The organism is Rhodococcus sp. G6(2025) (assembly GCF_058628105.1).
Genome location: NZ_CP179750.1, coordinates 7,524,932 through 7,581,050, shown reverse-complemented (window position 1 = coordinate 7,581,050; position 56,119 = coordinate 7,524,932). Strand labels below are relative to the sequence as shown.

The window sequence follows — 56,119 nt, the reverse complement described above, 5'->3', positions numbered from 1 at the left end:
CGGCACCATCTCCGCTGTTCAGAGGCTAGGAACGCGACTACAGGCGTCGACCGACCTAATGGCCGTATTTACCGTCCCTTCACATACTGAAGGGACGCAAGTACCCCAGCGGTCGCCAACACCTCGCGTCGAGCGAACACCGTTTCTCACGAAAGAGGCGACCAGGATGTCTCAGCACAGGTTCGAACTCCGGCCGGTCGCGCCCTCCGCGTCGAACTGGGATTGGCGGATGCACGCGCGTTGCCGGTCCATGGACACAGAGCTCTTCTTTCCGTGTGAGGGGGAAGGGCAGGGCGCACGCATTCGGCGAGAACGAGCCGCAAAGCATGTCTGCGAGCCCTGCCCGGTGCTGACCGAGTGCCGAAATCACGCATTGATCACCGGTGAGCAGTTCGGCGTCTGGGGTGGCACGACGGAGAAGGACCGCCGGTATCTTCGACCGCCCCGACTCGGTCGATACCGTTCCTGACGGCGTAATGCCCGCGGTGTCACCGCTCGTCCCGTATCGGCTCATCGGCGGTGCGCGCGCAGCGCGGTGCGGAGTCCTTTGCGGCGCCCGGTGGCTCCGTCGGCGGGCGTGGTGGATGCGGTGCGGAATCTCAGTTCGGACGCGGTCTCGGGAGCATCGTCGGCGGTCGCGGATAGAAACCGGTCCGGGAGTGCCAACTTGTGGATGGTGCGCAGGGTCAAAAGGTATTGCCTGGCTAGCGAACCGGTGGTGTAGGGCAGATCGTACTTCTCGCACAGTACGCGGACCCGCGTCGCGATTTCCGGGTAGCGGTTGCTGGGGAGGTCCGGGAACAGGTGGTGCTCGATCTGGTAGCAGAGGTTGCCGCTGAGGAATGCGAGCACCGGGCCGGCTCGGAAGTTGGCGGTGCCGAGCATCTGGCGTAGATACCATTCCGCCCGGGTCTCGTTTTCCAGTTCGGTGGGGGTGAACTTCTCTGCGCCGTCCGGGAAATGTCCGCAGAAGATCACGACGTAGGCCCACAGGTTACGCAGTAGGTTGGCGGTGAGGTTCGCCTTCAGCGTCCGTCGCCACCGCCGCCCGCTGACGGCGGGAAAGAGTACGTAATCCTTGCCGGTCTGCCGGACGATCTTGCCGATCAGCGCTCGGGTGTGGCCGGACTTCTCGGCGGCGGTGCCGGCACGCTCCTGTTCGGAATACAACCCGTGCAGGGCGATGCCCCATTCGAACGTGGTCGCCAGCAACAGGTTCCGCAGCGGTTGCAGCAGGTTGTCCGGTTTCCACGGCTGGTCGCGGGTGATGCGGATGACGCCGAACCCGAGGTCGTCGTCCATCCCGATCACGTTGCTGAACACATGGTGGCGATAGTTGTGGGAGTACTGCCACTGGGACGACAGACCCGCCATGTCCCACTCCCAGGTGCTGGAGTGGATTTCCGGGTCGTTCATCCAGTCCCACTGGCCGTGAGACACGTTGTGCCCGATCTCCATGTTCTCCACACTCTTGGCCACGGCGAGAGCCGTGGTCCCGAGTGCCCATCCGACGCGCGTCCGGCTTGCGTGGATCACCAGCCGCGCAGCGGCATCCAACCCGCGCTGGAAGGCGATCGTGCGGTGGATGTAGGTGGCATCGCGCTCACCGAGTGAATCGGTGATGTCCCGCCTGATCGCGTCGAGTTCGGTGCTGAGCGCCTCGACGTCCTCCGCTGTGAGGTGCGCATATTCCTTGATGTCGGATATCGCCATGGTCTACTCCAGATTCCGGACCCACCCTGGACCGGCTGTGCGTCAGTAGTAGTGGCGTCGGCCCGCGACCGCGTGCCCGGCCATCCCCATGACCTCGAGCACCACTCCGATGATGATGAGCGCAATCCCGATGTACAGGAGCGCTGGGACGCTGAGGACCAAGCCGACTATGGCGAGGATGATGCCGAGAATGATCATGATGAGGCCTGATTTCCGGACGGGGGTCGAGATTCGGACTGGTGTGGAGGGTCAGCGTGTGAAGATTCTTTTGATCTTCCGGCCTGCCTGCTTGATCTGGTCGCCGGCTTGCTTGGCTTTGCCCTTGGCTTCCTGCGCACGTCCCTCTGCCTCCATGCGCTCGTTTCCGAGCGCCTTCCCGACGGTCTTCTTGGCGGCGCCTTCAGCGGTTTCAGCTTTGTGCCGAAGCTTTTTCCCGATACTCATGGCGATGCTTCTCGTTTCTCGGTTACGCGGCGGGTGCGGATCAGGCGTCGTTCGTGAGCGGGAATGCGTCGCCGCTGGAGTTCAACACGCTTGCGCCTCCGACGATCTCGGACGATCATGACGGCCTCCTGTGGCCCACGGTGCATAATCAAGTCAACGCCGGATTCCGTCGCAAGTCAACACTGTAGATCTACGGTTTAGGCCTACAGTTGAACGCGAGGGAAGGTGGCGAAGATGCCCGAGCGTCGTTCGATCCACTCCGACGATGGCCCGATCACCCGTGAGCGGATACTCGAGTGCGCGCTCGGGATCATCGACGGTGACGGCATCGACGGCCTGTCCATGCGCCGCCTCGGCAAAGCACTCGGCCGCGACCCGATGACCCTGTACCGCCACGCCCCGAACAAGGCCGCGCTGCTCGACGGGGTTGCCGAGCGTGTCCTCGAAGAACTCGAGGTCGACACCGACGACGGCGACTGGGCGACGCAGCTGCGGGAGGTCGCGCGGGGCTTTCGCCGGTTGGCCCTCGCTCATCCTCAGGTGGTCCCGCTATTGGTCACCAGGCCGCTGTCGACGCCGCTCGGGCTCAGGCCGCTCGGCACCCTGCGTCCACTCGAGGACATCCTGACCCTGCTCACCAAGGCGGGCTTCACCGACGCCGATGCCTTGCACGTCTATCGGGCATTGTTCGGCTTCCTCTACGGCCACGTCCTCAACGAACTGCAGGAACTCGTCGAGCGTCCCGACGAGTCCGACGACCTTCTGCGCCTCGGCCTTCACCGCCTGCCGATCGCCGAGTTCCCTCTGATCCGGGGCCTGGCGCCGGTGCTGGCGTCCTACGACGGCGCCGCCGAACTCGAACGTGGCGTCGACATCCTCCTCGCGGGCCTGACCGCGACGTCGACGCAGCCCGACTCTCCTCCGTCCCGGTGATGTGAACGCGCTCGGACGTCGAGCCGGTTCGGTCGAGGGCATCGACATCGAAACCGAGTGGGCCGAAAAGTCGAGATAGGGTTGGCTCGTTCGTCATTCTCTACAGCCGAGTTGTCACGGGTGAGAGGAGGACCTGTGCAGTACATGCTGTTGATCTACAACTGTGAGCGGCCCGAACCGGGCGATCCGGGTTTCGCCGATGCGCTGGCCCGGGTGAACGCATTCGCCGACGAGTGCCGCCGCCGCGGAGTCTTCGTCTCCGGGCACCCGCTGCAGCCGGAGCACACCGCCACCACGGTCAGCGTTCGGGACGGTCGGACGCTGATCACCGACGGCCCGTTCGCCGAGACCCACGAACACCTCGGCGGCGCCTATGTCCTCGACTGCCGCAATCTGGACGAAGCCCTGGAGCTGGCCGCCTTGTGCCCGTTGGCCGAGCTGGGGTCGATCGAGGTGCGGCCCATCGTCGATGTGCCGGGCCTGGATCACCGTCCGGCGACAGTCGTCGGCGAATGAACGTCGAACCGGGGCTGCAGCAGGTCTACCTGGAACACAGGGCCCGGATGCTCGCAGCTCTGATCCACGTGCTCGGCGACTTCGAACTCGCCGAGGATGCGCTGCAGGATGCGTGTGCACTCGCGTTGCGCAAGTGGGGCGATACCGTCCCGAACGACCCAGTGGCCTGGCTGCTCACTGCGGCCCGGAACAGCGCGATCGACCGGCTGCGGCGGGCCAGGCTCGGCCGGGAGAAGCTCGCGCAGGTCGGTGAACAGTCCCGGGTGGTGACCGTGATGACGGACGTCGGGCAGGACAGGCTGCTGCGCATGGGTGATGAGCGGTTGAGCCTGATCTTTGCGTGCTGTCATCCCGCCCTGGCCGAGGACGCGCGGGTCGCCCTGACTCTGCAGGCCGTGGCCGGGCTGACCGCCGGGCAGATCGCCCGCATGTTTCTGATCGGCGAGTCGACGCTGGCGCAGCGCTTGGTGCGGGCGAAACGCAAGATTCGCGACGCCGGCATCAGTCTGGATGTGCCCGCCGATCACCAACTGCCCGAGCGGGTTTCCGGCGTTCTCGCGGTGGTGTACCTGATTTTCACCCAGGGCTACGCCCCCGGTCGGCTCGAGCAGAGCACGCTGTGCGAGGAGGCGATCAGGCTCGCCGAGCTCGTCGCCACCCTCATGCCCGACGAACCCGAAGCGCTCGGACTGGTCGCGTTGCTGCTGCTGCAACACTCGCACCGCGCCGCCCGCTACGATTCCGCCGGCGACGTGGTGCTGCTGTCGGATCAGGACCGCTCACGATGGGATCGCGCCGAGATCACCGAAGCGATCGGCGTACTGGACCGGGCGCTACGCCTCGGCAGACCGGGTCCGTACCAATTGCAGGCCGCGATCGCCGCGTTGCACGCCCAGGCTGCTTCGACCGATCACACGGACTGGCCAGGCATCGCCGCCCTGTACACCCAATTGCTCGCGGTCGATCCGTCACCGGTGGTGGCGTTGAACCACGCCGTGGCCACGGCAATGGCGACCGGCCCGGAGGAGGGGCTCGCGCTGATCGACGAAATCAACGGAATCGACCGCTACCACCTGCTTCATGCGGCACGAGCCGATCTCTTGCGCCGTCTCGGCCGCACCACGGAGGCGGCAATCGCCTACCGGCGAGCACACGAACTCGCCGGCAATCCCGCAGACCGGCGATTCCTCGCCCGACGTCTGCTCGAACTCGACCTCACGGAGTCCCCATGAGACTGTCCATTCTCGACCACGGCCACAGCCGACGCACCAAACTGTTCCTCACGCTCACGTCCACCATGTCGCGCGTGGACAGCCCCGACATCGTGAAGCTCCTGCTGTACCGGCCGGGCTTCCTCACCCGTCCGCTGTTGGAGCTCACCGCCGACGCGATGCGCGGGCCGTCGTACTGGACCGCCGCGGAACGGGAGTACCTCGCGATGTGCACCGCGCAGTTGCACCGCTGTCCGTTCTGCATCGACACGCACGCCGAACTCACCCGCATCGCCGGCCACGGTGAGATCGACCCGGATCGTCCCGCGTCGGCACGGCCCCCACTGAGCGCCGTCCGCGAGTTCCTCGACACGATCAGCCGCACGCCGGACCGTGCCGACCCCGCCGGAGTCGCCGACCTGCCCGAACAGGCGCTGGTGGAGGCATTGCGTGTCAACCTGGTGTGGAACATCGTCAACCGCCTGGCCAACGCGTTCGGCTTCACCCTCCGAGAAGGCCAGTTGCACAGCGGTACCCGCGCCCTGCACCGATTCGGCTATCGCTTCCCCGGATTCCTGCTCGCCGACGGCGCGAGACCCGACGGCAGTGACGATGCCGTGGCCGACCTCCGCCACTCGGTGTTGCACCGGCCTGCCACCACCGCCCCCGCCCTGCGTCTCGCCGCCGCGTCCGGCGACCCGCTTCCCGAACCGTGGCAGGCTTACGCGGCGGCGGTCCGCGACGCCTCCTACACGATCACCGACAGCGACATCGACAAACTTCTCGCCGCCGGACCAAACGAGGATCAGGTCTTCGAGGTCACCGTCGCCGCGGCGGTCGGCGCGGCCCTGGAGAGTTTCGATGCCGGAATGTCCGCACTGGGACACACGTCCACGAGCTGAACCGAGCAGATCGACGGAAAAACCTGACACAGGATGTCAGGGTCTCGGTGCGAGCATGGTTTCACCGTTCGGCACCGGGCCCCGGATCGACATCGACACAGACAAGGACCTCCATGCGCGAAACACGAGAAGAGCTCGACGAGCTCCAAACCCTCCTCGACGCCTCCCTGTCCCGCTCCACCGCACACCTGCGTTCGATCATCGGCACCGAGAGCACCCTGACCGCAGAACAGCTCACCCAGATCGTCACCGGCATGTGCACCCTCGCCCTGTCCACCGTCACGGCGAAGGGCGAACCGCGGATCAGCGGTGTCGACGGGCACTTCCTGCACGGGAAGTGGCACTTCGGCACGGCGCGCGGCGCCGCCAAGGCCCGCCACCTCGCCGCCCGTCCCGCCGTCAGTGCTGCGCACCTGCGCGGTGAGGACCTGGGTGTGTTCACGCACGGGACGGTGGAGATCCTCAACCCCCAGGACGGCGAGCCGGCCGCGGACTGGCCGGACCTGCTCGCCTACTTCACAGACTTCTACGGCGAAGACTTCTTCGACTGGGACAACGACGTGGTCTACTACCGGCTGCATCCGCACTGGATGACCGTCTACGCCGCCGACATCGCCAAGCTCACCGCGGCGCCGCGGTCCTGATCGGCACTGTCGACCCAGCACCGATTGCCGGGTGACGCGGTACCGTCGGCCGCGTGGCTCTCATCCATCACGCTCAGCTGTCCCCGTCCAAGGCCGAGATGCTCGGTGACTGGGTTCCGCGCCAGCCCTGGATCGGGTCCGCCGACGCGTCGTCCGTCGAGGTCGTCGGTGCGTACCGGTTCGACGATCCGGCCGGGGAGGTCGGCATCGAAACCCACCTGGTCCGGACGGCGGACGGGCAGGTCGTGCAGGTGCCGGTGACCTATCGCGGTGCCCCGATGGCCGGTGCGGAGGCGTCGCTGATCACCACGATGCAGCATTCCGTGCTGGGTGAGCGCTGGGTCTACGACGCGTGCGCCGACCCGGTGTACGCGAATGCGCTCGTGACGGCGATCCTGACGGGAGGGACCGAGGCGGAACTCCAGTTCGACATACCCGGCGAGCGCCGAAAGGTGACGACCAAGGTGTCGGGTAGCGGCTCACCGGGCTCGACCGTGCCGGTCGTCGATGCCGTGAACTGTGCGAATGAGGGAACGACCACCGTCATCACGACGGACCGGATCGGCGTGCGGGTGTTCCGCGTGATCGATCCGGATCGGGTCGCGCCTGTCGGCTCGCACACTCTGGAGGGCACCTGGCCGGGCCGAGGTGCGCCGGCGCTGCTCGCGATCGCGCATCCGACGGCGAACCACGACGTGTGACGCGGGAGGGGCGGAATATCTCCGAGGACGGTACAGTTGAACCCGTCGACGGTGTCGGACATACCCCGGGTACCACATTAAAATTGTCGCCGAGAGCGACCACTTGCCGAGAGGCGATATGACGGCACCGTCGCAGAAGCCGCCGGCACCATGTGGTGCCGGCGGTTTTCGTTCTGCGGTGGACCTCACCCGACAGGCTCGAATCCGGCCAGCATCTGCTCGAGTGCGGCCTGGTCGGGCCCGATGAAGGGGTCTGACTTCGGTGCCTCGGCGAGCATGTCCAGAAACTCGGCGGTGCGTCCGTCCGCCGGGGGGAGGTGGGTGCCGAGGATCCATCGCGGGTCGAGCGCTCGGAGCGCGGCGACGGTGCGCAGGAACTTCGTCTCGTCCACCAGATGCACCCAGGGACTGTCGACGGTGGCCCACAGGTGCTGCGCGGAACGGACGGCGTTGGGTGTGGAGTACCCGACGTCGTTGGCCGTGGCGAGTTCGGCGGTCTCCATCGGCGCCCCGAAGCAATCCGACGAGAAGTAGGCCTCGCTGCGGTCGTCGTAGAAGCCGACGGTGCTGGGATTGTCGAACAGCGGGGGCCGTAGCGCCGTCAGTGTCCGATCGCCGACGTCGAGGGATTGACCCGGATTGAGCAGGTAGACCCGGTCCATCGGGACGGGCCGTGCGCAGGACATGATGCCTACGCCCGCGAAGGTCGTGATCAGGCGGGCGCGCGGCGCCGCGTCGAGCAAGTCGAACAACGCGCCGGTGTGATCGCGGTCCGGATGCGTCAGCCAGATCCACTCGACGTCCGCGGGATCGAGCACCGAGCCCAGGGCTTCCATGAAGCCGCATCCGGGCAGGCTGAGTCCGGTGTCGACGACGACGGGTTCGGCGGCGTGGAGAACGTACGCGTTCACCGGTAGGTGCCCGATCCCCGGTACTTCCAGTTCGTCACTGAGAGCGGTGATATCACGTCGGATATTGTTGATACGCATGGGAACTCTCCTCAGTCGTCGTAGTCGACGCGGATCAGTGACCGGGCGATCGTGGCCAGGTCGGCTTCGGTCGGCTCGTATCCCCGCGGGACCTTCAGGCCCAGTTCGAATGGGGTGGCCCCGTCGTCGAGCGCGGCACGGAATGCGGCGCCTGCCTCGGCGGGGGTGGCCTCCAGTAGCAGGGCCCGGCCCCGACGGACACGGCCCCGGTGGGTGACCGTCACGGGTGCGCCGCCGGCGAAGTTGCGCCGCCACGGACGCTCGGTGAACACGAGCGTCTGACCGTCGACGTCGTGCAGGCACACCGGCACCCGCAGGGTGCGCCCGGTACGACGGCCGGTGAACTCGATCAGCCCTTGGCGCCGGATGCGCCGCCCCAGTGACCGGGTCGTGAGGACCCGCCGGACCAACGGGTTGACCAGCCGCATCAATTGGGGTGGCGGCGGGCTCAGCCGCACATTCGTGGTATCGATTTTGGACATGTCACCGACGCTAGGAGCGATGGAGCGGGCGCACCATTCCACAATTCTGGTATTTCCGGCGCCGATCCGCGCTCGTACGATTGACTCGTGAGCGTGGATTCCGTGCAGTGCGCGGCAGACAAGGTCGCACGATTGTGCGCCGCACCACGCGGCCTGGTGTCGCTGTGGCGGGACGCGTCGGACGTCGTCGCCGGTGTCGTCCCGTATTACTGGACGCCGTGCTGGTTCACTCTCGACCCCGTGTCCATGCTGATGACCAGTCACTATCACTTCGGCATGGACGAATTTCCCGGGGAATGGCTGGCCGCCGAGTATTACGAGGACGACGTTCAGTCCGTCCCCGACGTAATGCGTTCGGCCGAAGGGATTTCCACGTTGCACGAAGCCGCGCACGGTGATCCGTCGGGAAGTCCGCGCTGGCGCCGGAACCGGACACTCGGCGGCGACCAGGAGCTGATTGCGCGGTTACGCACGCGCTCGGGAGAAACGTGGGGAGCGCTGAGCCTCTATCGCGACGAGGGGATGCCGATGTTCTCGGAAACCGAGAAGTCGTTCGTGCAGGAGATAGCGCCGGTCCTCGCGGGCGGTGCCCGCCGCGCACTGCTGTACGGGCAGGCCGAGGAACCGGAGTATGCCGATTCGCCGGGTTTGCTCGTCCTCGACGAGAACTGGAACATCGAATCCGCGACGCCCGGAGTCGACCGGTGGATGGTGGATCTGCCGGGCGGGGACTGGGATCGGGGGGAGTTGCCGGCCGCGGTGATCACTCTCGCCGGTCGTGTATTGCGGTGTGTGGAAGACCGCGACCGGCTGGGCGACGTGGCCATCTCGCGGGTGCTGTCGAGGTCGGGGGCGTGGTTGGTGCTGCATGGGGCATGCCTGACGTCGACGGGCAGGCGGCGGATCGCGGTGATCGTGGAGCCGGCGCATCCGAGCCGCCTGTATCCGCTGCTGATGTCGGCGTACGGGCTGACCGAGCGCGAGAAGGAGGTCACGTCGATGGTGTTGCAGGGGGCGTCGACTTCGCAGATCTCCGCCGAACTACATGTGTCGGCACAGACCGTGCAGCAACATCTGAAGAGCATCTTCGACAAGACCGGCGTGCACAGCCGACGCGACCTGGTCGGCAAGGTGTTCTTCCACCACTACGAGCCGCGGTTTCGCGACAACGAAAAGCGGACCGCCGCGGGCAGGCCTGTCCGCGGCGATCCCTGGCATACACAGAGCAGCTGAGCCCGGGAATCCGGTTACACCGGCGGATGGGTTCCGATCCGGGCCGTAGTCCGGTGGCCTACTGTTCCTTCTTCAGGCGGGCGGCCAGCATGGCCTTGCCCAGATCGCCACCCTTCCGGCTCACGGCTTGGGCGCGGCGGAAGAAGTCGGCCAACTCGGCGTCGCCGTCCATGTCGGCATCCGAGATGTAGCCCTCCAGACGCAGAGCGTTGCTCAGTGACGCTTCGACGAACCAAATCAGGTTGTAGTCCTTGTCCCGAACACCGGTCACCGAGCGTGCATCTTGTTCACTCATCAGTGCGTCCTTCCCGAGAAACGGCCGACTGTCTTGTGGTTCCTGCCTACCCGTGTGGTTGCATCGTAAACGTGAGGCGCGCCGGGCTCAGGCGAATACCCAGTTCATCAGGACGACGTACAGCCCGGTCCCGAGGACGATCGAGAGCACCGCATTCTTGCGCCACAGGTGCACCGCGGCCGTCGCCGCCACCGCGATCAGTTCGGGGATCCCGTGCGACGGGGCGGTGACGGACACGTTCTTCAGGGAGTACGCCACCAGGATCAGCATGATCCCGGCGGGCAGGTAGACACCGAGGTAGCCGACGAGTGCGGACGAGCGCAACGGCATGACGATCGCGAAGGGAACGGCGCGCAGGGCGAACGTGACGATCGCCATGATCGCGATGGCCGCGAGGATGTAACCGGCGTCAGGCATCGGTGCGCACCTTTCGCCGGGTGACGAGGTAGCGGATGACGAGCAGGCTCACGAAGGCGCCCATCGCTATCGGCAGCATGTGTTCGGGGTCGACGAGTCGCGCGATCAGCGCGCACATCACGGCCATCGAGGGAACCGCGAAACCACGCTGGGCCCGGATGGCCTCGATGGACAGCACGACGAACAGCGCGGTCAACGCGAAGTCGAGGCCGACGATGTTCTCCGGGATCCATTGCGCCGCGGTCGCTCCGAGCATCGCTCCACCGATCCAGTACGCGTGGAGATACAACTGCGAGTACACGATCACCCGGCCGGACATCGACTTCCGGTCGCCGGTGACCGTCATGGCGTACGCCTCGTCGGTCAGCGCGAACATGCTGTAGAAGCGGGCAAGCCGGCCCTTCACCCTGTCGAGGGGAAAGCTCAAGGCGTAGAACACGTGCCGGAAGTTCACCAGCAACGCGGTCAGCGCGATGTACGGGAGAGGCGTCATCGCGGCCACCATGCCGACCGCGATGAATTCGAGGGAACCGGCGTAGATCAGCGAGGTGAAAACCATCGCCCACCACGGGTTGAGCCCCTGCTGGACGACGAGCACCCCGAGGGCGATCCCCAGCGGGACCAGCCCGATTCCGACGGGGAGCGACGCCTGTAGGGCGCGACGCCACTCCGGGGCCTGCCGGGGGTCGGAGTCGACGACTGCGGTCGTCGCGAGGGTAGCTGGATCGATCACCACGCAAATCTATAGCAACCATCCAGGTGTGCGATTGCGAGAGAATGCCCATTCGGCATAGTCTGCGCAATAATAGTTCAATGGACGACATAGATCACGCAATTCTCGACCATCTGCGCAACGACTCGAGTCTGACCAACACGGAATTGGCGGATCTCGTGGGTCTCACACCCTCCCCGTGCCTGCGCCGGGTCAAGAAGCTCGAGGCGGACGGCGTCATCACCGGCTACCGCGCCATCGTCAGCCAGGAAGCGCTCGATCGGGGGTTCCAGGTGATCGTCACCGCCGAGATCGGTGTGAACGACCAGGCGACCATCGAACAGTTCGAGTCCCGGGTCGCCGCCTTCGACGAAGTGATCGAATGCCGGAGGCTGTTCGGGATCCCCGACTACTTCATCCGGGTGGCGGTCCGCGACCTCGCGACGTACGAGAACTTCATGGCCACCAAACTCAGCGGGCTCCCCGCGGTCTCGCGGGTCACCTCGTTGATCACGATGAAGACCATCAAGAGCGCCGACTGAGTCAGCGGTGCGCCGCGACCTCCCGGTAGAACTCGAGGTGTTTCTGCGCGACGTTGTCCCATCGATGTGAGCGAGCGAAGGCGCGCCCCTCGTCGAGGGAGGCGCCGTCGGCAGGTTCGGTCAGGGCGCGTGCCATCTCCTCGTGGGTGGACGCGTACCGGACCGTCCCGCGAAAGACCTCCCGGAGGACCGGCAGGTCACGTGCGACGACGGGAACGCCTGCCGCCAGGGCTTCCATCGCGGCCAGCCCGAATCCTTCCTTGGTGGAGAGGAAGGCGAACGAGCGGGCCTGGGCTACCAGCGAGGGGAGTTCGGCGTCGTCGATCGTTCCGAGGATGGTCGGTGTCACACCCAGCTCTGCGGCCCGCCGGTCGAACTCGTCCCGGTACCCCCGGTAGTCGAACAGGGTCTCGCCGCCGGCGAACACCAGCCGCAGGTCCGGTTGCTCCTTCACGAGCAGTGCGTAGGCCTCCACCAGGTCGATGCTGCCCTTGCGCGGTTCGATACCGCCGACCGCCAACACGTAGTCGCCCAATTCACCGGCCCACCTGCGGCGGCGCTCGGCGTCCTCGCGGGCTTCCTCGAATCGGGCGGCGTCCACGCCGTTCGGAATGACGGCGCACTCGAGACCCCACCCGGCGGAGACCTCCGCGGCGACGGCGGCGGACACGCAGATCCGCGCGTACGGATCCACGATCGCGCGCTCGTGGCAGGCGGCGAGCGCGGGCGTCGTGAACTGGTCGAGATGGTGGATGGTTCGCACGCACCGTCCGACGGCGTTGGCACTGATGCAGTCCTGCGCGTGGACGATGTCGTAGGCCTCCGGTGTGAAGGCGGCGCGCATCGTCTCGATGGATCGGAGGATCCGGTCACCGACGGTCTCGTCGTCGACGTGTGCGAACGGCACCACCCGCACGGCGACAGTCGGGTCGACCGGACGGAAGAAGGCGGCGTCGCCGTGCCTGCCCAGGGTCCAGACCGTCACGTTCGCGCCCTGCCGGGCGAGGGCCTCCGCCAACGCCAGCGTGTGCACGACTCCCCCGCGCGGTTTGGTCGAATAGGTCAGCAGCGCGATCCGCACGTCAGTGTTCTCCTCGGTCCAGCAGTCTCCGGTAGGTGTCGATGCGGCGTTCCTCCAGGTGCCGAAGCACCTTCCTGGCCCGATTCACCTCGTAGTCGACGTCGAGTTCGGCGACGGCGAGGCCACCCTTCGTTCCCGTTCGCGCGAGCACGTCGCCGCCCGGACCCACCACCTTGGCCTGACCTAGGAATCGCAGTCCACCCTGGATTCCGGTCTGGTTGGACGACACGAGGACCACCTGGTTCTCGGCGGCCCGGGCCGAGTCGTAGAGATCGAACAGGCGTGATTGCCGGTCCTGGGTCATGCGCGCCGCCCGGTCCGTGATGCTGGCCGGCCACGCGGACAACGCGGCGATGATCCGTGCGCCGTCGAGCGCGAGGGTGCGGGCGGATTCCGGGAACGTCTTGTCGTAGTCGATCAGCATCCCGATCCGTCCCACCGGTGTGTCGAAGGCGGTGAAGGAGTCACCCGCGGCGTACGCCAGGGATTCCCCGGCCGGCTGATGAACCTTGCGGTGATTGCCCAGCACTCCGTCGCCGGTCACGCAGGCGGCGGCGTTGTAGCGCACCCCGTCGCACAGTTCCGTGTACCCGATGCAGACCGTCATGCGGCCCGCCATCTTCGCGACGGCCCTCAGCTCCGGGCTGTCCGCGGCGAGCGCGGGCGGGAGTTCCTCCGTGTCCGGCCGCCGGAGATCCGAGATGTAGCCGCCGAGGCAGGCGTCGGGCAGGACCAGCAGGTCCACGCCGTCGTTCGTCGCACTCTCGATCAGCGCCTGCAACTTCAGGAGCGCGCGATCGATGTCGCGGCCGAAGTGCCCCGCCAACGCTGCCAACCGTGTCGTCACCATAGGCGTCAGGCTAGTGTCGCCGTCGCCGGCAACACACCCGCTTCGAGTTCGATGCGGTCCGCCAGATACTCCCCGTCCCGCGCCACTCCCGCGAACCGTCCCGAACCCCACGTGTGCTGCCACGGAAGGCCGAGGAAGTACAGCCCGGGCACTGCGGTGACGCCGCGGTTGTGGGTGGGATGGCCCGCACCGTCGAAGACGCCCGCGTGGAGCCACCGGTAGTCGGTCCGGAAACCGATGGACCACACCACCGACGTGATGCCCGACGTCGGCAGTTCCAATTCGGTGACCTCACGTTCGGGACGCCAGACCGGCACGTACCGTTCCTCGCGCGGCGCATCGATGCCCGCGCGGTCGATGTAGGCGTCGATGGAATCCTTGATGCTCTCGCTCACGGCGTCGGCGGCATCCAGCGACGACTCCAGAGTGGGCGCGAACCGCAGGGCGCCGTCCGCGACGTCGAGCAGCCGCCCGTACAGACGCATTCCCGCGAGCGCGAAGGCACGGAGGTCGATGTCGCGGCCACCGTCCCGGCCGGTGACGTAGTGGTTGGTGTTCTCCCGCTTGCCCAGACCGCCCGGGTGATCGGCGATCGAGACGTCGTAGGTGCCCATGTCGTGCAGCCAGGCCACGCAGTCCCGGCCGCGGTAGAACCGCGCGACCCGCGGCGCCCCACCGGTGACGAGGTGGACGGTGCGACCCGCCAGGTGAAGATCCTCCGCGATCTGGGCGCCGGACTGGCCGTTGCCCACCACGAGAACCTCGCCCGCGGGCAGCGCGCCGGCGCTCCGGTACTGCGACGAGTGCAATTGCGTGATGTCGGCGGGAAGCCGTTCGGCGAACCGGGGAACGACCGGAGTGTGGTACCCGCCGACCGCGACCACGACGTGGTCGGCGTGCATCGGGCCTTCCGTCGTGTCCACGTCGAACCCTCCGGAACCCGACTGCCGCACCGCCACCACCGCGACCCCTTCGCGCACAGGCGGATCGAAGGTGTCGGCGTACCCGCGCACGAACTGGTAGGTCTGCTCGCGGTTCATGAACCCGTCGGGATCGCCGCCCGAGTAGGTGTATCCCGGAAGGGTGCACTGCCAGTTCGGAGTGACGAGAGTGAAGCTGTCCCAGCGACTGTCGCGCCACTCGTGTGCGATCGACTCTCGTTCGAGCACCACGTGGTCGATTCCACGCTGCACCAGATGCCAGCTGATCGACAGGCCCGCCTGGCCGCCGCCGATCACGACGACTGTGTGTTGTTCGGTCATCACGACTCTCCGGGGAGTGAAGCCGGGTTCATCTCGAGGACCCGGACGAGGGATTGGGGGTCGAGGGTGCGGCCGGCGCGTTCGAGTTCCTGCATCTGCTCGGACGCGGACGTGCAGTACATCCCGAACTTGGCACGGACTCGCTCACTGGCCTCGGTGAGCGCCGTCGTGGTGCGTGTGAGGAATTCGGCGACCGTGTAGTCCTCACCGGCCACCAGGTGGTCGTGCATGACCAGCGACGGCGAGTAGCAGGACTGGGTGCGTCCGTTCGGCCACCGCACCGTGAACGTCATCTCAGGCATCGACGGGCTCCAGTTCGGCTGTCGTGGTGCGGAGGAACGACGGTCGCGCCGACGCGTCGAGCCGCGTGCCGCTCACCCGGTTCTCCGCGACGACGTCGTCGTACAGTTCCGGCCGGCGGTCCCGGAGGTTGTACATCCCGCCGCTGCGAATCGCGTCCAGTTCGGCTTGCACATCCAGCGTGGCCGAGGCGAGGCCGGGTTCCACGCCCGTGGTGGCGAGGATTTCGCCGCCCGGGCCGACGATCTTCGCGCTGCACACGAACCGGAGCGATCCGAACGTTCCCGCCTGATTCGACGCCACCCAGACCACCTGGTTCTCCGTGGCCCGCGCGCGGTCGTAGATGTCGAATCTCTGCTTCCACCGGTCGTCTTCGGGATTCTCGACGCGGTTGGTGCGGGCGGTGGGCCACGCCGACAGCGACGTGATGATCTCCGCGCCGTCGAGGGCGAGCGTCCTCGCGGCCTCGGGAAAGGCCTTGTCGTAACAGATCTGCATGCCCATCCGTCCGACCGGTGTGTCGAACGCTTCGTACTTGTCGCCGGCGCGGTAGCAGAGGTTCTCCCCCAGCGGCTGGTGCACCTTGCGGTACGAGCCGAGTATCCCGTCGCCGTGCAGCGTCACCGCGGCGTTGTACCGGTCGGCGCCGTCGGCTTCGCAGAATCCGAGGGTGATCACCAGGTCGCCGGCCATGTCGACGACCCGCCGGACCTCGGGCCCGTCCAATTCCAGTGCGGGCGGGAGGCTGCGGAGCCGCCGCTGCCGCTGCTCCTCGGTTTCGTCGCCTCCGCCCAGGCTGGGCAGGTAACCGCCCAGGCAGGCCTCCGGAAGCACGAGTAGCGAACTCCCAGCCGCCCGCGCCTGCTCGATCAGTTCCCCGATCGTGCGATACGCCTGTTCCATGTCGCGGCCGAACTCGGCTGCCGCAACGGAGATTCCGATGTCAGTCATGCTCTTCCCAATCCTGTGACCGTGGAGTGCACCACGCGTGTCGTTACGCCGTCGGGCCAGCGAAGGCTGACCCCCGGCTCAAATGTCAATTCCCCGCAAACGGCCGAGGTGGCCGGCCCGGCGGGCGCCACCGCGCTACCCCGCCGATCGGCGGTGATCATCGCGAACCCGGGGAAGCACGTCATCCAGTCACCCGCCGTCGCAGCGGGTGGCCGGGGGACCGATGCGACGTCGAGGACGGCGCCGAGTCCGCTCGCCTCGGCGAGCATCCCGGTAGTGCCCGCGATCCCCGCCATGCTGATGTCCTTCGCCGCGGCGGGGCGGGTGCGGGCGACGAACGAGGCCATGTCCCGCAGTTCGTCCGAGCTGCGGTGGGACGTCGAATCCCACTGCTGTCCGGTGTATCCCGGCCTCCACTGCCCGTCCAGGTCTGCTGTCAGCGTGAGCTCGTCGCCCACCCGGCCACCACCCGCGGGCACCGGATCCGCGGTGCGCCCGAGCGCCGTCACCGACAGCGCCGCGGGAACGCCGAGCTGAGTGTGGCCCCCCAGTACCGGTACGTCCCACGCTTCCGCAGCCCGGCTGAGCCCACGGATCACCTTCGTCAGGATCGACGTGTTCGGTGCGCCGACGGTGTCGAGCATCCCGACCGGGACGGCACCCATCGCCGACAGGTCGTTGAGGTTGACGAGGGCGGCGCACCATCCGGCCCACTCGGGATCGCGCTGAACCATGGCAGGCAGGATGGCGTCACACGCCGCGATCAGGTCGCTGCCCGGAACCGGTGCGCCGTCGTCGCCGCGGAACCCGCTGCCGCCGAGCGCATCACCGTGCGTGCCGAAGGGTGCCAGGGTGTGGGCCAGACAGGACTTCGTGCTCTGGACCAGACGCTCGACGCGATCGATCGGCCACGTCATGTGCACGTGCGGCGCGCCCGCCACCGTGACGTCACCCATCCGCGTCCAGCCCAGGTGGGCGAACATCGTTTCGTTCCGGCTCTGCACGGTGGCGTCGAACCGCAACACGCCGCGTGATTCGGCGTGGGCGCAGGCGGCGCGCACGAGCGCCTTTCCGATTCCTCTGCTGTTCCGGACGTTTCGACCCACCACGAGTCGGCTTCCCGCCCACCACCCGAGGTCGGTGCCGTCCGTCATCGGTGCGAGGCGAACACCGCCGAGCACCTCGCCCGTGGTGCTGATCGCCACGAGCACCACGGTGCGGGGATCGTCGTCGACATCGTCCCGGTCGCTGGCGGTGAACAGCCCCTGTTCCACGACGAACGTCTCACGCCGCAGTCGCCGGTACGCCTCGGTCATGACCCGACCGGTGGCGGGTTGCACGAGTAAGCTCTGCTGCGACTCCTGAATCGACGGCCCGGTGAGGACGGCGAAGTCGGAAGGAGTGCTCTCGGCGGTCGGTAGGTCCCACATGTCAGCCTCCGGCGTTCTGAAGGACGCTGCAGGCCCCACATGCCGCGCAGCCCGCTTTCTGGTCGGCGCCGCGCATGCCGCCCGCCTGCAGTTCCTTCGCCACCCGCGAGGTGACGTCGGCGAGCAGGGCAGGCGACGGCGCCTGCGCCCCGTCCTCGACCGCCAGCGTGCCGGCGAGCGGCCGGAACGGGACGACGAACGGGTAGACGCCCATGTCGATCAATTCGGCTGCGCCCGCGACCAATTCGTCGGGGTCTTCACCCAATCCGACCAGCAGATAGGTCGACACCTGATTCCGTCCGAAGACCCGTACCGCCTCCCGCCACGCCGCCCGGTACTCGTCCAGCGGCACCGTCGCCTTGCCCGGCATCCAGCGCCGCCGAACCTCCTCGTCCAGGGACTCCACGTGGATGCCGATGGAATCGGCCCCCGCGTTCCGGAGATCCGTGATGGTCCCGAGATCGCCGGGCGGTTCGCACTGCACCTGGATGGCGAGATCCGGGGCCGCCGCCTTGACGGCCGCGACGCATCGCGCCAGGTGACGGGCCCCGCGATCCTTGGCCGCGGACGTGCCGGTGGTCATGATCATCTGTGTGACGCCGTCGAGACGGACGGCGGCTTCGGCGACCTCGGCGAGTTGTTCGGGCTTCTTCACCGCGATGGTCGAGCCGGACTGCAGTGATGCCTCGATCGAGCAGAACCGGCACCGCTGCTGCGGGTCGTACCGAATGCAGGTCTGGACCACGGTGGTGGCGAGGACGTTCGTCCCGTGCAGCCGGGCGATCTTCTCGTAGGAGATGCCGTCGGCAGTGTCCAGGTCGTAGAACCGGGGCCGGCGCACCGGCTCGATCTCCACCCCCATGTCGGTGCCGTTCATCAGCAGGCGGTTTCCGCTGACTTCGTACGGGCTGTCGGACCGGATGGGGATGGCGCCGCCGATCCCGCCGATCAGTACGTGACCGTCATCGCTGGGGCCGGCGCCGGAGGTTCGGGTGACCGGGACGTTCAGTGACCGAATCCCACGTACTGCTACGTCAACTCGTGTCGAGAGATCGCTCATCGTTCACACCTCAGACCATGTAGGTGGAGTTGATGATGGCGCCCTTGCGGGAGTAGTGAATGATGGCGTCCTGCACATCGAGGGGATGTGCGGGCACGACGCCCTCGATCAGGTCCTCTTCCCTGCCGCCGTGCAGCGCGAGACCGAAGCGGCACGCGAAGACGGTTCCACCTTCGGAGATGAACGTCGCGAGCGCGTCGTTGATGTTCTGCTCGCCGGGGAACCCGTTGTCGCCGGTGGTCGGAAAGCCACGTGTCGCAAGGCAGTTGAGCGCTCCGGGACCGTAGAAGTAGATCGCGGACTCGAAACCCTTGCGCAGTGCGCGGGTTGCCTGCAGGACGGCGACGAAGCTGACGGAGGATTCGTGCGCGATGCCGTGCACCAGCGTGAAGTAGGACTCGCCGTCCTCGGCCTTGTAGTCCGGGAAGATTTTCGTCGACCCGTAGATGTTGCTGCCCTTGGGCAGTGCCGGGTGGGGAATCTCGCCGAGCGACTTCTGGATGTTCGCGGCGATGGTGTTCTCGATGTCGGTCACAGGGGACTCCTGGTCGGTCGTGGGGCGGAGGCGCCCGAAGGGCCTGAACGCGCTGATGAGATGCTGTGGGTGACGGCCCGGGCGTAGACTTCGATGTCTGTTCGCTCTGCGTGGGGAGAGTGCGTTGCGCACTCCGTCGACCTGAAACAAGTACACGGTTCGGCGATTTCCGAATGGTCACGCGCGGAACAAGCTCAGGTTTCGTAACCCTCACCGCGGCCCGAATCCGGAAATCCGGTCGTAACACCAACCGGGTGACTCTGCGCACCCGCCGGTCGCAAAGGTAAAGAGTCCTTTACTATGGGTGTTTCATATCCCGAATACAGAGAGAGCCATGACCAGCGCTTCGCGCCCCCGAAGACCCAGCCCGCCCCAGAGTGATCACCGCAGTCCCGGATGCAGGGCGCGGGTGAACGCATGGTGACCGTCCTGAGCATCGGCTTCGGCGTCGTCGTCGTATTACTGATCACCGCCCTGACCGGCTACTTCGTCGCCCAGGAATTCGCGTACATGTCGGTCGACCGCTCGCGGCTCAAAGCCCGGGCCGAGGCGGGAGACTCGGGCGCCGCCCGCGCCCTCGGCGTCACTCGCCGCACCTCGTTCATGCTCTCCGGCGCCCAGCTGGGCATCACCGTCACCGGCCTGCTCGTCGGTTACGTCGCCGAACCCCTGATCGGACGCGGCCTCGGTGAGCTCCTCGGCGGCGTCGGCATCCCGACCGCGGTCGGGATCGGTGTCGGCGCCGTCCTCGCCGTCCTGTTCTCCACCTTCGTCCAGATGCTCTTCGGGGAGCTCTTCCCGAAGAACCTGGCGATCGCCCGGCCGGAACCGGTGGCGCGTTGGCTCGCGCTGTCGACGACGATCTACCTGAAACTGTTCGGCTGGTTGATCTGGCTGTTCGACCAGTCGTCGAACCTGCTGCTGCGCGCGCTGCGGATCGAGCCGGTCCACGACGTCGAACACTCGGCCACGGTGCGGGACCTCGAACACATCGTCGCCGAATCCCGCGACGCCGGTGAGCTGCCGCGGGAACTCTCGACCCTGCTCGACCGGATCCTCGACTTTCCCACCCGCACCGCCGGGCACGCGATGATTCCCCGCGCCCACGTCGACACCGTCCGGGCCCACGATTCCCTGAGCAGTGTTCGCGAGAAGATGGGCGCGGGCCACACCCGATACCCCGTGGTCGGGAGTTCGTCCGACGATCTGCGCGGCGTCATCCACCTCCACGACCTGCTCGGCGAGCAGGCCGACGGTCCGGCCGCGTCCCGGGCCCGTCCGGCCGTCGTCGTGCCGTCGTCGCTGCCTCTGCCAGACGTGCTGGAACAGCTGACGGCGGCCCGGGACGAAATGGCCCTCGTCGTCGACGAGTACGGCGGATTCGCCGGCGTCATCACGATCGAGGACCTCGCGGAGGAACTCGTCGGTGAGATCGCCGACGAGCACGATCCCGACGGTGACGCGTCCGTGACGGGCTCGGAGTCCGAAGGCTGGACGATGCCCGGCGATCTGCACATCGACGAGGTGGAGCGCATCCTCGGACACGACCTGCCGCCCGGTGACTTCGAGACGCTCGCGGGTGCCGTCATCACCGAGTTCGGCGGTCTCCCCGTCGTCGGTGACGTCGTCGCGATCCGATTGAATCCGGATCCGGCCGACCTGATCAATGACGCCGACCCGCCCGTCCGCAGCCTCGACGCCGAGGTGCGGGCAGTCGACAAGCACGTCCCGTCCTCGCTGTTCGTGAGGCTCCGCGTCCTGGAGAGTGACTCGACCGATGAGTAATCCATGGGTCATCGCGCTCGTCACCGTCGGGTTGATCGCGGCCAGCGCGTTCTTCGTGGCGATCGAATTCGCGTTGATCGCCGCCCGCCGCCACCGGCTCGAGGACGCCGCCCCCACCAGCAGGGCCGCCCGCGCGGCTCTGCGCAGCGCCTCCGAGTTGTCCGTGCTGCTGGCCGGATCCCAGCTGGGCATCACCGTCTGCACCCTCGCGCTCGGCGCCGTCACGAAGCCGGCCGTGCATCACTGGCTCACCCCGGCCTTCGCAGGTTGGGGTGCCCCGCTGTGGCTGGCGGACGTGCTCGGATTCATCCTCGCTCTGATCATCGTCACGTTCCTGCATCTCGTCGTCGGTGAGATGGCACCGAAGTCGTGGGCGATCGCGCACCCGGAGAAGTCGGCGACCCTGCTGGCGATCCCGATGCGCGGGTTCATGTGGGCCACCCGCCCGCTGTTGCTGGTGCTGAACCGGATGGCCAACCGGTGTCTGCGGAAGTTCGGCGTGGAACCGGTCGACCAGGTGGGGGCCGGGCAGGATCCCGACGCGCTGCGGCACCTCGTCGAGCACTCGGCGACCGTCGGCACGCTCGACGAGCGGTACCACGGTCAACTGACCAGCGCCCTGGAACTCCAATCGCTCGCCGTGCGAGACATGGTGCGGCCGAACACCGCCCCCAGCAGCGTCGCCCCGGACGCGTCTGCGGCTGCGATCAGGGCGGTCGCGGATCGAAGCGGCCACCTCCGACTGCTCGTGCGCGATGAGGACGGGATCAAGGGGGTGGTGCACGTTCGTGACAGCCTGCGGGCCGGCGACGCAGCCACGGCCGCCGACCTCATGCGCCCGGTGCTGACCCTCGATGCGGACGCCGCCGTGTACGACGCACTGCGCACCATGCGCGAGACTCGCAGCCACCTTGCGATCGTCACCCACAGCGAGCAACTGATCGGTGTCGTCACCCTGACCGACGTCCTCGCGCGTCTGCGCCCCGCGGCCGGGGTGGGCCACGGAAGCGGTACCCTCGCGGGGTGAATTCACGGTTGGATGTGGTCGCGCGGGTGCGCGGCTCCGTCGTGGGTTCACTGTCCGGCGCGGTCAGCATCGCCGCGCACGGCATCGGTGGAGGCGGAATGCCCCCGAGCGATGGCTCGGTGGTGCTGCTCCTCGCGGCGTGCGCCGCGGTCGGGGCGTCGGTCGCCGCTGTCCGGGTGGCCACCCGGGAATGGCTGTTCGTGTTGTCGGTGCTCGCTGCGGGTCAGCTGATCGGCCACACCACGCTGGCCTTGGCCGCCGATCATTCTCATGGGCTGGGGCTTTCCACCCCGATGTTCGCCGCGCACCTCGCCGCGATCGCGGTGGCCGCTGTACTGGTCCGGTCCGCCGAACGCGCCTGCCTCAGGGCATTGGCCGCGTTGTCGCGGATCGTTCTCGCCGTCCTGGCCCCGCTGCAGGTCGATACCGGCACCTGGACCGCGACCCCGGTCTACCGCGCGAAGCTGTCGTTGTGGCTGCTGGTCGCCGCGGGGGCCGGCACCCGCGGACCACCCGCTCTCGTCTAGTCGAATCCTTTCTCACCGCCTCCCGGTGCACACCAGACGTGTGGTCGCCGGTCCGGCGTGTTCTCACACGGCACCAGCAGACTCCCGGCGGGTCCCGGTGCGGTCCCTTCCTGAGTCGGCGCATCCCTGACCTCGAGTTGCCCAGCGCACCCCGGACGTGCGCGGCCTCGACGGCGCTGGGTGCTCGTCTCACCCGATTCGAAGCGAGATCGTCATGTCCATCCCTGACCTCGAACGCGTCACACCGGTCGCGTCCTCCCCGGCGTCGAAGGTCTCCCCGCCGCCACGCGGTTTCCGGCCACTGATCCTGCGCCTGCACTTCTATGCGGGGATCCTGGTGGCCCCGTTCCTGGTGATCGCCGCCGTCAGCGGCGGCCTCTACGCTCTCGCGCCGTCGGTCGAGCAGCTGGTCTACCGCGACTACCTGCACGTCGATTCGACCGGCCCGGACCTGCCGATGTCCGAACAGGTGCGGGCCGCGCAGCAGGTTCGCCCGGACCTCACTGTCGCCGCCGTGCGCCCGGCGACCGAAGCGGGTGACACGACGCAGGTGATGTTCACCGATCCCACCCTGGGCGAGTCCGAGCGCCGAGCGGTCTTCGTCGATCCCGTCACCGCGGAGTCGGTGGGCGAGCTCGTCGTCTACGGCAGCAGCGGGGCGCTGCCGATGCGCACCTGGATCTCGCAGTTGCACCGGCACCTGCACCTGGGCGAGCCCGGCCGCATCTACAGCGAGCTCGCCGCGTCGTGGCTGTGGGTCATCGCGCTCGGTGGCGTGTACCTGTGGGTGCAGCGCTACCGCACCACCCGCGCCCGCAACGCGGACGCCGCCAGGCTGTGGACGCTCGACCGGTCGAGCCGCGGACGCAACCGCACCCTCAGCTGGCACGGGGTGGTCGGCATCTGGATCGCAGTCGGCCTGGTGTTCCTCTCGGTCACGGGCCTGACCTGGTCGCGGTACGCGGGCGAGAACGTCGGCGAACTCCGCTCCGCACTGAGCTGGACCACCCCCAAGATCGACAAGAAGCTGGACTCGGCGCCCGCTGCCGGCGCTGCCGCATCGGGCGGTCACGACGGGCACGGCGCCGGGCACACCCCCGCGTCGGATCCGGGAACCCTCGACCGCAACGTGGGCGAACTCGACACCGTCCTCGAGGTGGCGCGGCGGGGCGGTGTCACCGGTGCCGTCGAGGCGACCGTTCCCGCCGACGCGGGCACCGCGTTCACCGTCACCCAGACCCGCGAATCGTGGCAGTTCTCGACCGACGCGATCGCGGTCGACGGGGCGACGGGCGCGGTGACGGACGTGTCGCGATTCGGTGACTGGCCGCTCGCGGCGAAGCTGACGTCCTGGGGGATCGCCCTGCACATGGGGTTGCTGTTCGGCCTGCTCAACCAGCTGGTCCTGGCCGTCCTCGCGGTGGCGTTGCTCGCCGTGATCGTCCGCGGCTACCTCCTGTGGTGGCGCCGCAGGCCCACCCGCGGCACCACCCGGGCGGTGGGCAGGCCGCCGGTGCGGGGCACCTGGCGGCGAATCCACCCGGCCGCGGCGGTGGCCGGGGCCGCCTGCGTCGTCCTCGTCGGCTGGTTCGTTCCGCTGCTCGGCGTCAGCCTCCTCGCGTTCCTGCTCGTCGACGTCGCGGTCGGCGCCCTCGCCCGCACCCGGGCAGGGTGAGTGACCGGGGCACCCGTGCAGCCGCGGCGGTTACGGCTTGGGAACCGGGTGCCCCTCCGAGGCCTGGACGACGACGATGCCGCTTCCGGTGAGGCACAGCTGATATGCCTCACCGGAACCGCGGCCGATCGCGGCGCCCATCTTCGCGGTCTTGCGGATCGTCGAGTGCAGGCCGGTCGACCACAGCACCGCACTCTGCATGTCGACGTACGTGGGGGTGTCCACGTTCAGGACGACGGGAGTGCCGTAGATGGTGACGGCGAGGACACCGCGGCCGGTGAACGTGGTGTTGAACAGTCCGCCGCTGAGCATCGACGCCCCCTCGACGCGGTTGATGTCCCAGCTGAGGGAGCTGTCGAACGCGAGGACGTTGGAACCGCTGACGGTCACCAACTCGTCCTCGAGTTCGAGCAGGAAGATCTCGTCGGCGTCGCGGGCGAGGAACACGTCGCCGCTGCCGGAGACCTTCATCAGCGACATGCCCTCACCGGTGAATGCCTTTTTGAAGAACTTCCCGACACCGCCGCTGCCCTGGTAGGCGAAGTCGACGTCGCCCTGGTAGGCGACCATCGATCCCTGCCGGGCAAAGAAGTGACCGCTGGTTCCGGCCAAGTCCACCTTGAGCATTCGGGGATTCTGTAGCACGAAGGTGCCCGGGTCACCACTGCGTTCCGCGTTCTTCATCAGGTCGCTGCGCATGACGGAATCCTATCCGTCCCGTCAACGAACCCATTCCGGTCCGGGCCCGTTGTCTTCTTCGAAGATCAGCCACGTCTTGGTCGACTGCACACCCTCGAGGCTCTGCAACCGTTCGAGGACGACATGACGCAGTGCGCTGTTGTCCGGTGCGCGCACCAGGACGAGAACGTCGAAATCGCCGCCCAACAGCGAGAAGTGCTCGACGAAGGGCAGTGTCCGGAGCTGGGTGGAGATCCCCCGCCACGAGTCCTGCCGAATGGAGAGGGCGATGAACGCGGACGAGCCGAGTCCCGCCTTGGAGTGCGAGATCCGGGTGGTGAAGCCTTCGATGATCCCCGCCTCCTGCAACCGCTCGATTCGGACGTAGGCGTGCGCGCGGGAGATGTGCGCCTTCTCCGCCAGCGCCCGCATCGAGATGCGGCTGTCGGCGACCAGTTCCTTGATGATGCGCCGGTCGATGGCGTCGAGTTCATACGTGTCCGCTGTGCCGCCGGCCATCTGTCCATCCCTACTGTGGTCGCTCACACTCCGGTGAGACATTCTGCCCTCAATGAGCCGATTCTAGACCGTTTGTCTCTGATTCCGCCTTGTCGTTGTCGATAGGTCGTTCAGTTGCGAGCATTGACGAACACAATGCATCTGGAGGTAGACGTGACGCTCGTAGAGCCGCCCCTGGCGACGCCGTATCGGAAGTTCCTTCCCGCCGAGTGCGCGGTGCAGTATCTGGACGCGGCCGGTGAGCTGACCGAAAGCGAGGCCCGGTATCCGAGGCCGAGCGACGATCGTCTGATCGAGATGTACCGGAACATGGTGCTGGGCAGGCGCTTCGATCAGCAGGCGACGGCTCTGACCAAGCAGGGCCGGCTGGCCGTGTACCCGTCGTCGCGTGGTCAGGAGGCCTGCCAGATCGCGGCGGCGATGAGCCTGCAACCCGGCGACTGGATGTTCCCCACGTACCGCGACTCGGTCGCGCTCGCCGCCCGCGGCATCGATCCGGTCGAGATCCTCAGCATGCTCGCCGGCAACTGGCACTGCGGCTACGACCCCGCCGCCCACCGCAGCGCCCCGCAGTGCACCCCGCTGGCCACCCAGCTCCTGCACGCGACGGGTGTGGCCTACGGCGAACACCGCAAGGGAAACGACACGATCGCCCTGGCGTTCTGCGGCGACGGCGCGACCAGTGAGGGCGACTTCCACGAGGCCCTCAACTTCGCCGCCGTGTTCAAGGCGCCGGTCGTGTTTCTGGTGCAGAACAACGGATTCGCGATCAGTGTGCCGCTCGCCCGGCAGAGCGCGGCGCCCACGTTGGCGCACAAGGGGGTCGGCTATGGAATCGGCTCCGAGCAGGTGGACGGCAACGACCCGGTCGCCATGCTCGCCGTGATGGACGAGGCCGCGAACTTCGTCCGCGCCGGCAACGGTCCCGTCATCGTCGAAGCCCACACCTACCGGATCGATGCGCACACCAACGCCGACGACGCCACCCGCTACCGCGACTCGGCCGAGGTGGAACAGTGGCTCGGCCGCGACCCGCTGGCCCGGCTGGAGAAGTACCTGCGCGGGAAGGGCCTGCTCGACAACGCATCGTCTGAGGCCCTCACCGCGGACTCCGAGGCCGCCGCATCCGCGCTGCGTGCCGGCATGAACGTCGACCGGCCCACCGACCCGATGGACCTGTTCCGGTACGTCTTCGCCGAACAGACCCCGCAACTTCGAGAGCAGCAAGCGCAGGCGGAAGCCGAACTGGCCGCCGAGTCCGAGGAGAACTGACACCATGCCCGTGCTCACCATGGCCCAGGCCCTGAACACCGCACTGCGCGACGCCCTCACCGCCGACGAGAACGTCGTCGTCTTCGGCGAGGACGTCGGCGCCCTCGGCGGCGTCTTCCGCGTCACCGACGGCCTGACCCGAGACTTCGGTGCCGACCGGTGCTTCGACACCCCGCTCGCTGAATCCGGCATCATCGGCTTCGCGATCGGCATGGCGATGTCCGGGTTCAAGCCGGTCGTCGAAATGCAGTTCGACGCGTTCGCCTACCCGGCGTTCGAGCAGATCGTCTCCCACGTCGCGAAGATCCGGAACCGCACCAAGGGTGCGCTGTCCGTGCCGATCGTCATCCGGATCCCGTTCGCGGGCGGCATCGGCGGGGTCGAGCACCACTGCGACTCCAGCGAGGGCTACTACGCCCACACCCCCGGGCTGAAGGTCGTGGCCCCGTCCACCGTCGAGGACGCCTACACCCTGCTGCGCGAGGCGATCGACGACCCGGACCCGGTGATCTTCCTCGAACCGAAACGTCTGTACTTCTCCCGCGCCGACGTCGACCTCGCGGTCGGCGCACCGATCGGACAGGCCGCCGTCCGGCGTCCCGGCCGGGACGCGACCATCGTCGCGTACGGGCCGTCGGTGACCGTCGCGCTCGAGTCTGCCGAAGCGGCCGCGGCGGAGGGGCACGACATCGAGGTGATCGACCTGCGGTCGATCGTGCCGTTCGACGACGAGACCGTCATGGCGTCGGTCCGGAAGACCGGCCGCTGCATCGTCATTCAGGAGGCGCAGGGGTTCGCCGGTGTCGGCGCCGAGATCGCCGCCCGCGTCCAGGAACGCTGCTTCCACCACCTGCACGCGCCGGTGCTGCGGGTCAGCGGATTCGACATCCCCTACCCGGCACCGAAACTCGAACGCCTCCACCTGCCGAGCGTCGACCGTGTCCTCGACAGCGTCGACCGGTTGCAGTGGAACGACTCCGTCGACACCCGCTGGGCGGTGACCGCATGAACAACCAGGTCTTCCTGCTCCCCGACCTCGGCGAGGGACTCACCGAGGCCGACATCGCCGAATGGAAAGTCCGGGTCGGCGACACCGTCACCATCGACCAGGTGGTCGTCGAGGTCGAAACCGCGAAAGCCGCGGTCGAGGTGCCGATTCCCTTCGAGGGCACGGTGATCTCCCTGCACGGCGACGAAGGCTCGACGCTGAAGGTGGGCACCCCGCTCATCACCGTCAGCGGAACCCCCGCCGCACACGAGCAGTACCGCGAAGAAGAAAAAGCCGGCTCGGGCAACGTCCTGATCGGGTACGGCACCAGCGAGGACATGCGACGGCGTCGCCGACGGGTCGGCGTGACACGCGAGGTCACACGACCGGAACCGAACCGTACCGGTGTTGCGCCACGGGTCATCTCGCCGGTCGTCCGCAACCTCGCGCGGCAGAACGATCTCGACCTGTCGCGGCTGCCCGGGAGCGGTCCCGGCGGTGTGATCAACCGCGCCGACGTCGAGAAGGCACTCGCCGCCACACCCGAGACAGCCGACGCGCAGCGGATTCCGATCAAGGGCCTGCGGAAAGCGGTCGCCGACAAGCTGTCGACGAGCCGACGCGAAATCCCGGACGCGACAACCTGGGTCGACGTGGACGCCACCGACCTCCTCGCCGCCCGCCGGGCAATCAACGCCACTCTCGACGCCGACGCCGGCGTGAGCCTGATGGCCCTGCTCGCGCGTCTGGCCCTCGCGGCGCTGAAGCAGTACCCGGAACTGAACTCGACCGTCGACACCGAACGCAACGAGATCGTCCGATACGGACACGTCCACCTCGGCATCGCGGCGCAGACACCGCGCGGCCTGGTCGTCCCGGTGATCGGAAAGGCCGACTCGCTCACCACCGTCGAACTGGCCCGGCAACTGCGGGACACGACGGCGCTGGCCCGTGAGGGGACGCTCCCGCCGGCACGACTGACCGGTGGCACGTTCACCCTCAACAACTACGGCGTCTTCGGTGTGGACGGCTCGACCCCGATCATCAACCATCCCGAGGCCGCGATCCTCGGCGTCGGCCGCATTATCGACAAACCGTGGGTGGTGAACGGGCAGTTGGCCGTTCGGAAGGTCACCCAGGTGTCGCTGAGCTTCGATCACCGCGTATGCGACGGCGGTGTCGCGGGCGGGTTCCTCAGACTGTTCGCCGACTACCTCGAGAACCCGATCACCGTGCTGGGAAGGCTCTGATGACCACCACCCACAGTGACGTCCTGATCCTCGGTGGCGGTTCCGGCGGTTACGCCTGCGCCTTCCGAGCCGCGCAGCTCGGCCTGTCGGTCACACTGATCGAAGCCGACAAGATCGGCGGAACCTGCCTGCACCGGGGCTGTATCCCGACCAAAGCGCTCCTCCATTCCGCCGAGGTCGCCGACACCGCGCGGACCGGTGCCGCGTTCGGCGTGCGAACGACGTTCGACGGCATCGACATCGAGGCGGTGCACCAGTACAAGAACGACACGATCGACCGGTTGCACAGGGGACTGCAGGGCCTGGTCGCCCAGCACGAGATCAGCGTCGTGAGCGGGCACGGAAAGTATCTCGGAGACAGGACGATCGAGGTGGACGGCACCCGCTACACCGGGACGTCCGTGGTTCTCGCGACCGGCTCCTACGCCCGGACGGTGCCGTCCATCGAACTCGGTGAGCGCATCGTCAACAGCGACGACGCATTGAATCTCGGGTTCGTCCCGAAGAAGGCCATCGTTCTCGGCGGTGGCGTGATCGGCGTCGAGTTCGCCAGCGTCTGGGCCTCGTTCGGTGCGGAAGTGACTGTCGTCGAGGCGCTCCCCCGCCTGGTCGCGGCGGAGGATCCGTGGTGCTCGAAGCAACTCGAACGCGCGTTCCGCAAGCGCGGTATCGCCGCCCGCACTGGGGTGACGGTCGCGGCGGCGAAGGAAACCGCGGACGGCGTTCTCGTGGAACTCGACGGCGGCGACACCCTCGAGGCGGAGATCCTGCTGGTGGCGGTGGGGCGCGGACCGTGCACCGGTGACAGCGGGTTCGCGGAACACGGCATCACCCTGGACCGTGGGTTCGTCGTCACCGACGAGCGGCTGCGCACCCCCGTCGACGGTGTGTACGCCGTCGGCGACATCGTGGCCGGACTTCAACTGGCGCACCGCGGCTTTCAGCAGGGTGTGTTCGTTGCCGAAGAGATCGCCGGCCTCGATCCCGTTCCCGTGGCCGAGCATCTCGTTCCGCGGGTGACGTACTCGCACCCCGAGGTCGCGTCCGTCGGACTCACCGAGAATGCCGCCCGCGAACGGTACGGCGACGTCACGGCCGTCGTGTACGACCTTGCGGGCAACGGCAAGAGCCAGATCCTGAAGACGTCGGGCGGAATCAAGGTCGTCCGAGCCGGGCACACCGGCCCGGTGGTGGGTGTGCACATGGTCGGCGACCGCGTCGGCGAGCTGATCGGCGAGGCCCAGCTGACCGTCGCCTGGGAGGCCCTGCCCACCGACGTCGCACCGTTCGTCCACGCGCACCCCACCCAGAACGAAGCACTGGGCGAAGCGATGCTGGCGTTGTCGGGAAAGCCGCTGCACGCGCACGGCTGAACGCATTCGATCCGCGTCGGGGAAGATCGCGCACCGGTCCGCGGTTGATATCGGAAACGACACAGGAGAACGCCATGACTCTTTCAGCGTCCGCGATCACCGAACCCGTCGCCGACCGGTTGGCCCACGAAGCCATCGTGTGGTTGACGACCATCGGTCGCAACGACACGCCGGTTCCCACCCCGGTGTGGTTCAGCTGGTCGGGCACCGAATTCCTGATCTTCAGTCAACCGGGCACCGCCAAGCTCGCGAACATCGGCAGGAATCCGCAGGTCGCGCTGAACTTCAACAGCAGCCCCACGGGTGGTGACGTGTCGGTGTTCACCGGGAAGGCCCGCGTCGACACGGACGGTCCCTCGCCGGAGGAGTGGGAAACCTACGTCGAGAAGTACCGCGAGGACATGGCCGGTCTGGACTACACGCCCGAGAAGTTCCGGCAGGACTACTCGACGCTCGTCCGCGTCACCCCGGACCGGTTGCGCGGCTGGTAACCCAGAGTTCTGGGCAGAACGACGGCACCGACGTCCCCGATGCGCCACCATCTGATGCGGAGCAATTCGCTCCCCACCGATACGGAGGAACTCGCATCATGGACTGGACACTCGAAGTGGTCGTTCTGCCCGTCAGCGACATCGATCGTTCCGTCGCGTTCTACCGCGACAAGCTCGGCTTCCATCTCGACCACGACACCACCAACGAGCACATGCACGTCGTTCAGCTGACCCCCACCGGTTCGGGCTGCTCGATCGTGATCGGCGACCTCCCGTCGCAGACGGAGATGGCACCCGGGTCGATGAGGGGACTGCAGTTGGTGGTCGCCGACGCCGCCGCGGCCCGCCAGGAGTTGCTCGATCGGGGTGTCGAGGTCAGCGAGATCACCGTGTTCGACGAGCGTGACGGGGGAACTTTCTTCGGATTCGCCGATCCCGACGGCAATACGTGGGCGGTCCAGCAGATCAAGGCGCGGGCGGAGAAGCCCCTGATTCCGGTCGAGGCCCGCGGCCGGTTCGGGGAGAACGGCTGAGGGTTCGCACGCTCACGTCAGGGGACAGGCGTTGCGGGTGTCGTCGACGAGTTGTTCGGCCAGGGTGAGGGCGGCGGTCAGTTCGTCGGGCGTCGTTCCGAGTCGGCCGAGGACGGCGTGAGCGCGAGCGGTGAAATCGGTGGGTGCGTTCGGCAGGGCACCGGCGGCAGCCACGGCGCCCTTCTCGTTGATCACCCAGCGCCGGGCGTGCGCGTGGAGGGCGTGGGCGCACAGGCACACCGCGCGAAACAGGCACCCCGCCACATACGTCGCATCGGCACGCGGGATCGCCTTGCGGGCCAGCACGGTGACGAAGTCCGCCTCCCACAGTCGCCGCACCAGGGCTTCGCGCAGCGGGTCCGGGTAGTGCTGCATGCCGGCGTGAAGCGCAGCGATGCGTCCGGACGGATCGGCGAGGATCACCGCCGACGCGAGTTCGCCCGCGTACGCGAAGTCCGCGAACCCGAACGGGTGACCGGTCTGGGCGTGAAACCCGTACACACCCTGCTGCGTGTCCTGCCACACCGCGGTCACCCGGTCGAGGTCGCGATACAGCCAGTCGACCGCCCGGCCGTCGAACGACAGCCACGCACCGCCGTCGACCCACGGTCCCCACTCACCCGTCCGGGTCGCCGATGCCCCGGCGCCCGCCCACTCCCGCGCGAGATCGTTCAGCCCGCCGGTGTCGAGGGCCCCGCCGTAGTAGACACCCAGGTCGTAGTCGGATTCCGCCGTGTGCGTCCCTCGGGCGCGGCTGCCGCCGAGGGTGACGCCGACGACGCCATCGACGCGGCACAACCGCTCGGCGAGGGGTCGCAACACCAGGTCCTCGAAATCCACACCCCACATCGTCCACCCCGGCCCGGCGCAGCGGATAAATTCGGTTCATGCTCATCTTGGGAACGACCGTGATCGGAGCACGCGACATCGGGCGTGCAACCAGGTTCTGGACCGAGGCACTCGGATTGACTGCGCTCCCGCCCGTCGGCGACAACGACTTCACCAACCTGACGCTGCCCGACGGCCGGCCACTGCTGGCGATCCAGCAGAGCGAACACGACGCGGAGCCCGAGCCTCGGCTGCACCTCGACCTGCACGCCCGCGACAGCGCGGATCAGGCCGCGGAAATCGAACGGCTCGTCGGTCTCGGCGCGCAGCGGGTGCCGTGGGACCGGTACCCCGAGGACTCGGACTTCGTGGTGCTGGAGGACACCGAGGGCAATCGGTTCTGCGTCATCGACAACTCTCGCGCGCCCGAACAGTGCCGGCTCGAGATGTCCTGAGGTCACTGGGCTACGCGGCGCCCGCGTAGTGGGCGGGGCGGGGCAGCATCGGCCGGCAGACGGCGCGGGGGATGCCGCACACTTCGAAGAAGTCGATGACGATGGATCGGACCTGCGCGGAGACGACCGCTGCGGAGAACCCCGCCGAGATCTCCTGCTGCGGCAGTGAGCGGGCGAATCGTTCGAGTTCGTTGCTGATCTGGATTTCGTTGGGTTTCTTCGCGGGAGTCGCGAGAATCATCAGCCGCATCCGGTCGGCGAGGTGCGCCAGATCGGAGACGGCGTCCGCCAACTGCGGGTCGACTCGCTCGCCGTCGTACGTGGCGATCAGGGCGCGCCGCACCAGGACCCGGGTGTTGCGTGCGGCGTTGTCGATCGGGTCGGCAATCGATGCCAGCCGGCCGATGCGGCGACGTCCCCGCCAGTGAATCGGTGAGATCCGGGCCACCTCGGATCCGGAGCGCAGTTCGACGCGCATGCTGTCGATGGTCGACTGCGTCGAACGGGCAAGTGCGAGAGCATCCTCCAGAGCGGAGACGTCACCCGCTGCCAGGCCCTTCGACGTTTGACGGAGGGCCGCGGCCACGCTGTCCAGCACAGCGGCGGCGCACCGGCGTGTCCGTCGCACCGGGTCGGTGGGCAACACGGACAGCGCCACCAGGCTGAGCGCACCCCCGATCAGTGCGTCCACGACACGGTCGAACGGGTGGGCGCTCGTAGCGGATGCCATGGCTGCGACCAACGCCGCCGACGAACCCGCCTGCAGGACGATCACCGAACCACCGTCGAGGAGCACCGCGAAAGACATCGCCACCGCTACCACGAGGCAGATCTGCCACGGCCCGTTGCCGATGTATCGCACGACGACGTCCGAGACGATCGTTCCGATGGTGACGCCCGCGATCAACTCGCCGGCCCGGCGGCTGCGGGCGCCCCGCGCGACGCTCAGGCACACGACCGCCGCCAACGGAGCCAGCAGCGGCTGTTCGTGACCGGCCACCTCGACCGACACCCACCACGCCGCCCCCGCGGTGACCGCCGTCTGCGCAATCGGCACCAGGTACCCCGCGAAGCGAAGCAACGCGGCGCGCACTGACGGCAGTGCGGTGGAACCGACCTTCCTGAGAAGGGCGAGTATCGAGATGAGCTGGAGCACAGTGGTACAGCTTTCTGGACGGTCACACGTGGGCAGGAGCACATTCTGTAGAGCCCGCCGCGGCCGACGACCGCCGGTGGACAAGCCTCCGCAAAGCTTGTCCTGGATTTCTTACGCCCGTGTAAAAGTCGCCGCTTTCATAGCGCAGATCACGTTATCCACGTGGTTTCGGGCGATGCGGGTCACAACGCTGCCGTCGTTTGTCGCCGGGCACGCTGCGCCACGGGGTCCGGGATCGGGAGAGCGGCCACGAGTCGTCGCGTGTAGTCGTGTCGAGGGTGGGTCAGCACGCTGGTAGCGGGGCCGGTCTCGACCAGTTGCCCGGCCCGGAGCACGGCGACCGTGGTGGATACCCGCTCGACCACGGCGAGGTCGTGGCTGATGAACACCGCCGCGAAGCCGAGCTCACGCTGGAGAGTGGCGAACAGTTCGAGCACGTCAGCCTGCACGGAGACGTCCAAGGCACTGGTTGGTTCGTCGGCGATCAGCAGGGTCGGCTCCAGCACGAGGGCCCGGGCCAACGCGACCCGTTGGCGCTGCCCGCCGGACAACTCGGACGGCAGCCGCGTGGCGAACGACGCAGGCAGCCGGACCGCGTCCAGCAGGTCGACAACCTTCTTGCGTCGCTCGGCGCGGGCGCCGACCCGGTGGATGTCGAGGGGCTCGGCGATGCTCTCCTCGAGCGTGAAGCGGGGATCGAGCGAGGCGGCGGGATCCTGCGGCACGAACGCCAGCCGACGCCGCAGTTCCCGTAGCGCGGATCCGCGGGTGGCGGCGACATCTCGGCGGTCAACGCGGATCGCCCCGGTCGCCGGAGTAATCAATCCGGCGATCGTGCGACCCAAAGTGGTTTTTCCCGAACCGGATTCGCCGACCACGCCGAGTACCTCACCCGCGGCCAGCTTCAATGACACGTTATCGAGCGCGCGGAACGCCGCCTGACCGCGCCGACCCGGGTAGACGACCGACACGGTGTCGACGTCCAGGACCGGGGTGCCTGCTTCCTCGACCCCGGCGACCGGTTCTGAATACTCGCTCGGCTGCGGAAGGCGGAGGACCGAATCGAGCAGATGCCGGGTGTACTCGTGCTCAGCTCGAGCGAAAATCTCGGTGACCTCACCGCGTTCGACCACCTCGCCGAGCTGGAGCACCACCACGCTGTCAGCGATATCGGCGACGACACCCAGGTTGTGGGTGATCAGCAGGATGCCGGCATTCGTTCGGTCTCGCAGCCGACGGAGCAGGGAGAGGATCTCGGCCTGCACCGTGACGTCGAGCGCGGTAGTGGGTTCGTCGGCCAGGAGCAGGACGGGGTCGTTGGCCAGGGCCAGGGCGATGACCACACGTTGCTTCTGGCCGCCGGAGAGTTGGTGCGGGTAGTAGTCGATGCGTTTGTCCGGTTCGGGGATCTCGACCAGGGTCAGCAGTTCGATGGCGCGTTCGCGCAACTGCTTCCGGCCCGAGCGGCCGTGCGCTCGCAAGGCCTCGCCGATCAGCCAGCCGACGGTGCGCACAGGATTGAGCGCCGTCTGCGGCTCCTGGAAGACCATCGCGACCCGTCCGCCGCGGATGGCCTCGAGTTCGCGTTCGGATGCGCCGAGCACCTCGACGCCGTCGACCTTCACGGAACCGGTCGCGATTGCGGTGGGCGGAAGCAGTCCCATCGCGGCGCGGGCAGTGATCGACTTGCCGGATCCGGATTCGCCGACGAGCGCGACGATCTCGCCCCGGTTCACCCGGAGACCGATGCTCCGGACGGCGGGGCGCGGATGGCTGAACGCCACCTGCAAGTCCGTCACGTCGAGGGCGGGAGTGGAGGATGCTGCGGTCACGAAGGTGGTCCTTTCTACAGGCGCCGCGCGTGCGCGAATGCCTGGGAGATCAGCAGAAAGCCGAGTGTCAGCAGGGAGACGACCACCAGGGGACCGACCGCGAACAGCGGGTTGGTCTCGAGATAGCGGTTGCCGTCGCTGAGGATGGAGCCGAGCGACGGAGTCGGTGGCACCACACCGATGCCGAGGAAGCTCATCGCACCCTCGATGAACACGGCGACCGACATCGACAGCGCCAGTTGCACTCCGAGTGGTTCGATCGAGTTCGGCAGAACGTGCTTGCGCAGAACCCAGCCGGTGCTCGCACCCGAGACCACGGCGGCCTCGACGTAGGGAAGTTCGCGCACCCCAAAATACAGACGTTCGTATGAGCCGACCGAACACGGGTATCTCGGCGAGGACGATCACCAGCACGATCGCGCGGACCCCGGGCCCGAGCACGGCGGTCAGGGCGATCGCCAGGACGAGCGCCGGGAACGCGAGGATCACGTCGAATACGCGCTGAGCGACGACATCGGTGTATCCCCGGATGCCGGCCACCAGACCGATCAGTGATCCGAGTATCGCGCCGGCGGGCACCGCGACGAACACGATCACCAGGTCGGCGCGAATCCCGAACAACACCCGGGACAACACGTCGCGGTTCACGTCGTCGGTGCCCAGCCAGTGTGTGGAACTGGGGCCGAGGAGGAATGACGCGTCCAACTGCTCGTCCGGCGCGAAGGGAGCCAGCACCGGGGCGAGCGCCCCGAGGAGCACCACGATCCCGACGAGTACCGCGCCGGCCAGACCTCGGCCATGTGTCAGACTGCGCCACAACGGTTCCGTGCTGCGACGTGGATCCCGATCCGCCGGGGTTTCCGGGACCAGGCCAGGCCGCAGGTCCGCGGGGCCGCCGGGAAGCGACGATTCCGGTGTCGTCACATTACGATCGACCAGCTCACTCATGCCTGTCCTCCCAATCGGATACGGGGATCCAGCCAGGCGTGGGCGACGTCGGTGAGCAGCTGCAACACCACGAACACCGCGACGGAGAGGACCAGCAACACCTGCACGAGCGGATAGTCACGGCTGTTGATCGCCTCCTCGGTGAGAAGCCCCAGGCCGGGCCAGACGAAGATCGATTCCACGAGCACGGCCCCGCCGAGCAACCCGCCCACGGTCAGTCCGAGAACGGTCAACACCGACGGCAGCGCATTCGGCAGCGCGTGCGCCAGGACGATGCGCCGACGGCTGACACCGAGCGACTGTGCCGTCACGACGTACGGTTGCCGCAGCTCGGTGTGCAACGCCTCCACCAGGAATCGGGTCAGGGCGGCCCCCGCCGGTATCGCCAGGGTGATCGCCGGAAGAACCAGATACTGCGCGGCGATGTCGGGCCGGGTCAGGAACCCGTCCGGTGGGGTCCCACCCGACGGCAGGATCGGCCAGAGGATCCCGAACACGAGCACCAGCAGCGTCCCGGTGATGAAGATGGGCAGCGCCGCCGCGATCGAGTTGTTCACCGTCACAACGGCGTCGAGCAGCCGATTGCGGAAGATCACCGAAGCGGTGCTGACGACGAGCGCGTACACCACCGCGATCAGCAGCGCGGACGCCGCCAGCACCACCGTGTTCTGGGCACCGTAGGCGATCAGGTCACCGATCGACCCGCCGACGATGTAGGACTTGCCGAGGTCGAAGCGGAACAGGGAACCGAGCCAGGACAGGTACTGCGCGACCAACGGCCGGTCCAGACCGAGATCAGCACGCACGGCCGCCAACTGTTCCGGGGAGGCGTCCGCACCGGCGAGTGTCTCCTCCGGGCTGCCGGGAACCAGGCGGAGGATCGCGAAGATGAGGAGTGAGGCGAGGAAGAGTACGAGGACGGCCGACGGGAGCCGCCTGGCCAGATAGGTCACCATGATGTCGAGTCCTGTGTCGGTGGGTGTGCGGGCGGTCGTCGGATCAGGTGCGCAGCAGGTACGTGGAATCGAAGCGCGGATCGTTGGTGCGGGACCAGTCGAATCCGCCGAGGTCGGTGGACACCACGACCTCGGTCTGCACCACCCCGATCTCCACCAGGAACAGCGACTCCAGCAGGTCCGCGTTCAGCGCGCGGTAGGCGTCGATCGCCGCGGGTGACGTGGGGTCCTGCTGCTGCCAGGCCGCCACCGCATGCGCCTGGTACTCCGGGTCGAGGAAGTTGGAGGCGTTCTTCACCGCGTTGAACGGGAAGGCCGCCACGGCCAGGGTGGACGGGGTCATCTGCGCGAACCCGTGCTGGGTGACCCACAAACCCGGGAACTGGCCGGCCACCAGCAGACTGGTCATCTGGGCTGCGTCGGTGGGGATCAGGTCGACGTCGATGCCCACGTCGCGAAGGTTCGCCTGGATGATCTCCGCGATGATCCGGGAGGTGCGGTCGGCGGGGTAGTTCAGCGGGATGGTCGGGACGTCACCGATCTCGGCGACGAGTGCGCGCGCCCGTTCCTCGTCCCGGCCGTAGGTGTTAGCGGTCTGTTCGTCGTAGGCGGGCGAGGTCCGCGGCCACGGCAGGCTGGACGCGTAACCCTTGCCGCGGTAGACGTCGGTGAGGATGCGGTCCCGGTCGATCGCGTACGCGATCGCCTGCCGGACCCGCAGGTCGTTCAGTGGCGGTGCGGAGACGTTGATCCCGATGTACTGGTCGGACTCGGCGCCCTCCAGTACGTGGGAGCGGAACCCGCCCCGGGAGACGGCGAGTTCGGCGTCGAGGGAGGGCAGATCGTAGGCGGCGTCGATCTGGCCGGTCCGCAATTTGGTCACCAGCGCCTGATCGTCGGAGACGACGGCGAACGTCACGCCGTCCAGGTGGGGCGGATCACCCCAGTAGTCGGGGTTGCGGGCCAGCGACAGTGAGACCTTCGGCTGCCAGGAGAAGAACGTGAACGGTCCGGTGCCGTTGAACACCCGCCCCTCCTTCAGTCCGTCGACCGTGTCGCCGTCGAGGATGGGCGCGACCGCCAGGAGATCGAAGATATTCCCGGTCGGCTGCGACAGGGTGAGCACGATGCGGTGCGGGTCGCTGGTGTCGAACGCGGTGATCGCCGCCGCGGTCCGCCGGAACTGCGCGTTCCAACTGGGATCCGTGTAGGTCCGCAACGTGAATTCGACGTCCCTCGAGGTGAATTCCTTGCCGTTGTGGAAGCGGACGTCGTCACGCAGCGCCAACTCCAGTCGACGTCCGTCGTCCGACAGCTGCCACGAGGTGGCCAGCCGGGGTTCGGGCTCGAGACTGCCGTGCGGGTACTGGACCAGAGTGTCGAAGACGTTGGCCGAGACTCCGCCGTTGGTGGGGTTGTTGCCCAGCGACAGGAACGTCGCGGGGATGAGGTCGGCACCGACACCGATCCGCGCCGTCCCGCCCGTGGGCACGTCCTCTCCCTGCTGGAGCACCGATTCCGTACCCGACCGCTGCAGGCCGACCGCCGAGGTGCACCCGGTGACCAGCATCACGAGGGCAGCGACAACCGCCGACACGACAAGGCCCCGTCGCGGGTGCGTGGTCGACGTGCGGAAACGAGAAGACATGGCTGTGTCCTAAGGGTCACCCGAAGGGAAGTGGAAAGGGCAGGAGAGACGCGGAACCCGTGAACACCCCGGATCGAGTTGTCCGGATGACGAGAGGCGTGAGGGGACGTTCAGCTACGGCAGCGACACCGCATGGAGGCGCGGTCGCAGCTGGTCGGGGTACCCACGGGATCGAAGCTAGCACCGGCTCGGAGGCCCGACCAAGTTCGATCAGTGGTTGAAATCTGCATGATTCTAACTACTCGACGGGCTCTTGGGCGACCGTAGGATTTCCCGGATTGCACGGGGAAATATTTCTCCGATTCTGTGGGGAAACACGCCTCGGCTAGTGAAAGGGATTGTGATTGTGACGGATTCGGCAACCAGCGGAGACGGGCAGGGTTCCGGGGGACAGCAGCTCCCTTCGGGAGCGCGAGGGTACGACGGATTCGGCGGACATATCGGGCGGACGAGTGCGGAGTCGACGCCGTGGTGGGCGCCGGAGACGAAAGCCCCCGCCGGTGCGCCGAACATCGTGGTCATCCTCATCGACGACATGGGCTACTCGGACATCGGACCGTTCGGCTCCGAGATCGACACCCCCAACCTGAACCGGCTCGCCGACAGCGGCTACCGGCTGTCGAACTATCACACCACCTCGGTCTGCTCACCGGCTCGCGCGGCGCTGCTCACCGGCCTGAACCCGCACCGCGCCGGCTACGGCAGCGTGGCCAACTTCGATCCCGGCTTCCCCGGACTGCGCATGGAACTCGCCGACGACGCGCTCAGCCTCGCCGAGATTCTGCGTGCGAACGGGTATGCCACGCACGCGGTCGGCAAGTGGCATCTCGCGCGCGACACCAACCTCGCACCGGGCCGCACCCGTGACTCCTGGCCCCTGCAGCGTGGATTCGACAGCTACTACGGCTCGCTCGAGGGGTTGAATTCGTTCTACTACCCGAACGAGCTGATTTCGGACAACTCCGTGGTCGACGTCGAGGAGTATCCGTCGGACTACTACGTCACCGATGACATCACGGACAAGGCCGTCTCGCGGATCAAGAGCCTGCGCGCCCACGACGCCGACAAGCCGTTCTTCCTGTACTTCTCGCACATCGCGATGCACGGACCGCACCAGGCCAAGCCCGAAGACCTGGCCAAGTACCGCGGCCGCTACACCGAGGGCTGGGACGCAGTGCGACGCAGCCGCTTCGACGCGCAGCTCGAGGCAGGGTTCTTCCCGCCCGGCACCCAGATGGCCGAACGCAACACCGAACCCGGCTACGACGCGCCGCCGTGGGACGAGCTCACCGAAGAGGAGCAGCTGCGGTTCGCCCGGTACCAGGAGGTCTACGCCGCGATGGTCGACAGCATCGACCAGAGCGTGGGGCGGGTGCTCGACACCCTCGACGAACTCGGCGAGACCGACAACACCATCATCGTGTTCACGTCCGACAACGGTGGCACCGCTGAGGGCGGCGCGGCGGGAACGCGTTCGTACTTCAGCCAATTCGTGCACGGACCGGTCCCGTCGGACTGGGTGCGCGACGTTCCGCACGACGAGGAACTGATCGGCTCGGAGAGGATCGGCGTCCACTACCCGCGCGGCTGGGGGCAGGCGTCGAATACCCCGTTCCGGTTCTACAAGGGCCAGACGTTCGCCGGTGGTGTCCGGGTGCCGTTCCTGCTGTCCTGGCCAGCCGGACTCGGGCGTGCCGACGGCGACACCGGACTGCGCAAGCAGTACTCGTACGTCACCGACATCACGCCGACGCTCCTGGATCTCGCTGGACTCGAAACTCCGAGCCACCGGAACGGGCTTCCCGCCCAGGAGCGTGACGGTGTCAGTATCGTCGACGTTCTGCGTGACGCCGCGCAGCCCACCCCACACACGGAGCAGTACGCCGAGTTCGGTGGTCACCGCGGGTTCTACCGGGACGGCTGGAAACTGCTGTCGCTGCACACGGATCCGACCCGGGTCGACGATCCACAATGGCAGCTGTTCGACGTCGAATCCGACCCCGCCGAAACCACGGACGTCGCGCATCTCTTCCCCGAGAAGGTGCGGGAACTCGCCGAGGCGTGGGATCGGGCGGCGTGGCACAACACCGTGTTCCCGATCCTCAACGACCGCAAGGCCGTGCAGCGGCGACCCGACGAGCGTCGACTCGCGGAGCCGGTGAAGATCCTCGCGGGCACGCCGACGCTGGAACGCTATCGGTCCAGTGTGCTGATCCAGTACCGCGACTTCACCATCGACGTCGCCACCCATGCGATCGCTGCGGGCGAGGAAGGCGTTCTCGTCGCGCACGGTGACCCGCACGGCGGATACGTGCTCTACGTCGAGGACGGCCGGATCGTGTTCGCGGTCAACAGTTACGGCCGCGTCGCACACACCTCCGCGCCCCTCGGTGCGGATGTGGTGGGCGTGCAGGTGCGGGCGGACGCCACCGAATCCGTCCGGTGGAACTTCACCGTCGCCCTCACCGACTCGGCCGGGGTCAGCACCGACGTGGCCACCCTCGTCGACCAGTTCCAGCTGGTCGGCATGGCGCCGTGGACCGGGATCTCGGTGGGCGTCGACGCCCGCGGACCCGTCGTGTGGGATCTGCGTGAACGCCGTGGAACCTTCCGATTCACCGGCAGGCTGCGGTCGGTCACTTACACCCCCGGGCCCGTGCGGGTGCCCGAACCGGTCATCCAGGAGGTCGAGGAGCTGGCCGAGGCCATGGCCGACTGACCGAAGGGGTCGGGCGCGCGAGAACGCGCCCGACCTCCGCTGGGTTACCGGTCAGCTGTCGCCGTCGGAATCCTTCTTGCCGTCGGAATTTCTGCGCCAGTGGGTGAAGCGCTCCTTGATGTCCGCCGCGACGTCGCCGACGCCGTTGCCGACGGCGTCCACGGTGGTGCCCAGTCCGCTGCCGATCTCACGGAGCATGCGGATCAGCGGGTCGTTCGAGGTGTCGAAATTCTGTTTGTACGATTTCGCGGCCTTGCGGAATTCCTCGCTGATCTTGGCGTCGTCGTCCTCGCCGCGGCGCGGGTACTCCCCGCGGAGTATCGCCGCGTAGGCGCCGCTGTCCACCCACTTCTTCAGCTCGGCGGCGCGCAGCACCGAGAACGGATGGGTGAGCAGTTCGATGTTGAGGAGCTTGAGCACGCCGTCGCGCAGGTCGCCGCTGGCGTCGTACTCCGCGGCCTGGGCCAGGAAGGCGTCGGTGTCGATCTCGCTCACCCGAGAGCCGCCGGCCAGCTTCAACTGAACGCGAAGGGCGGTGTGGACGTCCTGCCCGCACAGCAAACCGGCACGGTCGCCGGACAGTTCCGACTTGCGCTGCCACTCCATGAGCGCGGCGATGATCGCGCGCAGCGCCCACCCGCCAATCGGGATCCAGCCGATGGTCCCGGCCAAGCGCATCAGATGCATGAGGATCGTGCGATACACCGCGTGCCCGGACAGCGCGTGCCCGAGCTCGTGGCCGATGATGAACCGCTGCTCCTCGTAATTCATCACGTCCAGCAGTCCGGTGGTGACCACGATGAACGGACGGTCCATGCCGATGGTGAAGGCATTCACGACCGGGGTCTGCAGCACGAACAGCTCGGGCGTCTCGTCTGCGCCGAGAATCCGCACGCAGTCGCTGCGGAGGTCGTGGAGATCACTGAACTGCCGTTCGTCGACGCGCACGGACGTGGCCAGGTACATCAGCCGGTGCTGGCGCTCCTGCAACAGACCCGAGATGGTTCGGAAGACTGTGTCGAACCCCTTCAAGGTGCGCAGGGTGACGAGCGCCGCGCGATCCGCCGGGTGCTCCCACGCACGCGAGCTGATGTCCGGGAACGCCGTGCGAACGCGGTCTGGTGTGGTGGTCAAGCTTTCCCCCTGGGTCGGTGTGCGCGGTGCAGAGCCCTCCCGGTCAGGGTAGCGCCGGAGGGTAGCGGCGGCGGTCGTGCTGGGCAGTTTGCCAACCGCCGACCACGGCGGCTGCTCCGAACATGCGCAGGATGCTCAAATGCGACGCTCGGTATTGCTCAAAGTGCGTTCCGATGGTCGACTGTTGTGCGAGATCTGCACACGAGACCTCGAAGATGCGGTGAGGTCGGTTCCCACAGGTCCGCCTGCCCGTCACCGCCGATCCGCCTCGCTCACGAACTGGGCCGAGGAGGATCGGATTCGGTGCCAGGAACTCACAGGCAAGGACGAAACGATGAACGACGCCCGCACGATCGACGACCACCCGGCGCAGCTCAGCCCGCGCGCGACCACTCCGGAAGCGCTCGTGGAGATCGAGAAGCGCGTGCTCTGGTTGGCGACATCGATGATCCACCACGCCAACCGGGTTCGCCCGAATCCGACAGGATTGAAGGTCGGTGGGCATCAGGCGTCGTGCGCGTCGATGGTCTCGATCATGACGTCGTTGTGGTTCGAGCAGCTCCGGCCGGGTGACCGGGTGTCGGTCAAACCCCATGCCTCGCCGGTGCTGCACGGCATCAACTACCTGCTCGATGAGCTGGACGAGAAGTATCTGACGACGCTGCGGGAGTTCGGTGGCCTCCAGTCCTACCCCAGCCGGTTGAAAGATCCTGATCCGGTGGACTATTCGACCGGGTCGGTCGGCATCGGCGCGACGGCCCCGATCTGGGGTGCCATCGCCCGCCGCTACGTGAACACCCAGATCGGTTCTGCGGGCACGGGCCGCCAGTACTCGCTCGTCGGTGACGCCGAGTTGGACGAGGGCGCGGTGTGGGAGGCGATCCTCGACACGTCCGTGTCCGAACTCGGGGAGATCGTGTGGATCGTCGACCTGAACCGGCAGTCCCTGGACCGGGTGGTGCCGAACATCGCCGCGGGCCGGCTCGAGGCCATGTTCTCCGCCGCCGGATGGCAGGTGATCACCGTGAAATTCGGGACCCTGCTCGAGTCGCTGTTCACCCGGGCGGGCGGTGCGGCGCTGCGGACCCGGATCCTGGACATGCCCAACCCGGAGTACCAGCGGCTGCTGCGCTGCGACGCCGAGCAGGTGCGGGTGCGGCTGCCCGGCGACGGTCCCGACGCCGCCGCGATCGCATCGCTCATCGCCGGCCTCGATGACGAGACCCTGCTGCAGGCGATCCGGAACCTCGGCGGTCACGACCTCGACGCCCTGCGCGCCGCGTACGCGCAGATCGACGACACCCGCCCGACGGTGATCATCGCCTACACGATCAAGGGTCGCGGCCTGCCGACGCAGGGGCATCCGCAGAATCACTCGTCGCTGCTGACCGTCGAGCAGTACGAACAGCTCGCCGCGGAACTGGGCATGGACCCGGCGAAACCGTGGGCTAGGTTCGGCGCCGACAGTGCGGCGGGCCAGGTGTGCGCGGCGACTGCGGACAGGTTGCGGCGGAACCCCGTCGAACCGGCAACCCCGCCCGCGGTCCCGGCCGATATCGGCCGCACCCCGTCGGGGACGTCCACGACGCAGGCCGCCTTGGGCCGGGCGCTGCTGGACCTGTCCCGGGAGGCCCCCGACGCTGCGAAACGGGTGGTCACCGTCAGCCCCGACGTCTCCTCGACCACGAACCTGGCCGGCTGGCTGAACAAGGTGGGGGTGTGGTCGCCCAACGAGCGCCGCAACTGGTTCGACGACGACGCCGAGACGATCATGCACTGGCGGGAAAAGCCCACCGGGCAGCACATGGAACTCGGCATCGCGGAGACGAACCTGGTCGGGTTGATGGGCGAGCTCGGTTCCACCTGGAGTCGCTGGGGCCAGCCGTTGTTCCCGATCGGGGTGATGTACGACCCGTTCGTCGAACGCGCCCTCGAACCCTGGTCGTACGGCATCTATGCGGGTGGGCAGTCGATCCTGGTCGGCACCCCGTCCGGGGTGACCCTGGCGGCGGAGGGTGGGGCGCATCAGTCGATCAAGACCCCGTCGATCGGCCTCGAGCAGCCCGGGTGTGTGAGTTACGAGCCGGCGTTCGCGATCGACGTCGAGTGGACGCTGCTCGACAGCATCTCCCGCCTGGGCCGCCCGGACGGCTCCTCGTCGTATCTGCGGCTCTCGACCCGCCCGGTCGATCAGACCCTCGCCGCCGTCCCCACCGATCCCGCCGCCCGGGAGCGTCGCCGCCGTCAGGTGGTCGCCGGCGCGTACACCCTCCGGCACAGCGACAAGCCGGCGGTCACGCTGGTCGGGATGGGCGCGATGATCACCGAAACCCTCGCGGCCGCGGACCGGTTGGCCGAGCAGGGGATTGCCGCCGACGTCGTGTGCGTGACCAGTCCCGGGTTGTTGTTCGAGGCGGTGCAGGCGCGCCGCGGCCTCACCGACGGCCCGTCGTGGATCCTCGATCAGGTGTTCCCCGCCGGCCGGGCGGCGCCGATGGTGACCGTCCTCGACGGGCACCCGCACACCCTCGCATTCCTGACCGGGATCAACCACGTTCCCGGTGCGGCGCTCGGGGTCAGCAAGTTCGGGCAGGTCGGCTCCCTCGACGACGTCTACCGCTACCACTGCATCGACACCGACAGCATCGTCCGCGCCGCACTCGACCTCTCCTGAACGAACGGGACGCTCGTTGCATCAGATCGAACGAGCGTCCAGTTCGTTCAGCACAGACGGCACCGGCAATACCTTTTGGGTATCAGAAGATCCATAACTAGTGTTGGACTTGAATGGTTGGCGCTCCTAGCCTTGTGGACACAGCGCGCACCGACGGCGGCGCGATTGCGAACGAGGAGAACGAAACCCATGGCCACTGCGTCCCCCCACGAGATCGCTCACAAGCTCGGCTCCGGTCTGTTGTCGTTCCCGGTCACCCACTTCAAGGATGACCACTCGTTCGACGAGGCCGCGTATCGCGAGAACATCGGCTGGCTCGGGCAGTTCGACGCCTCCGGGTTGTTCGCCGCAGGTGGCACGGGTGAGTTCTTCTCGCTCACCCCGCCGGAGGTGGAGCAGGTGGTCCGGGCAGCGGTGCAGGAGGCACCCGACGGTCTCCCGGTGATCGCGCCCGCCGGTTACGGCACGGCCACGGCCGTGCAGATGGCCCGGTCGGCGGAGAGCGTCGGCGCGCACGGCATCCTGCTGCTTCCCCCGTATCTCACGGAGGCGAGCCAGGACGGCCTCGTCGCCCACGTCAAAGAGGTGTGTGCCGCAACCACTCTCGGGGTGACGATCTACAGTCGCGCCAACGCCGTCTACACCGAGGCCGCTGTCGCGGAGCTCGCGGACAGCTGCCCGAACCTGGTCGGGTTCAAGGACGGGGTCGGCAACATCGAGCAGATGACCCGCATCTACGCGAGTCTCGGTGACCGGCTGACCTATGTCGGCGGACTGCCCACCGCCGAGATGTTCGCATTGCCGTATCTCGCGCTGGGTGTCACCACGTACTCCTCGGCCATCTACAACTTCGTTCCGAAGTTCGCGCTCGACTTCTACAACGCCCTCCGCAGCGGAGACAACGCATTCGTCATCAACGCACTCAACGAGTTCGTGATCCCGTACTGCAACCTGCGCAACAAGAAACAGGGTTACGCGGTCAGCATCATCAAGGCCGGCATGACGGCGATCGACCGACCGGCAGGCCCGGTGCGCGCGCCTTTGACCGACCTCGACGCCGTCGAACTGGCCGAGCTCGCCGACCTGATCAAGAAGGTGAGCTGAGCCGCACAATCCGCGATCGATCATCGGAGAACGCCATGACACTCACCGCAGCGCGTGCGCAACTCGCCCTCGATCTGGCTCGGCGCCATGCCGCGACACTCGACGCCGCCGTCGCCGTCAGCGTTGCCGACGACGCCGGAAATCTGATGTGCTGCTCCCGGGCCGACGGCGTCGCCGCGGAACTGCTGGATTCCGCGACCCGCACTGCGCTCGGCACCGCCCGGCGAATGTCGGGAACGACTGACGGGCACGGGGTAGAGCCGGCGCCCGGCGTGACGGTCGACTGCGGGATGGTCCCCGCGTGGACACCTCACCCGGCCGACAAGCCCAGTGCGGTAGGCGTACTCGCGGTCGCGACCTCCGTCGGTGGTGCCGGGCCGCGCATCGTCGAGACCGTCATCGACGAGATCCACCGGTTCGACGAGCGACACCGCCGCAACATTTCGTGACGAGCCCATCCCGGCAGCGACCGGTGCCCGCTGGAAAAGTCGTCTGTGACTATCTCGTCGCCCGCAATGCCACATAGACTTGCCCGGTCGTGGCTTCGCGCAAGGCGTCAACTTCCTCGGACATCGGAACGTCGAGAGCTGAAGGATAGGGAATGCGATGATGAATTTTCGATCCGACACCCAGTGGAATTCGGTGAGCACCTGGGACGACGATCCGGTGGTCGCGTCGTGGAACGGTCTTCCGGTGTTGGAACAGAATGTCACGGCCGACGTGTGTGTCGTCGGCCTCGGCGGGTCGGGTCTCGCGGCGATCGGCGCCCTGGTCGAACGTGGGCTGCGGGTTGTCGGCGTCGACGCCGGGCGGGTCGCGGCCGGCGCGGCGGGGCGCAACGGCGGTTTCCTCCTGGGCGGCCCGGCGACGTTCCTCCACTCGTCCCTCTCGACCTGGGGGACGTCGTCGGTCGATCTCTATCGCGCAACCCTGCTCGAGTTGGACCGGCTTGCCGAGATGCTGGGTCCGGAGGTCATCGCACGGACGGGCTCCATTCGCCTCGCGGGATTGCCCGGCGAACCTGTCGACGACGCCGAGGCCGCCGATCGTGCGGCGGAACTCGCGGATTGCGCAGCACTGGCAACGGTGCTGCGTGAGCACGACATCGCTGTCGAAGAATACGACGGCGAGCTCGGGCGCGGCCTGTTTCTGCCCGACGACGCGGCCATGAACCCCTCCCGCCGAGCTCTGGGGCTGGCGTCACTCCTTCGGGGACGGGCCGGCCTGTACGAGCACTCGCCTGTCACCGCAGTGGAGAGTGGAAGGGTGACAACAGAACACGGTTCGGTCAGTGCGCCCGTCGTCATTGTCGCGGTGGACGGCAAACTCGAACAGCTCCTCCCGGATTTGCAGGGGCGGGTCCGGACGGCACGCCTGCAAATGCTGGGGACGGCGGCGGGGCTGCCCGAACGCCTGCCGTGCCCTGTGTACGGATGCTGGGGATACGACTACGCCCAGCAAGCGAAGGATGGGCGCCTGTTCGTCGGGGGCGGGCGAGACCGTTTCGTCGACACCGAGTGGACATTCGACACGTCACCCACTCCGGACGTCCAGGGCTACATCGAACGAGTAGCGGAACGTATGGCGGGCAAGCCCGTCGACGTCGTCCGGAGATGGGGTGCATCCGTCAGTTACACCACCGACGGCCGTCCCCTCTGCTCCGAGGTTCTTCCCGGCGTCATCGCCATCGGTGGGTACAACGGGACGGGAAACCTGGTGGGGCCCGTCGCTGCCCGTGCGGCTGTGGCACTGGCCCTGGACTCGACAGCACCACCGGTGTACTTCTCGACCTAGCCGGCGAGTCGAGGGACCACGGCCCTCGATCACGACGGCGCGGACGCCGGATCCCCGTTGTGTCAATCAGAGAATCGGTTGACGTCGAACAACTCCAAGGGGAATTCCGGGGTCGATCCGCAACTGAGATCGGCGGCGATCTCTCCGATCACCGGTGCAAATTTGAAACCGTGACCAGAGCACGCGGACACGACCGTCACGTTCCTGTAGGCGGGTGGATTTCCGATGATGAAGTGCCCGTCGGGTGTGTTCGTGTACATACACACCGCGGCCCGCACGGGGTGCGAACTCAATCCAGGCAGGTAATGACGAACGAGGTCCCGCAACGGGGCGGTGTCCTCGTCATGGACCACCCGATCCAGCTCGTCAGGGTCGGTCTCGCGCCCGCCGAGATGGAGTGCGATCTTGACCGTCTTGCCGTCCATGGTGGGGAAGCCGTACCACGTACCCTCCGGGCTGTCCCGCAGGAATACCGGGAACCGGTCGGGCCCGAACTGCGTGGGATCTTCGGCCGGGAACCATGCGAGGATCTTGCGCTCCACAGTCAAGGGGAGATGGGCGGCTGGGAGAAGGCCGGGAATCCAGGCGCCTGCCGCGACCACGACGTGGTCGGCTCGAATGACCTCGTGGTCGAGCCGCACGAGCACCGTGTTTCTGGGACCGTCCTCGATCCCCAGGACGCGGCTCTCGGGACGTACAGAGGCGCCCAGTTCGCTCGCACGGCGCGCTGCACCGGTGATCGCCAACTCCGGCCTGATCACGCCGGCATCCTTCTCCCAGATGGCCGTATCTCCCCCACGCAACCTCTGTGTAGGAAACCGGGTACCGAACTCGGCCGGGTCGAGAATCTCCTGGGTGAGGTCATGCACCCTGGCTGCTTCGAGGGAGCCACCCACAATCACGCCGCTCGAGGGGCCGATACTGAGGCCCCCGGTCATCGTCAAGACGGGTTCGCCGGTTTGCTCACCGAGTTCCCGCCATCCTCGGAGTGCGGCCCGGAGCATCGGGACATACGCGGGATCCTCATGGTATGCGGTTCTGAAGATGCGCGACTCGCCGTGCCCGGAGCCACGATCGTGCCCGGGAGTGAATTGCTCGAGACCGACTGCAGGAATACCTCGCTCCGACAGTCTCCACATGATTGCGGAGCCCATCGTGCCGGTACCTATCACGGCGACACCGGTCCTCGTCGTGGTCATCGACTGCGCACCAGCGTGTATTCACCAGCGGGGGAATTGTTCATGATCACAGCGGCCTCTCGAATGTGCAGTCGGTCTGCGGAGTCGGACCCAGACATGTTGCCATCCTGTCACTCCACACCGGTGTCGCCGAACGTCATGTGATCGAACACCGGAGCCGGAGGCGAAGCGCCCGCCGGGACAGATGTGACCCCAGTATTCGTCATGGTGACGGTCACGGCCCGGCGTGAGGAACAGTCGACCTTACGGTGAGGCATCGAGACTCTGATCCTGCGACTCTTGCCCGCTGGTCGGCGCCACAGGATGATCTAGGAATGGCCGAACAGATCGACGACTACTTCACCTCTGTCGTGTCGGGGCTGGTTCCCGGGGAGAGCCGCCCCGGCGTCGGTCCGGAGGATCCGGTCCAGCCGCCGTCCCCGTTGTCGGTGCAGGGCGCCCTGGACCTCTTCGACGCCCAGGTCGGCAGCAGGCATCTCGATCTGGCGGCCCGTTGGTTGCGGTCGCGGGGGAAGGGTTTCTACACGATCGGCTCGTCCGGGCACGAGGGCAACGCCGCAGTCGCGGCCGCGCTGCGACCTTCCGATCCCGCTCTGCTGCACTACCGTTCCGGTGCTTTCTTCCTGGCGCGGGCGCAGCAGGTGGACGGCAGTGATCCGCTGCGCGACGTCCTCCTCGGACTCGTGGCGGCGACGGAGGAACCGATCTCGGGTGGTAGGCACAAGGTGTTCGGCCGTCACGACCTCAATATCATTCCCCAAACCTCCACCATCGCTTCGCATCTCCCACGCGCTGTCGGTGTCGCCTTCTCCATCGCCCGGTCGGAGAAGGTGCATGTGCCCTCACCGTGGCCGGCCGACGCGGTCGCCGTCTGCAGCTTCGGGGATGCGTCGGCGAACCATTCCACCGCCGTCGGTGCCATCAATACCGCGGTGCACGCCGCCTACCAGGGGTTGCCGTTGCCACTGCTGCTGGTGTGCGAGGACAACGGGATCGGGATCAGCACCAGGACTCCGAAGGGGTGGATCGCCGCGAACTTCGGTGACCGGGCGGGCCTCGAGTACTTCGAGGCGGACGGCTCCGACCTGCCGGCGGCATACGCGACGGCGAGAGATGCCGCCGACTGGGTCCGCAGGCACCGGAAGCCCGCGTTTCTGCACCTGCGTACTGTCCGGTTGATGGGTCATGCCGGTTCCGATGTCGAGGCCGCGTACCGGGCATCTGCGGAGATCACCGCAGACTTCGACCGGGATCCGGTGCTGTGCACCGCGAAACTGCTGATCGAGCGCGGCCGCCTGAGCCCCACCGACATCCTCGACCGCTACGAGAACAAGCGCGCCGAGGTCCTCGAACTGGCCGAGCAGGTCGGCGAACTACCTCAACTGGACAGTCCCGCGGCGGTGATGAAGCCACTCACCGACAGTGCAGTCGAGGCCGCCGCGGCCGCGCCGGAACGCGTCGACCCGGACCGTCGCGCGCAGTTCGTCGGATCCCCGCTTCCCGAGGAGGAAGGTCCGCTCACTGTCGCTCTCGCGATCAACCGTGCCCTGCTCGACGTGCTGGCCCGGTACCCCGAGGCGCTGGTGTTCGGTGAGGACGTCGCCCGCAAGGGCGGGGTCTACGGGGTGACCCGCGGTCTGATGAAGAAGGCCGGGTCCGCGCGGGTGTTCGACACGCTCCTCGACGAGCAGGCGATCCTGGGACTCGCGCTGGGAGCGGGGGTGTCCGGATTGCTGCCGATCCCGGAGATCCAGTACCTGGCCTATCTGCACAATGCCGCCGACCAGATCCGCGGGGAGGGCGCGACGTTGCAGTTCTTCTCCGACCGCCAATACCGCAACCCGATGGTGGTGCGGGTTGCCGGGTACGGGTATCAGAAGGGGTTCGGCGGGCATTTCCACAACGACAACGCCGTCGCCGCACTGCGTGACATCCCCGGAATCGTGGTGGCGTCGCCGGCGCGCCCCGACGACGCCGCGGCCATGATGCACACGTGCGCCGCGGCCGCGCGCACCGCGGGCGCTTTGTGTGTGTATCTGGAACCCATTGCGCTGTATCACACCCGGGATCTGTACGAGAACGGTGACGAGCGGTGGCTGGCACCGTATCCGGATCCGGCGAAGCGGACCGAGAACCATGTGCCGATCGGCTCGGCCCGCACGTACGGTGACGGCACGGACCTGACGATCGTCACGTTCGGCAACGGGGTGCACATGAGCCTGCGCGTCGCGCGCCGTCTCGAACGGGCGCACATCGCCGCGCGCGTGGTGGACATGCGGTGGCTCGCACCGCTGCCCGTCCACGACATCGTCCGGGAGGCGAACGCCACCGGCCGGGTGCTGATCGTCGACGAGACCCGCAAGTCGGGGGGAGTGTCGGAAGGTGTGGTCGCGGCGTTGATCGACGACGGCTTCACCGGGCCGCTCGCACGCGTCACGAGCGACGACAGTTTCATCCCCCTCGGCGACGCCGCCCTCGAGGTCCTGCTCTCCGAGGAGACCATCGAGGCCGCGGCAGTCAAACTCGTGAGCCGGTAACATCCGCATCCCTCGCGCTTCGCTATGACGGCAACGTCAACCGGTATCCCCTCCGCCATTGCCAAGCAGTTGTCCGGTCGGGCATGTTCGAACTGCATCTCTCCACACCGGCGGACAGGAACAATTCATGAGTGGCGATCAGCGACCCCACATCGTGGTGATGGGGGTGACCGGCTGCGGGAAGACAACAGTCGCGCAGCAACTTTCCGCACTGACCGGCCACCGGTTCCTCGACGCCGACGATCTGCATCCGCCGTCGAACGTCGAGAAGATCGCCGGTATCCCGCTGACCGACGACGACAGGGCACCGTGGCTCGCAGTCGTCCGCGACCGCCTGCAGGAGCTGTCCGATCAGCAGCGCCGTGGCGTGGTGGCGTGCTCGGCGTTACGGCGGAGCTATCGCGACATCCTCCGCGACGTCTCCGACCCGGTGTTGTTCGTCCACCTCACGGGAGCGCGGGAGGTCATCCACGGCCGGATGCACGCGCGGAGCGGGCACTTCATGCCGCCTGCCCTGCTCGATTCCCAGTTCGCGCTCCTCGAGCCGCTCGACGCCGACGAGTTCGGCGTGGTCCTGGACGTCGATCCGGCGCCGGATGCGATCGCACGGGCCGCCGTCGAATATCTGCACGAAGAACGAAAGGTTGTCACACAGTGAGTTCGCACGGGAGTTTCGATGTGACGGGCAAGATCGCTCTCGTCACGGGATCGAGCCGGGGAATCGGCTTCGCACTCGCCAACGGACTCGCCGAGGCGGGCGCGGAGGTCGTGCTCAACGGCCGCGACGCCGACGCCCTCGCACGCAGCCGCGACGAGATCGTCCGCGCCACCGGTGCGACAGTCCACACCTGCGCGTTCGACGTCACCGCTCCCGAGGAGGTCACCGCCGCTGCGCAGCGGGTCGAGAACGAGATCGGTCCCGTCGAGATCGTCGTGAACAACACCGGCGTCCAGCACCGCAGCCCACTGCTCGAGTTCGGTGACGACGACTTCCGTCGCGTGCTCGACACCAACCTGAGCAGCGCGTTCTTCGTCGGCCGCGAGTTCGCGCGGGCGATGGTCCGTCGCGGGCACGGGAAGATCGTCAACATCTGTTCCGTCCAGAGTGAACTCGGCCGGGCGGGTATCGCCCCGTACGCCGCGAGCAAGGGCGGGCTGAAGATGCTCACACGCGGAATGTGCGCCGACTGGGCACCACTGGGACTGCAGGCCAACGCCATCGCACCCGGGTACTTCGACACCCAGCTCACCGAGGCGCTCGTGAACGATGCCGACTTCAGTGCGTGGCTGACCACACGCACGCCCGCCGGGCGGTGGGGCCGCCCCGAGGAACTCGTGGGCGCACTGCTCTTTCTCTCGTCGCCGGCGTCGGACTTCGTCAACGGCCAGATCCTGTACGTCGACGGCGGCCTCACCGCCGTAGTGTGATCCCCACCCGACCGACTCGAAAGACCACGATGCCGAACACCGCAACGCCTCGTATCCACCTCGGACCGCACCCGGACGCCGCCCTGATGCGCGGGATCGAGCGGGGCGGAGGCGTACTCGCCCCGCTCGACGACGCCGAAGCCGTGGTGTGGGCGCAGGGCCCCGACACGTTCCCGGCGCAGTTGCCGGACTCGGTGCGCTGGGTACAACTCCCCTCGGCGGGTGTGGAACCGTGGATCTCCGCGGGGATCGTCGACACCGAGCGGACCTGGACGTCCGCGGCCGGCGCCTACGCCGGCAACGTCGCGGAACACGGAGTTCTGCTGCTCCTGGCCGGTGTCCGTGCCCTCACCGAGCAGGTGCGCGCGACCTCCTGGCGCAAGGCCGAATTCGACCCGCAGGTGGGCACGCTGCGCGGGGCGACGGTCGCCATCGTCGGGTGCGGCGGCATCGGTCGCGCGATGATCCCGCTGCTCGACGCGTTCGGGGCGCGAGTGCTCGCCGTGACTCGTTCGGGAACCCCGGTCCCGGGTGCAGTCGAGACGCTGTCGTCCGATCGGACGCCGGAAATCTGGTCCAGAGCAGACCATTTCGTCATCGCCGCACCGGCGACGGCGGCGACCGCGCACATCGTCGACAAGGACGCACTCGCGCAGATGAAATCGACGGCGTGGATCGTCAACGTCGCACGCGGCTCCCTCATCGACACCGCGGGGCTCGTCGACGCGCTGAAATCCGGATCGATCGGCGGGGCCGCCCTCGACGTCACCGATCCCGAACCACTTCCCGACGGACATCCGCTCTGGACCCTGCCGAATGCCATCATCACGCCGCACGTCGCGAATCCGGCGACGGGGCTGACGCGGCTGCTTGCCGATCACGTCGCGTCCAACGTCGAACGTTTCGCTGCCGGAGCGCCTTTGATGGCACCGATCGACGCGAGCCGGGGTTACTGAATGCCTCGGTCGGCTTCCGAACTGGTCCGGATGTAGTTGGCGACGACACTGCGCAACACCTCGCGCACGGCCTCGGCAGGTCCCGAGAGCGGCTGATTGGCGGGTGTTCCGAGGGAGACCTGGACTTCGATGGTCGGTTCGATGCGGCGGAGTTCCAGGTTCTCCACGTTCATGATGCGGCGGGCCACGGAGAACGGTAATACCGTGGCGCCCAAACCATTTCGTACCGCCTGCGCCATCAGGGTCACCGATTCCACCTCCCCGACCACCCGTGCGTGCTCGAAGGCGTGTTCGTAGGCCTGCTCCACCACCTTGCGGATGGTGTGCATCGGGCCCGGCAGCAGCAGCGGCAGGTCGACGAGATCCTTGATGGCGACGGCCGTCCCGGTGTCACCGGGCAGACCGGTGCCTGCCGGCGCGACGACCATCAGCTCCTCGGTGAGGAGACGCTCGAAGTTGACGCCCTTGATCGGCCCGGCGTCGTAGAGCAGCGCCATGTCCATGCGGCCGGTCATCATGGCCTCGCTCAGCACGCCGCCGAAGTTCTCGTTGATGTGCAGAAGGATGCTCGGGTACCGCGACCGCACCGCGGTGAGCAGCGGCAACGCGATGGAACTCACCGTGCTGTACGGCGCGAGCCCCACGGAGACGCCGCCCGCCAGTTCTCGGCCGACGACGCTCACCTCGGCTTGAGCACTCTCCACCTGCCGCAGGATCACCTGCGCGTGCCGGTACAGCGCGCGCCCCGCATCGGTGGGTTCCACGCCCTGCTTGCTGCGGATCAGCAGCTGCTGACCGAAGTGGGTCTCCAGCGCCGTCATCTGCTGGCTCAGTGCCGGCTGGGCGATGTGCAGAATGTCGGCCGCCCGCGTGATGCTTCCGGCGTCGACGATGCGGACGAATGAGAACAAGCGTCGGGTATCCACGAGCGATCTGCCTTTCTGACGATGCGGCGACGCAAGCACGCCGCGGTTTCGACAAGGTTGCCGGGCGGAAACACCGCCGTAGCCAAATGCGAGGCCCTGTTCTTCCGGTTTTGCATCGCCGCTGTTCAAACACCATAGACGTTCGTTATCGCCTCACGTAAAACAGGTATTAACCGCCCGAACCGGATCCTGCGTAGCGTCCGTTTACATCGAAAGTTCACAGGAACTGCACCAGCGGTTCCACTGCAGGTCCCCATGGGAGGCACCGTGACTGTCAAGATCGATCTCGTCGCCGACCTCGGCGAGAGCTTCGGCGCATGGACGATGGGCGACGACGACGCGCTGCTCGACGTGCTGACGTCCGCCAACGTCGCGTGCGGATTCCATGCCGGTGACCCCAGGACCATGGACGCCACGGTCCGAGGATGCGTCGCCCGCGGAATCGGCATCGGCGCGCACCCCAGCTTTCCCGACCTGGCAGGGTTCGGCCGGCGCGCGATGGAC

Annotated in this window: 56 protein-coding genes and 1 pseudogene (2 of these 57 cut by a window edge); 30 read left to right on the top strand and 27 right to left on the bottom strand. The window is 67.4% G+C overall.

What is annotated here, in order from left to right:
* Positions 1–469, top strand: the 3' portion of a protein-coding gene (locus ACLIVD_RS35160; RefSeq protein ID WP_349307411.1) for a WhiB family transcriptional regulator. 62 nt of this gene lie to the left of the window's left edge; 469 of the gene's 531 nt are visible here — the last part of the coding sequence; the start codon falls outside the window, past its left edge; it ends in the stop codon at positions 467–469.
* Between the two features lie 41 nt (positions 470–510).
* Here the strand turns inward: ACLIVD_RS35160 and ACLIVD_RS35155 are convergent, their stop codons facing one another.
* From ACLIVD_RS35155 to ACLIVD_RS35145, 3 genes are read right to left on the bottom strand one after another with little or no spacing between them, the layout of a single operon-like run.
* Positions 511–1,713: a fatty acid desaturase family protein gene (locus ACLIVD_RS35155; RefSeq protein ID WP_283333180.1), complete on the bottom strand. Its 1,203-nt coding sequence runs from the start codon at positions 1,711–1,713 to the stop codon at positions 511–513.
* Between the two features lie 42 nt (positions 1,714–1,755).
* Positions 1,756–1,911 carry a DUF6131 family protein gene (locus ACLIVD_RS35150; RefSeq protein WP_009476302.1) on the bottom strand — a complete coding sequence of 52 codons (156 nt, stop codon included), beginning with the start codon at positions 1,909–1,911 and terminating at the stop codon, positions 1,756–1,758.
* Positions 1,912–1,962: 51 nt separating this feature from the next.
* Positions 1,963–2,157, bottom strand: a complete 195-nt coding sequence (locus ACLIVD_RS35145) for a CsbD family protein (protein ID WP_280779476.1) — start codon at positions 2,155–2,157, stop codon at positions 1,963–1,965.
* Between the two features lie 225 nt (positions 2,158–2,382).
* Between ACLIVD_RS35145 and ACLIVD_RS35140 the strand changes: the two genes are divergently transcribed.
* From ACLIVD_RS35140 to ACLIVD_RS35115, 6 genes are all read left to right on the top strand, one after another.
* Positions 2,383–3,090, top strand: coding sequence for a TetR/AcrR family transcriptional regulator C-terminal domain-containing protein (locus ACLIVD_RS35140; protein ID WP_283333179.1), 708 nt, complete (start codon positions 2,383–2,385; stop codon positions 3,088–3,090).
* A gap of 144 nt (positions 3,091–3,234) precedes the next feature.
* A complete protein-coding gene (locus ACLIVD_RS35135) occupies positions 3,235–3,606 on the top strand; it encodes a YciI family protein (protein ID WP_283333353.1) in 372 nt (123 codons plus the stop codon).
* Positions 3,603–4,838, top strand: a complete 1,236-nt coding sequence (locus ACLIVD_RS35130) for an RNA polymerase sigma factor (protein WP_283333178.1) — start codon at positions 3,603–3,605, stop codon at positions 4,836–4,838. The genes ACLIVD_RS35135 and ACLIVD_RS35130 overlap by 4 nt, the downstream gene beginning before the upstream one ends.
* On the top strand, positions 4,835–5,719 hold the full coding sequence (locus tag ACLIVD_RS35125; RefSeq protein WP_283333177.1) for a carboxymuconolactone decarboxylase family protein: 885 nt from the start codon (positions 4,835–4,837) through the stop codon (positions 5,717–5,719). The genes ACLIVD_RS35130 and ACLIVD_RS35125 overlap by 4 nt, the downstream gene beginning before the upstream one ends.
* A 113-nt stretch (positions 5,720–5,832) precedes the next feature.
* Positions 5,833–6,363, top strand: coding sequence for a pyridoxamine 5'-phosphate oxidase family protein (locus ACLIVD_RS35120; RefSeq protein WP_283333176.1), 531 nt, complete (start codon positions 5,833–5,835; stop codon positions 6,361–6,363).
* A 53-nt stretch (positions 6,364–6,416) separates the two neighbouring features.
* Complete coding sequence (locus tag ACLIVD_RS35115) at positions 6,417–7,064, top strand: CG0192-related protein (RefSeq protein WP_283333175.1); 648 nt, start codon at positions 6,417–6,419, stop codon at positions 7,062–7,064.
* Between the two features lie 185 nt (positions 7,065–7,249).
* Here the strand turns inward: ACLIVD_RS35115 and ACLIVD_RS35110 are convergent, their stop codons facing one another.
* A complete protein-coding gene (locus tag ACLIVD_RS35110) occupies positions 7,250–8,053 on the bottom strand; it encodes an oxygen-binding di-iron domain-containing protein (RefSeq protein WP_283333174.1) in 804 nt (267 codons plus the stop codon).
* Between the two features lie 11 nt (positions 8,054–8,064).
* Positions 8,065–8,535 carry a grhN gene (locus ACLIVD_RS35105; RefSeq protein ID WP_280779483.1) on the bottom strand — a complete coding sequence of 157 codons (471 nt, stop codon included), beginning with the start codon at positions 8,533–8,535 and terminating at the stop codon, positions 8,065–8,067.
* A gap of 102 nt (positions 8,536–8,637) precedes the next feature.
* Between ACLIVD_RS35105 and ACLIVD_RS35100 the strand changes: the two genes are divergently transcribed.
* The gene (locus tag ACLIVD_RS35100; RefSeq protein ID WP_283333352.1) at positions 8,638–9,768 is read left to right on the top strand and encodes a helix-turn-helix transcriptional regulator; all 1,131 of its coding nucleotides are present in this window, start codon (positions 8,638–8,640) and stop codon (positions 9,766–9,768) included.
* Between the two features lie 58 nt (positions 9,769–9,826).
* Here ACLIVD_RS35100 and ACLIVD_RS35095 read toward each other — a convergent pair whose 3' ends face one another.
* From ACLIVD_RS35095 to ACLIVD_RS35085, 3 genes are all read right to left on the bottom strand, one after another.
* Positions 9,827–10,063 carry a hypothetical protein gene (locus ACLIVD_RS35095; protein WP_005254663.1) on the bottom strand — a complete coding sequence of 79 codons (237 nt, stop codon included), beginning with the start codon at positions 10,061–10,063 and terminating at the stop codon, positions 9,827–9,829.
* Between the two features lie 87 nt (positions 10,064–10,150).
* Positions 10,151–10,480 carry a branched-chain amino acid transporter permease gene (locus ACLIVD_RS35090; RefSeq protein WP_280779484.1) on the bottom strand — a complete coding sequence of 110 codons (330 nt, stop codon included), beginning with the start codon at positions 10,478–10,480 and terminating at the stop codon, positions 10,151–10,153.
* Complete coding sequence (locus tag ACLIVD_RS35085; protein WP_280779485.1) at positions 10,473–11,216, bottom strand: AzlC family ABC transporter permease; 744 nt, start codon at positions 11,214–11,216, stop codon at positions 10,473–10,475. The genes ACLIVD_RS35090 and ACLIVD_RS35085 overlap by 8 nt, the downstream gene beginning before the upstream one ends.
* A 77-nt stretch (positions 11,217–11,293) precedes the next feature.
* Between ACLIVD_RS35085 and ACLIVD_RS35080 the strand changes: the two genes are divergently transcribed.
* On the top strand, positions 11,294–11,734 hold the full coding sequence (locus ACLIVD_RS35080) for an Lrp/AsnC family transcriptional regulator (protein ID WP_005254660.1): 441 nt from the start codon (positions 11,294–11,296) through the stop codon (positions 11,732–11,734).
* Between the two features lies 1 nt (position 11,735).
* On the opposite strand, the gene ACLIVD_RS35075 is transcribed toward ACLIVD_RS35080, so the two are convergent.
* Genes ACLIVD_RS35075 through ACLIVD_RS35040 form a run of 8 tightly spaced genes read right to left on the bottom strand, consistent with a single transcriptional unit; the run spans position 11,736 to position 19,203 of the window.
* Entirely contained in the window at positions 11,736–12,815 is a 1,080-nt protein-coding gene (locus ACLIVD_RS35075; protein ID WP_283333173.1) for an MSMEG_0565 family glycosyltransferase, read from the bottom strand.
* A 1-nt stretch (position 12,816) separates the two neighbouring features.
* On the bottom strand, positions 12,817–13,665 hold the full coding sequence (locus ACLIVD_RS35070; protein ID WP_283333172.1) for a carbon-nitrogen hydrolase family protein: 849 nt from the start codon (positions 13,663–13,665) through the stop codon (positions 12,817–12,819).
* 5 nt (positions 13,666–13,670) lie between these two features.
* Complete coding sequence (locus ACLIVD_RS35065) at positions 13,671–14,927, bottom strand: MSMEG_0569 family flavin-dependent oxidoreductase (RefSeq protein ID WP_283333171.1); 1,257 nt, start codon at positions 14,925–14,927, stop codon at positions 13,671–13,673.
* Positions 14,927–15,229 (bottom strand): MSMEG_0570 family nitrogen starvation response protein, encoded by a 303-nt coding sequence (locus tag ACLIVD_RS35060; RefSeq protein ID WP_283333170.1) that lies wholly within the window; start codon positions 15,227–15,229, stop codon positions 14,927–14,929. Before ACLIVD_RS35060 ends, ACLIVD_RS35065 begins: the two co-directional genes overlap by 1 nt.
* Positions 15,222–16,178 (bottom strand): carbon-nitrogen hydrolase family protein, encoded by a 957-nt coding sequence (locus tag ACLIVD_RS35055; RefSeq protein ID WP_283333169.1) that lies wholly within the window; start codon positions 16,176–16,178, stop codon positions 15,222–15,224. Before ACLIVD_RS35055 ends, ACLIVD_RS35060 begins: the two co-directional genes overlap by 8 nt.
* Positions 16,175–17,608, bottom strand: coding sequence for an MSMEG_0567/sll0787 family protein (locus ACLIVD_RS35050; protein ID WP_283333168.1), 1,434 nt, complete (start codon positions 17,606–17,608; stop codon positions 16,175–16,177). The genes ACLIVD_RS35055 and ACLIVD_RS35050 overlap by 4 nt, the downstream gene beginning before the upstream one ends.
* Position 17,609: 1 nt before the next feature.
* A complete protein-coding gene (locus tag ACLIVD_RS35045) occupies positions 17,610–18,668 on the bottom strand; it encodes an MSMEG_0568 family radical SAM protein (RefSeq protein WP_477951490.1) in 1,059 nt (352 codons plus the stop codon).
* Between the two features lie 10 nt (positions 18,669–18,678).
* Positions 18,679–19,203, bottom strand: a complete 525-nt coding sequence (locus ACLIVD_RS35040; RefSeq protein WP_009476287.1) for an MSMEG_0572/Sll0783 family nitrogen starvation response protein — start codon at positions 19,201–19,203, stop codon at positions 18,679–18,681.
* 417 nt (positions 19,204–19,620) lie between these two features.
* Here ACLIVD_RS35040 and ACLIVD_RS35035 point away from each other — a divergent pair, with 417 nt between their 5' ends.
* The 4 genes from ACLIVD_RS35035 to ACLIVD_RS35020 all read left to right on the top strand — a co-directional run bounded on the left by ACLIVD_RS35035 (position 19,621) and on the right by ACLIVD_RS35020 (position 24,217).
* The gene (locus tag ACLIVD_RS35035) at positions 19,621–20,988 is read left to right on the top strand and encodes a hemolysin family protein (RefSeq protein ID WP_283333166.1); all 1,368 of its coding nucleotides are present in this window, start codon (positions 19,621–19,623) and stop codon (positions 20,986–20,988) included.
* Positions 20,981–22,015 carry a CNNM domain-containing protein gene (locus ACLIVD_RS35030; protein ID WP_491931569.1) on the top strand — a complete coding sequence of 345 codons (1,035 nt, stop codon included), beginning with the start codon at positions 20,981–20,983 and terminating at the stop codon, positions 22,013–22,015. The genes ACLIVD_RS35035 and ACLIVD_RS35030 overlap by 8 nt, the downstream gene beginning before the upstream one ends.
* Positions 22,012–22,542, top strand: a complete 531-nt coding sequence (locus ACLIVD_RS35025) for a hypothetical protein (RefSeq protein ID WP_491931567.1) — start codon at positions 22,012–22,014, stop codon at positions 22,540–22,542. The genes ACLIVD_RS35030 and ACLIVD_RS35025 overlap by 4 nt, the downstream gene beginning before the upstream one ends.
* Before the next feature lie 214 nt (positions 22,543–22,756).
* Positions 22,757–24,217 (top strand): PepSY-associated TM helix domain-containing protein, encoded by a 1,461-nt coding sequence (locus ACLIVD_RS35020; RefSeq protein WP_491931566.1) that lies wholly within the window; start codon positions 22,757–22,759, stop codon positions 24,215–24,217.
* Between the two features lie 30 nt (positions 24,218–24,247).
* Here the strand turns inward: ACLIVD_RS35020 and ACLIVD_RS35015 are convergent, their stop codons facing one another.
* Together ACLIVD_RS35015 and ACLIVD_RS35010 are read right to left on the bottom strand one after the other, a co-directional pair.
* The gene (locus ACLIVD_RS35015) at positions 24,248–24,916 is read right to left on the bottom strand and encodes an AIM24 family protein (protein ID WP_491931565.1); all 669 of its coding nucleotides are present in this window, start codon (positions 24,914–24,916) and stop codon (positions 24,248–24,250) included.
* Positions 24,917–24,937: 21 nt separating this feature from the next.
* Positions 24,938–25,414, bottom strand: a complete 477-nt coding sequence (locus ACLIVD_RS35010; protein ID WP_280779499.1) for an Lrp/AsnC family transcriptional regulator — start codon at positions 25,412–25,414, stop codon at positions 24,938–24,940.
* 135 nt (positions 25,415–25,549) lie between these two features.
* On the opposite strand from ACLIVD_RS35010, the gene pdhA reads away from it, so the two are divergent.
* The 6 genes from pdhA (at position 25,550) to ACLIVD_RS34980 (ending at position 31,321) form a co-directional block, all read left to right on the top strand.
* Positions 25,550–26,686 carry a pyruvate dehydrogenase (acetyl-transferring) E1 component subunit alpha gene (gene pdhA, locus ACLIVD_RS35005; RefSeq protein ID WP_283333161.1) on the top strand — a complete coding sequence of 379 codons (1,137 nt, stop codon included), beginning with the start codon at positions 25,550–25,552 and terminating at the stop codon, positions 26,684–26,686.
* Positions 26,687–26,690: 4 nt separating this feature from the next.
* Complete coding sequence (locus ACLIVD_RS35000; protein WP_283333160.1) at positions 26,691–27,695, top strand: alpha-ketoacid dehydrogenase subunit beta; 1,005 nt, start codon at positions 26,691–26,693, stop codon at positions 27,693–27,695.
* Positions 27,692–28,924: a dihydrolipoamide acetyltransferase family protein gene (locus ACLIVD_RS34995; protein ID WP_283333159.1), complete on the top strand. Its 1,233-nt coding sequence runs from the start codon at positions 27,692–27,694 to the stop codon at positions 28,922–28,924. The genes ACLIVD_RS35000 and ACLIVD_RS34995 overlap by 4 nt, the downstream gene beginning before the upstream one ends.
* A complete protein-coding gene (lpdA, locus tag ACLIVD_RS34990) occupies positions 28,924–30,297 on the top strand; it encodes a dihydrolipoyl dehydrogenase (protein WP_491931564.1) in 1,374 nt (457 codons plus the stop codon). The genes ACLIVD_RS34995 and lpdA overlap by 1 nt, the downstream gene beginning before the upstream one ends.
* 74 nt (positions 30,298–30,371) lie before the next feature.
* Entirely contained in the window at positions 30,372–30,788 is a 417-nt protein-coding gene (locus tag ACLIVD_RS34985) for a TIGR03667 family PPOX class F420-dependent oxidoreductase (protein WP_477951487.1), read from the top strand.
* 98 nt (positions 30,789–30,886) lie between these two features.
* Positions 30,887–31,321, top strand: a complete 435-nt coding sequence (locus ACLIVD_RS34980; RefSeq protein WP_283333156.1) for a VOC family protein — start codon at positions 30,887–30,889, stop codon at positions 31,319–31,321.
* A 12-nt stretch (positions 31,322–31,333) separates the two neighbouring features.
* Here the strand turns inward: ACLIVD_RS34980 and ACLIVD_RS34975 are convergent, their stop codons facing one another.
* Positions 31,334–32,170, bottom strand: coding sequence for a nucleotidyltransferase domain-containing protein (locus ACLIVD_RS34975; protein ID WP_491931563.1), 837 nt, complete (start codon positions 32,168–32,170; stop codon positions 31,334–31,336).
* 38 nt (positions 32,171–32,208) lie between these two features.
* Here ACLIVD_RS34975 and ACLIVD_RS34970 point away from each other — a divergent pair, with 38 nt between their 5' ends.
* Positions 32,209–32,604: a VOC family protein gene (locus ACLIVD_RS34970; protein WP_491931562.1), complete on the top strand. Its 396-nt coding sequence runs from the start codon at positions 32,209–32,211 to the stop codon at positions 32,602–32,604.
* A 10-nt stretch (positions 32,605–32,614) separates the two neighbouring features.
* Here ACLIVD_RS34970 and ACLIVD_RS34965 read toward each other — a convergent pair whose 3' ends face one another.
* The 5 genes and pseudogenes from ACLIVD_RS34965 to ACLIVD_RS34945 form a co-directional block, all read right to left on the bottom strand.
* Positions 32,615–33,760: an FUSC family protein gene (locus ACLIVD_RS34965; protein ID WP_491931561.1), complete on the bottom strand. Its 1,146-nt coding sequence runs from the start codon at positions 33,758–33,760 to the stop codon at positions 32,615–32,617.
* 182 nt (positions 33,761–33,942) lie between these two features.
* Entirely contained in the window at positions 33,943–35,592 is a 1,650-nt protein-coding gene (locus tag ACLIVD_RS34960; RefSeq protein WP_491931560.1) for a dipeptide ABC transporter ATP-binding protein, read from the bottom strand.
* A 14-nt stretch (positions 35,593–35,606) separates the two neighbouring features.
* Positions 35,607–36,540: pseudogene (locus ACLIVD_RS34955) on the bottom strand (ABC transporter permease).
* Positions 36,537–37,496: an ABC transporter permease gene (locus tag ACLIVD_RS34950; RefSeq protein ID WP_283333150.1), complete on the bottom strand. Its 960-nt coding sequence runs from the start codon at positions 37,494–37,496 to the stop codon at positions 36,537–36,539. Before ACLIVD_RS34950 ends, ACLIVD_RS34955 begins: the two are co-directional and overlap by 4 nt.
* Positions 37,497–37,539: 43 nt before the next feature.
* Positions 37,540–39,144, bottom strand: coding sequence for an ABC transporter substrate-binding protein (locus tag ACLIVD_RS34945; protein WP_317569391.1), 1,605 nt, complete (start codon positions 39,142–39,144; stop codon positions 37,540–37,542).
* A gap of 346 nt (positions 39,145–39,490) precedes the next feature.
* On the opposite strand from ACLIVD_RS34945, the gene ACLIVD_RS34940 reads away from it, so the two are divergent.
* On the top strand, positions 39,491–41,863 hold the full coding sequence (locus tag ACLIVD_RS34940) for an arylsulfatase (RefSeq protein WP_491931559.1): 2,373 nt from the start codon (positions 39,491–39,493) through the stop codon (positions 41,861–41,863).
* A gap of 51 nt (positions 41,864–41,914) precedes the next feature.
* Here the strand turns inward: ACLIVD_RS34940 and ACLIVD_RS34935 are convergent, their stop codons facing one another.
* Entirely contained in the window at positions 41,915–42,997 is a 1,083-nt protein-coding gene (locus ACLIVD_RS34935; RefSeq protein WP_283333147.1) for a M48 family metallopeptidase, read from the bottom strand.
* A 334-nt stretch (positions 42,998–43,331) separates the two neighbouring features.
* On the opposite strand from ACLIVD_RS34935, the gene ACLIVD_RS34930 reads away from it, so the two are divergent.
* From ACLIVD_RS34930 to ACLIVD_RS34915, 4 genes are all read left to right on the top strand, one after another.
* The gene (locus tag ACLIVD_RS34930; RefSeq protein ID WP_491931558.1) at positions 43,332–45,671 is read left to right on the top strand and encodes a thiamine pyrophosphate-binding protein; all 2,340 of its coding nucleotides are present in this window, start codon (positions 43,332–43,334) and stop codon (positions 45,669–45,671) included.
* Between the two features lie 189 nt (positions 45,672–45,860).
* Positions 45,861–46,775 (top strand): 5-dehydro-4-deoxyglucarate dehydratase, encoded by a 915-nt coding sequence (kdgD, locus tag ACLIVD_RS34925; RefSeq protein WP_317569396.1) that lies wholly within the window; start codon positions 45,861–45,863, stop codon positions 46,773–46,775.
* A gap of 35 nt (positions 46,776–46,810) precedes the next feature.
* Positions 46,811–47,224: a heme-binding protein gene (locus tag ACLIVD_RS34920; protein WP_491931557.1), complete on the top strand. Its 414-nt coding sequence runs from the start codon at positions 46,811–46,813 to the stop codon at positions 47,222–47,224.
* 157 nt (positions 47,225–47,381) lie between these two features.
* On the top strand, positions 47,382–48,569 hold the full coding sequence (locus ACLIVD_RS34915; protein WP_491931556.1) for an NAD(P)/FAD-dependent oxidoreductase: 1,188 nt from the start codon (positions 47,382–47,384) through the stop codon (positions 48,567–48,569).
* Between the two features lie 62 nt (positions 48,570–48,631).
* Here the strand turns inward: ACLIVD_RS34915 and solA are convergent, their stop codons facing one another.
* The gene (solA, locus tag ACLIVD_RS34910; RefSeq protein WP_283351025.1) at positions 48,632–49,768 is read right to left on the bottom strand and encodes an N-methyl-L-tryptophan oxidase; all 1,137 of its coding nucleotides are present in this window, start codon (positions 49,766–49,768) and stop codon (positions 48,632–48,634) included.
* A 314-nt stretch (positions 49,769–50,082) separates the two neighbouring features.
* Between solA and ACLIVD_RS34905 the strand changes: the two genes are divergently transcribed.
* The 4 genes from ACLIVD_RS34905 to ACLIVD_RS34890 all read left to right on the top strand — a co-directional run bounded on the left by ACLIVD_RS34905 (position 50,083) and on the right by ACLIVD_RS34890 (position 54,689).
* The gene (locus ACLIVD_RS34905) at positions 50,083–52,305 is read left to right on the top strand and encodes a thiamine pyrophosphate-dependent enzyme (protein WP_491931555.1); all 2,223 of its coding nucleotides are present in this window, start codon (positions 50,083–50,085) and stop codon (positions 52,303–52,305) included.
* A 127-nt stretch (positions 52,306–52,432) separates the two neighbouring features.
* Positions 52,433–52,963, top strand: coding sequence for a gluconokinase (locus ACLIVD_RS34900; RefSeq protein WP_491931554.1), 531 nt, complete (start codon positions 52,433–52,435; stop codon positions 52,961–52,963).
* Positions 52,960–53,733 carry an SDR family oxidoreductase gene (locus tag ACLIVD_RS34895; RefSeq protein ID WP_283333140.1) on the top strand — a complete coding sequence of 258 codons (774 nt, stop codon included), beginning with the start codon at positions 52,960–52,962 and terminating at the stop codon, positions 53,731–53,733. The genes ACLIVD_RS34900 and ACLIVD_RS34895 overlap by 4 nt, the downstream gene beginning before the upstream one ends.
* Positions 53,734–53,762: 29 nt before the next feature.
* Entirely contained in the window at positions 53,763–54,689 is a 927-nt protein-coding gene (locus tag ACLIVD_RS34890; RefSeq protein WP_491931553.1) for a D-isomer specific 2-hydroxyacid dehydrogenase family protein, read from the top strand.
* On the opposite strand, the gene nac is transcribed toward ACLIVD_RS34890, so the two are convergent.
* Positions 54,683–55,600, bottom strand: a complete 918-nt coding sequence (nac, locus tag ACLIVD_RS34885) for a nitrogen assimilation transcriptional regulator NAC (RefSeq protein ID WP_005254585.1) — start codon at positions 55,598–55,600, stop codon at positions 54,683–54,685. The two genes, ACLIVD_RS34890 and nac, sit on opposite strands and share 7 nt — an antisense overlap.
* Before the next feature lie 270 nt (positions 55,601–55,870).
* On the opposite strand from nac, the gene ACLIVD_RS34880 reads away from it, so the two are divergent.
* Positions 55,871–56,119 carry the start of a LamB/YcsF family protein gene (locus ACLIVD_RS34880; protein WP_491931552.1) on the top strand. 570 nt of this gene lie beyond the right edge of the window, so the window shows 249 of its 819 coding nt (coding positions 1–249); it begins with the start codon at positions 55,871–55,873; its stop codon lies beyond the right edge, outside the window.

Coding starts and splice junctions, on each gene's coding strand:
- ACLIVD_RS35155 (WP_283333180.1), bottom strand. CDS start 1,713: ATGGCGATATCCGACATCAAGGAATATGCGCACCTCACAGCGGAGGAC.
- ACLIVD_RS35150 (WP_009476302.1), bottom strand. CDS start 1,911: ATGATCATTCTCGGCATCATCCTCGCCATAGTCGGCTTGGTCCTCAGC.
- ACLIVD_RS35145 (WP_280779476.1), bottom strand. CDS start 2,157: ATGAGTATCGGGAAAAAGCTTCGGCACAAAGCTGAAACCGCTGAAGGC.
- ACLIVD_RS35135 (WP_283333353.1), top strand. CDS start 3,235: ATGCTGTTGATCTACAACTGTGAGCGGCCCGAACCGGGCGATCCGGGT.
- ACLIVD_RS35130 (WP_283333178.1), top strand. CDS start 3,603: ATGAACGTCGAACCGGGGCTGCAGCAGGTCTACCTGGAACACAGGGCC.
- ACLIVD_RS35125 (WP_283333177.1), top strand. CDS start 4,835: ATGAGACTGTCCATTCTCGACCACGGCCACAGCCGACGCACCAAACTG.
- ACLIVD_RS35120 (WP_283333176.1), top strand. CDS start 5,833: ATGCGCGAAACACGAGAAGAGCTCGACGAGCTCCAAACCCTCCTCGAC.
- ACLIVD_RS35110 (WP_283333174.1), bottom strand. CDS start 8,053: ATGCGTATCAACAATATCCGACGTGATATCACCGCTCTCAGTGACGAA.
- ACLIVD_RS35105 (WP_280779483.1), bottom strand. CDS start 8,535: ATGTCCAAAATCGATACCACGAATGTGCGGCTGAGCCCGCCGCCACCC.
- ACLIVD_RS35095 (WP_005254663.1), bottom strand. CDS start 10,063: ATGAGTGAACAAGATGCACGCTCGGTGACCGGTGTTCGGGACAAGGAC.
- ACLIVD_RS35090 (WP_280779484.1), bottom strand. CDS start 10,480: ATGCCTGACGCCGGTTACATCCTCGCGGCCATCGCGATCATGGCGATC.
- ACLIVD_RS35080 (WP_005254660.1), top strand. CDS start 11,294: ATGGACGACATAGATCACGCAATTCTCGACCATCTGCGCAACGACTCG.
- ACLIVD_RS35070 (WP_283333172.1), bottom strand. CDS start 13,665: ATGGTGACGACACGGTTGGCAGCGTTGGCGGGGCACTTCGGCCGCGAC.
- ACLIVD_RS35065 (WP_283333171.1), bottom strand. CDS start 14,927: ATGACCGAACAACACACAGTCGTCGTGATCGGCGGCGGCCAGGCGGGC.
- ACLIVD_RS35060 (WP_283333170.1), bottom strand. CDS start 15,229: ATGCCTGAGATGACGTTCACGGTGCGGTGGCCGAACGGACGCACCCAG.
- ACLIVD_RS35055 (WP_283333169.1), bottom strand. CDS start 16,178: ATGACTGACATCGGAATCTCCGTTGCGGCAGCCGAGTTCGGCCGCGAC.
- ACLIVD_RS35050 (WP_283333168.1), bottom strand. CDS start 17,608: ATGTGGGACCTACCGACCGCCGAGAGCACTCCTTCCGACTTCGCCGTC.
- ACLIVD_RS35045 (WP_477951490.1), bottom strand. CDS start 18,668: ATGAGCGATCTCTCGACACGAGTTGACGTAGCAGTACGTGGGATTCGG.
- ACLIVD_RS35035 (WP_283333166.1), top strand. CDS start 19,621: ATGGTGACCGTCCTGAGCATCGGCTTCGGCGTCGTCGTCGTATTACTG.
- ACLIVD_RS35030 (WP_491931569.1), top strand. CDS start 20,981: ATGAGTAATCCATGGGTCATCGCGCTCGTCACCGTCGGGTTGATCGCG.
- ACLIVD_RS35020 (WP_491931566.1), top strand. CDS start 22,757: ATGTCCATCCCTGACCTCGAACGCGTCACACCGGTCGCGTCCTCCCCG.
- ACLIVD_RS35015 (WP_491931565.1), bottom strand. CDS start 24,916: ATGCGCAGCGACCTGATGAAGAACGCGGAACGCAGTGGTGACCCGGGC.
- ACLIVD_RS35010 (WP_280779499.1), bottom strand. CDS start 25,414: ATGGCCGGCGGCACAGCGGACACGTATGAACTCGACGCCATCGACCGG.
- pdhA (WP_283333161.1), top strand. CDS start 25,550: ATGCATCTGGAGGTAGACGTGACGCTCGTAGAGCCGCCCCTGGCGACG.
- ACLIVD_RS35000 (WP_283333160.1), top strand. CDS start 26,691: ATGCCCGTGCTCACCATGGCCCAGGCCCTGAACACCGCACTGCGCGAC.
- ACLIVD_RS34995 (WP_283333159.1), top strand. CDS start 27,692: ATGAACAACCAGGTCTTCCTGCTCCCCGACCTCGGCGAGGGACTCACC.
- lpdA (WP_491931564.1), top strand. CDS start 28,924: ATGACCACCACCCACAGTGACGTCCTGATCCTCGGTGGCGGTTCCGGC.
- ACLIVD_RS34985 (WP_477951487.1), top strand. CDS start 30,372: ATGACTCTTTCAGCGTCCGCGATCACCGAACCCGTCGCCGACCGGTTG.
- ACLIVD_RS34980 (WP_283333156.1), top strand. CDS start 30,887: ATGGACTGGACACTCGAAGTGGTCGTTCTGCCCGTCAGCGACATCGAT.
- ACLIVD_RS34975 (WP_491931563.1), bottom strand. CDS start 32,170: ATGTGGGGTGTGGATTTCGAGGACCTGGTGTTGCGACCCCTCGCCGAG.
- ACLIVD_RS34970 (WP_491931562.1), top strand. CDS start 32,209: ATGCTCATCTTGGGAACGACCGTGATCGGAGCACGCGACATCGGGCGT.
- ACLIVD_RS34950 (WP_283333150.1), bottom strand. CDS start 37,496: ATGGTGACCTATCTGGCCAGGCGGCTCCCGTCGGCCGTCCTCGTACTC.
- ACLIVD_RS34945 (WP_317569391.1), bottom strand. CDS start 39,144: ATGTCTTCTCGTTTCCGCACGTCGACCACGCACCCGCGACGGGGCCTT.
- ACLIVD_RS34930 (WP_491931558.1), top strand. CDS start 43,332: ATGAACGACGCCCGCACGATCGACGACCACCCGGCGCAGCTCAGCCCG.
- kdgD (WP_317569396.1), top strand. CDS start 45,861: ATGGCCACTGCGTCCCCCCACGAGATCGCTCACAAGCTCGGCTCCGGT.
- ACLIVD_RS34920 (WP_491931557.1), top strand. CDS start 46,811: ATGACACTCACCGCAGCGCGTGCGCAACTCGCCCTCGATCTGGCTCGG.
- ACLIVD_RS34915 (WP_491931556.1), top strand. CDS start 47,382: ATGATGAATTTTCGATCCGACACCCAGTGGAATTCGGTGAGCACCTGG.
- solA (WP_283351025.1), bottom strand. CDS start 49,768: ATGACCACGACGAGGACCGGTGTCGCCGTGATAGGTACCGGCACGATG.
- ACLIVD_RS34905 (WP_491931555.1), top strand. CDS start 50,083: ATGGCCGAACAGATCGACGACTACTTCACCTCTGTCGTGTCGGGGCTG.
- ACLIVD_RS34900 (WP_491931554.1), top strand. CDS start 52,433: ATGAGTGGCGATCAGCGACCCCACATCGTGGTGATGGGGGTGACCGGC.
- ACLIVD_RS34890 (WP_491931553.1), top strand. CDS start 53,763: ATGCCGAACACCGCAACGCCTCGTATCCACCTCGGACCGCACCCGGAC.